The sequence below is a fragment of the Pseudomonas sp. SWRI50 genome (assembly GCF_014269095.1).
Taxonomy (GTDB): Bacteria; Pseudomonadota; Gammaproteobacteria; order Pseudomonadales; family Pseudomonadaceae; genus Aquipseudomonas; species Aquipseudomonas kermanshahensis.
In genome coordinates this window covers 1-56,939 of record NZ_JABWRW010000017.1, presented here as the reverse complement: position 1 = coordinate 56,939, position 56,939 = coordinate 1, and the positions used below count along the sequence as shown (strand labels likewise).

At 62.4% G+C, this 56,939-nt stretch carries 52 protein-coding genes and 2 pseudogenes (1 of these 54 running past the window's edge); 22 read left to right on the top strand and 32 right to left on the bottom strand.

Going from position 1 to position 56,939, the window contains the following annotated elements; translation table 11 throughout:
• From HU750_RS18145 to araD1, 9 genes are all read right to left on the bottom strand, one after another.
• Positions 1-116: the start of a glycosyltransferase family 2 protein gene (locus tag HU750_RS18145; protein ID WP_186681569.1), read on the bottom strand. 547 nt of this gene lie to the left of the window's left edge; only the first 116 of its 663 coding nucleotides appear in the window; the start codon lies at positions 114-116; its stop codon lies off the left edge, out of view.
• Positions 113-712, bottom strand: coding sequence for a class I SAM-dependent methyltransferase (locus tag HU750_RS18140; RefSeq protein WP_085272833.1), 600 nt, complete (start codon positions 710-712; stop codon positions 113-115). The genes HU750_RS18145 and HU750_RS18140 overlap by 4 nt, the downstream gene beginning before the upstream one ends.
• A gap of 11 nt (positions 713-723) precedes the next feature.
• A complete protein-coding gene (locus tag HU750_RS18135; protein WP_186681567.1) occupies positions 724-1,473 on the bottom strand; it encodes a PIG-L deacetylase family protein in 750 nt (249 codons plus the stop codon).
• Positions 1,470-2,513, bottom strand: a complete 1,044-nt coding sequence (locus HU750_RS18130) for an acyl-CoA dehydrogenase family protein (protein ID WP_186681565.1) — start codon at positions 2,511-2,513, stop codon at positions 1,470-1,472. The genes HU750_RS18135 and HU750_RS18130 overlap by 4 nt, the downstream gene beginning before the upstream one ends.
• The gene (ligD, locus tag HU750_RS18125; protein WP_186681563.1) at positions 2,513-5,005 is read right to left on the bottom strand and encodes a DNA ligase D; all 2,493 of its coding nucleotides are present in this window, start codon (positions 5,003-5,005) and stop codon (positions 2,513-2,515) included. Before ligD ends, HU750_RS18130 begins: the two co-directional genes overlap by 1 nt.
• 113 nt (positions 5,006-5,118) lie before the next feature.
• The gene (locus HU750_RS18120) at positions 5,119-6,699 is read right to left on the bottom strand and encodes an aldehyde dehydrogenase (NADP(+)) (protein WP_186681561.1); all 1,581 of its coding nucleotides are present in this window, start codon (positions 6,697-6,699) and stop codon (positions 5,119-5,121) included.
• A gap of 44 nt (positions 6,700-6,743) precedes the next feature.
• Entirely contained in the window at positions 6,744-8,297 is a 1,554-nt protein-coding gene (locus HU750_RS18115; protein WP_027593213.1) for a D-arabinonate dehydratase, read from the bottom strand.
• 27 nt (positions 8,298-8,324) lie between these two features.
• On the bottom strand, positions 8,325-9,641 hold the full coding sequence (locus HU750_RS18110) for an MFS transporter (RefSeq protein WP_172960359.1): 1,317 nt from the start codon (positions 9,639-9,641) through the stop codon (positions 8,325-8,327).
• A 64-nt stretch (positions 9,642-9,705) separates the two neighbouring features.
• Complete coding sequence (araD1, locus tag HU750_RS18105) at positions 9,706-10,704, bottom strand: AraD1 family protein (RefSeq protein ID WP_186681559.1); 999 nt, start codon at positions 10,702-10,704, stop codon at positions 9,706-9,708.
• Positions 10,705-10,811: 107 nt separating this feature from the next.
• Here araD1 and HU750_RS18100 point away from each other — a divergent pair, with 107 nt between their 5' ends.
• Positions 10,812-11,729, top strand: a complete 918-nt coding sequence (locus tag HU750_RS18100; protein WP_186681557.1) for a LysR family transcriptional regulator — start codon at positions 10,812-10,814, stop codon at positions 11,727-11,729.
• Between the two features lie 53 nt (positions 11,730-11,782).
• Here the strand turns inward: HU750_RS18100 and HU750_RS18095 are convergent, their stop codons facing one another.
• Together HU750_RS18095 and HU750_RS18090 are read right to left on the bottom strand one after the other, a co-directional pair.
• Entirely contained in the window at positions 11,783-12,613 is an 831-nt protein-coding gene (locus HU750_RS18095; protein ID WP_186681555.1) for an NAD-dependent epimerase/dehydratase family protein, read from the bottom strand.
• 84 nt (positions 12,614-12,697) lie between these two features.
• Positions 12,698-13,423, bottom strand: a complete 726-nt coding sequence (locus HU750_RS18090) for an oligogalacturonate-specific porin KdgM family protein (RefSeq protein ID WP_027593218.1) — start codon at positions 13,421-13,423, stop codon at positions 12,698-12,700.
• Between the two features lie 360 nt (positions 13,424-13,783).
• Between HU750_RS18090 and HU750_RS18085 the strand changes: the two genes are divergently transcribed.
• The 8 genes from HU750_RS18085 to HU750_RS18050 all read left to right on the top strand — a co-directional run bounded on the left by HU750_RS18085 (position 13,784) and on the right by HU750_RS18050 (position 23,964).
• A complete protein-coding gene (locus HU750_RS18085) occupies positions 13,784-14,938 on the top strand; it encodes a mandelate racemase family protein (protein ID WP_085272840.1) in 1,155 nt (384 codons plus the stop codon).
• A 69-nt stretch (positions 14,939-15,007) separates the two neighbouring features.
• Complete coding sequence (locus tag HU750_RS18080; RefSeq protein ID WP_027593220.1) at positions 15,008-16,618, top strand: ABC transporter substrate-binding protein; 1,611 nt, start codon at positions 15,008-15,010, stop codon at positions 16,616-16,618.
• Positions 16,619-16,684: 66 nt separating this feature from the next.
• Positions 16,685-17,722 carry an ABC transporter permease gene (locus HU750_RS18075; protein ID WP_027593221.1) on the top strand — a complete coding sequence of 346 codons (1,038 nt, stop codon included), beginning with the start codon at positions 16,685-16,687 and terminating at the stop codon, positions 17,720-17,722.
• A 54-nt stretch (positions 17,723-17,776) separates the two neighbouring features.
• Positions 17,777-19,387, top strand: coding sequence for an ABC transporter substrate-binding protein (locus tag HU750_RS18070; protein WP_186681553.1), 1,611 nt, complete (start codon positions 17,777-17,779; stop codon positions 19,385-19,387).
• A gap of 62 nt (positions 19,388-19,449) precedes the next feature.
• On the top strand, positions 19,450-20,367 hold the full coding sequence (locus tag HU750_RS18065; protein ID WP_186681551.1) for an ABC transporter permease: 918 nt from the start codon (positions 19,450-19,452) through the stop codon (positions 20,365-20,367).
• A gap of 11 nt (positions 20,368-20,378) precedes the next feature.
• Positions 20,379-21,218 carry an ABC transporter ATP-binding protein gene (locus HU750_RS18060; protein ID WP_099429354.1) on the top strand — a complete coding sequence of 280 codons (840 nt, stop codon included), beginning with the start codon at positions 20,379-20,381 and terminating at the stop codon, positions 21,216-21,218.
• Positions 21,219-21,228: 10 nt separating this feature from the next.
• Entirely contained in the window at positions 21,229-22,005 is a 777-nt protein-coding gene (locus HU750_RS18055; RefSeq protein ID WP_186681548.1) for an ABC transporter ATP-binding protein, read from the top strand.
• A 147-nt stretch (positions 22,006-22,152) separates the two neighbouring features.
• The gene (locus tag HU750_RS18050; RefSeq protein ID WP_186681546.1) at positions 22,153-23,964 is read left to right on the top strand and encodes a glycosyl hydrolase family 28 protein; all 1,812 of its coding nucleotides are present in this window, start codon (positions 22,153-22,155) and stop codon (positions 23,962-23,964) included.
• Here HU750_RS18050 and HU750_RS18045 read toward each other — a convergent pair.
• Positions 23,952-24,695, bottom strand: a complete 744-nt coding sequence (locus HU750_RS18045) for a FadR/GntR family transcriptional regulator (protein WP_027593227.1) — start codon at positions 24,693-24,695, stop codon at positions 23,952-23,954. The two genes, HU750_RS18050 and HU750_RS18045, sit on opposite strands and share 13 nt — an antisense overlap.
• Positions 24,696-24,792: 97 nt before the next feature.
• On the opposite strand from HU750_RS18045, the gene HU750_RS18040 reads away from it, so the two are divergent.
• Both HU750_RS18040 and HU750_RS18035 read left to right on the top strand, forming a co-directional pair.
• The gene (locus HU750_RS18040) at positions 24,793-25,494 is read left to right on the top strand and encodes a FadR/GntR family transcriptional regulator (RefSeq protein ID WP_085272843.1); all 702 of its coding nucleotides are present in this window, start codon (positions 24,793-24,795) and stop codon (positions 25,492-25,494) included.
• Between the two features lie 64 nt (positions 25,495-25,558).
• The gene (locus HU750_RS18035; protein ID WP_099454129.1) at positions 25,559-26,020 is read left to right on the top strand and encodes a phosphotransferase system, HPr-related protein; all 462 of its coding nucleotides are present in this window, start codon (positions 25,559-25,561) and stop codon (positions 26,018-26,020) included.
• 135 nt (positions 26,021-26,155) lie between these two features.
• On the opposite strand, the gene HU750_RS18030 is transcribed toward HU750_RS18035, so the two are convergent.
• The 4 genes from HU750_RS18030 to HU750_RS18015 are packed head-to-tail and all read right to left on the bottom strand — an operon-like array spanning position 26,156 to position 30,001.
• Positions 26,156-27,103, bottom strand: coding sequence for a lysylphosphatidylglycerol synthase domain-containing protein (locus HU750_RS18030; RefSeq protein ID WP_186681544.1), 948 nt, complete (start codon positions 27,101-27,103; stop codon positions 26,156-26,158).
• Positions 27,103-28,305 (bottom strand): cardiolipin synthase ClsB, encoded by a 1,203-nt coding sequence (gene clsB, locus HU750_RS18025; RefSeq protein WP_186681542.1) that lies wholly within the window; start codon positions 28,303-28,305, stop codon positions 27,103-27,105. The genes HU750_RS18030 and clsB overlap by 1 nt, the downstream gene beginning before the upstream one ends.
• Positions 28,302-29,087, bottom strand: a complete 786-nt coding sequence (locus HU750_RS18020) for an endonuclease/exonuclease/phosphatase family protein (RefSeq protein WP_186681540.1) — start codon at positions 29,085-29,087, stop codon at positions 28,302-28,304. The genes clsB and HU750_RS18020 overlap by 4 nt, the downstream gene beginning before the upstream one ends.
• On the bottom strand, positions 29,084-30,001 hold the full coding sequence (locus HU750_RS18015) for a DUF72 domain-containing protein (RefSeq protein WP_186681538.1): 918 nt from the start codon (positions 29,999-30,001) through the stop codon (positions 29,084-29,086). The genes HU750_RS18020 and HU750_RS18015 overlap by 4 nt, the downstream gene beginning before the upstream one ends.
• 215 nt (positions 30,002-30,216) lie before the next feature.
• Between HU750_RS18015 and HU750_RS18010 the strand changes: the two genes are divergently transcribed.
• The 3 genes and pseudogenes from HU750_RS18010 (at position 30,217) to HU750_RS18000 (ending at position 31,477) form a co-directional block, all read left to right on the top strand.
• Complete coding sequence (locus tag HU750_RS18010) at positions 30,217-30,768, top strand: ATP-dependent Clp protease proteolytic subunit (RefSeq protein WP_186681536.1); 552 nt, start codon at positions 30,217-30,219, stop codon at positions 30,766-30,768.
• Positions 30,769-30,961: 193 nt separating this feature from the next.
• Positions 30,962-31,117 (top strand): annotated as a pseudogene (locus tag HU750_RS18005) (con-10 family general stress protein); the annotation flags it as partial.
• Between the two features lie 90 nt (positions 31,118-31,207).
• Entirely contained in the window at positions 31,208-31,477 is a 270-nt protein-coding gene (locus tag HU750_RS18000) for a DUF6555 family protein (protein WP_027593236.1), read from the top strand.
• 54 nt (positions 31,478-31,531) lie between these two features.
• Here HU750_RS18000 and paaZ read toward each other — a convergent pair whose 3' ends face one another.
• The 15 genes from paaZ to paaF all read right to left on the bottom strand — a co-directional run bounded on the left by paaZ (position 31,532) and on the right by paaF (position 46,956).
• Positions 31,532-33,586, bottom strand: a complete 2,055-nt coding sequence (paaZ, locus tag HU750_RS17995; protein ID WP_186681534.1) for a phenylacetic acid degradation bifunctional protein PaaZ — start codon at positions 33,584-33,586, stop codon at positions 31,532-31,534.
• 38 nt (positions 33,587-33,624) lie between these two features.
• Complete coding sequence (locus HU750_RS17990; RefSeq protein WP_186681532.1) at positions 33,625-34,857, bottom strand: OprD family porin; 1,233 nt, start codon at positions 34,855-34,857, stop codon at positions 33,625-33,627.
• A gap of 32 nt (positions 34,858-34,889) precedes the next feature.
• On the bottom strand, positions 34,890-36,452 hold the full coding sequence (locus HU750_RS17985; protein ID WP_186681530.1) for a cation/acetate symporter: 1,563 nt from the start codon (positions 36,450-36,452) through the stop codon (positions 34,890-34,892).
• Entirely contained in the window at positions 36,449-36,757 is a 309-nt protein-coding gene (locus HU750_RS17980; protein ID WP_027593240.1) for a DUF485 domain-containing protein, read from the bottom strand. Before HU750_RS17980 ends, HU750_RS17985 begins: the two co-directional genes overlap by 4 nt.
• 85 nt (positions 36,758-36,842) lie before the next feature.
• A complete protein-coding gene (paaE, locus tag HU750_RS17975) occupies positions 36,843-37,931 on the bottom strand; it encodes a 1,2-phenylacetyl-CoA epoxidase subunit PaaE (protein WP_186681528.1) in 1,089 nt (362 codons plus the stop codon).
• 15 nt (positions 37,932-37,946) lie between these two features.
• Complete coding sequence (paaD, locus tag HU750_RS17970) at positions 37,947-38,480, bottom strand: 1,2-phenylacetyl-CoA epoxidase subunit PaaD (RefSeq protein ID WP_186681526.1); 534 nt, start codon at positions 38,478-38,480, stop codon at positions 37,947-37,949.
• The gene (paaC, locus tag HU750_RS17965; protein ID WP_186681524.1) at positions 38,467-39,225 is read right to left on the bottom strand and encodes a 1,2-phenylacetyl-CoA epoxidase subunit PaaC; all 759 of its coding nucleotides are present in this window, start codon (positions 39,223-39,225) and stop codon (positions 38,467-38,469) included. The genes paaD and paaC overlap by 14 nt, the downstream gene beginning before the upstream one ends.
• Positions 39,226-39,233: 8 nt before the next feature.
• Positions 39,234-39,515 carry a 1,2-phenylacetyl-CoA epoxidase subunit PaaB gene (gene paaB / locus HU750_RS17960; RefSeq protein WP_004374528.1) on the bottom strand — a complete coding sequence of 94 codons (282 nt, stop codon included), beginning with the start codon at positions 39,513-39,515 and terminating at the stop codon, positions 39,234-39,236.
• Between the two features lie 25 nt (positions 39,516-39,540).
• Positions 39,541-40,530: a 1,2-phenylacetyl-CoA epoxidase subunit PaaA gene (paaA, locus tag HU750_RS17955; protein WP_099429341.1), complete on the bottom strand. Its 990-nt coding sequence runs from the start codon at positions 40,528-40,530 to the stop codon at positions 39,541-39,543.
• A 228-nt stretch (positions 40,531-40,758) separates the two neighbouring features.
• On the bottom strand, positions 40,759-42,078 hold the full coding sequence (gene paaK / locus HU750_RS17950) for a phenylacetate--CoA ligase PaaK (protein WP_027593245.1): 1,320 nt from the start codon (positions 42,076-42,078) through the stop codon (positions 40,759-40,761).
• A 111-nt stretch (positions 42,079-42,189) separates the two neighbouring features.
• Complete coding sequence (gene pcaF / locus HU750_RS17945) at positions 42,190-43,410, bottom strand: 3-oxoadipyl-CoA thiolase (RefSeq protein WP_186681521.1); 1,221 nt, start codon at positions 43,408-43,410, stop codon at positions 42,190-42,192.
• Positions 43,403-43,843 carry a hydroxyphenylacetyl-CoA thioesterase PaaI gene (gene paaI / locus HU750_RS17940; protein ID WP_186681519.1) on the bottom strand — a complete coding sequence of 147 codons (441 nt, stop codon included), beginning with the start codon at positions 43,841-43,843 and terminating at the stop codon, positions 43,403-43,405. The genes pcaF and paaI overlap by 8 nt, the downstream gene beginning before the upstream one ends.
• Positions 43,836-45,353 (bottom strand): 3-hydroxyacyl-CoA dehydrogenase PaaH, encoded by a 1,518-nt coding sequence (gene paaH / locus HU750_RS17935; RefSeq protein WP_186681517.1) that lies wholly within the window; start codon positions 45,351-45,353, stop codon positions 43,836-43,838. The genes paaI and paaH overlap by 8 nt, the downstream gene beginning before the upstream one ends.
• 2 nt (positions 45,354-45,355) lie before the next feature.
• The gene (paaG, locus tag HU750_RS17930) at positions 45,356-46,147 is read right to left on the bottom strand and encodes a 2-(1,2-epoxy-1,2-dihydrophenyl)acetyl-CoA isomerase PaaG (RefSeq protein WP_027593249.1); all 792 of its coding nucleotides are present in this window, start codon (positions 46,145-46,147) and stop codon (positions 45,356-45,358) included.
• A 35-nt stretch (positions 46,148-46,182) separates the two neighbouring features.
• Positions 46,183-46,956, bottom strand: a complete 774-nt coding sequence (paaF, locus tag HU750_RS17925; RefSeq protein WP_027593250.1) for a 2,3-dehydroadipyl-CoA hydratase PaaF — start codon at positions 46,954-46,956, stop codon at positions 46,183-46,185.
• A gap of 354 nt (positions 46,957-47,310) precedes the next feature.
• Here paaF and paaY point away from each other — a divergent pair, with 354 nt between their 5' ends.
• The 7 genes from paaY (at position 47,311) to HU750_RS17890 (ending at position 54,566) form a co-directional block, all read left to right on the top strand.
• Positions 47,311-47,910 (top strand): phenylacetic acid degradation protein PaaY, encoded by a 600-nt coding sequence (paaY, locus tag HU750_RS17920; protein WP_186681515.1) that lies wholly within the window; start codon positions 47,311-47,313, stop codon positions 47,908-47,910.
• Between the two features lie 77 nt (positions 47,911-47,987).
• Entirely contained in the window at positions 47,988-48,911 is a 924-nt protein-coding gene (gene paaX / locus HU750_RS17915; RefSeq protein WP_186681513.1) for a phenylacetic acid degradation operon negative regulatory protein PaaX, read from the top strand.
• Positions 48,912-49,046: 135 nt separating this feature from the next.
• Positions 49,047-49,391, top strand: a complete 345-nt coding sequence (locus HU750_RS17910) for a helix-turn-helix domain-containing protein (RefSeq protein ID WP_186681511.1) — start codon at positions 49,047-49,049, stop codon at positions 49,389-49,391.
• Positions 49,391-50,605 carry a type II toxin-antitoxin system HipA family toxin gene (locus tag HU750_RS17905; protein ID WP_186681509.1) on the top strand — a complete coding sequence of 405 codons (1,215 nt, stop codon included), beginning with the start codon at positions 49,391-49,393 and terminating at the stop codon, positions 50,603-50,605. Before HU750_RS17910 ends, HU750_RS17905 begins: the two co-directional genes overlap by 1 nt.
• An 88-nt stretch (positions 50,606-50,693) precedes the next feature.
• Positions 50,694-51,215 (top strand): sigma-70 family RNA polymerase sigma factor, encoded by a 522-nt coding sequence (locus HU750_RS17900; RefSeq protein ID WP_186681507.1) that lies wholly within the window; start codon positions 50,694-50,696, stop codon positions 51,213-51,215.
• A complete protein-coding gene (locus HU750_RS17895) occupies positions 51,212-52,060 on the top strand; it encodes a FecR domain-containing protein (RefSeq protein ID WP_186681505.1) in 849 nt (282 codons plus the stop codon). The genes HU750_RS17900 and HU750_RS17895 overlap by 4 nt, the downstream gene beginning before the upstream one ends.
• A gap of 115 nt (positions 52,061-52,175) precedes the next feature.
• Positions 52,176-54,566: a TonB-dependent receptor gene (locus HU750_RS17890; protein WP_186681669.1), complete on the top strand. Its 2,391-nt coding sequence runs from the start codon at positions 52,176-52,178 to the stop codon at positions 54,564-54,566.
• Between the two features lie 82 nt (positions 54,567-54,648).
• Here the strand turns inward: HU750_RS17890 and rfaD are convergent, their stop codons facing one another.
• Positions 54,649-55,680, bottom strand: a complete 1,032-nt coding sequence (rfaD, locus tag HU750_RS17885) for an ADP-glyceromanno-heptose 6-epimerase (protein WP_186681502.1) — start codon at positions 55,678-55,680, stop codon at positions 54,649-54,651.
• 311 nt (positions 55,681-55,991) lie between these two features.
• On the opposite strand from rfaD, the pseudogene HU750_RS17880 reads away from it, so the two are divergent.
• Positions 55,992-56,834: pseudogene (locus HU750_RS17880) on the top strand (site-specific integrase); the annotation flags it as partial.
• Positions 56,835-56,939 lie beyond the last annotated feature (105 nt).

Here is a 56,939-nt window from a genome sequence, read left to right as displayed (position 1 = left end):
AGTATTTCGACCTGATAGCCCGCCAACTCAGCCTGGTCTGCAGCCGCCCGCACGGACTTGAGGCAACGACCCAGGCGGCGCGCTTCGTTGTGCGCGGGTATGACCACGGCAATCATGGGCAGGTCTCGTCGAGGTCGACCACGCTGGGCTGGCAGGACCAGTATTCGAGCAGAAAGTCCGCTTCTTCATGGCGATAGACGGGGTACAGCGGCAGATGCTTGCCCAGCATGCGATGCACTTCACGCCCGTCCTGGGGGCAGCCCGCGATCGGGTGTTTCCAGTGGCAGGCCAGCAGGCCGCCGTCGTCGCTGAGGCTGGCGGCTGACTGTTCGATCACTTGCAACCAATCGGTGGGATCAAGGTAGTAACCCAGCTCACTCAGCACGATCAGGTCAAAGCGCCCACCGGGCCAATCACCCGGAAGCCTGCCGAGTTCGACCGAGGCGTGGCTGACCCCGGCCAAGCGTTCCCGCGCGAGGCCTACGGCAGTTGGGTTCAAGTCCTGGCACAACAAGTCTGCACACCGCTCGGCCAGCAAGGCACTCAGCTCGCCATTGGCGCACGCAGGCTCGAACACGCGCTCATAGCATTGGCGGGGCAGGCTGGCCATGACCAGCTCGCGTTTGCGCTTTTCGTACCAGCGGGTGCGAAAGGCCCAAGGGTCTTCGCTGCTGGCGTACAGGTCGGCGAAATACTGTGCGTCGAGGCTCATGACAACTCCCTTTACAAGAACACCAATTCGAAAGGCTGTAGCAGGCACTCCTGCAAGTTCGCTGGCAGCACGGGCGGTTGGCCTTCATCTGGCTCGAGTTGGCTGATGTGTGCGGCCAAGGCCTTGCGCTTGCGGGCCAGGCGGGTTTCATCCAGCTGCACGCGATGAGCCCGTGGCCAGGGCAGGCGAGGGTCGTCAGGTTGCGCCCAGTGCCAGGCCCAGACCGGCACCTCCACCAATTGCACCTTGCGCGCCATTGCCGCTTGCGCGGCGGCCCTGCCCACCGCCTCGTGGTCGCAGTGGCCGTCGTTGCGCCAGGTGGCCATCAGCACGTCGTCAGGCTTGAGCAACTGGCTCAGGTGGTTGACTAGAAACGCCTCGTCCCGCGGCAGCGCGCCGTCCTTCAGGTGCAGCCTGCGCCAGTCCAGCCGGTTGAGGTCAAGTTCGAGCTGTTGCAGGGCGTGGCGGCTCTCCAGCGGCCGCTGCCTGCGCAGGCGGTGCTCGGTCCAGTGGCTGGAGCCTGGGTGGCTGCCTTCGCCATCGGTAGCAGAGACCAACACCAGGTCGTCCTCGCGCCCATGAAAGCCTGCCAGCAAACCACCCGCCATGAGAATTTCGTCATCCGGGTGCGGGGCGATCAGTACAAGCCGGCGGCCAGGCGGGCACAGTTGCCCTGGGTCGATCCAGGTGGCCCTGGCCAGGTGCGCGGCGTGCTGCCAGGCCGACCAGGGGGTACCGCTACTCGACTCGATCAAATTCATAGTTGCCAGGCTCCTGCCGGCAGGGTAGCCAGCTGCTGTCCGAGGGCGGCCAGGTCACGCTCGGCGTGGCTCTGGCGCAGGAACACCGGCAAGTCGGCACTCAACCGGGCAAAGTGGCTGCTGCGGCAAAACGGCGAGGCGCCCAAGGCGCGCCCCACGTGATGGATCACGTGCTCGACGGCCTGTTCGACCTGTGCGCGGGTACGCCGTACTTCGAAACAGGCGTCTGCGCCCGGCTGGCGGTCGATCCAGCCCGCACACTCGCGCAGCGCCGCCCTGGCACCGCACAAGGCGGCGTCCACAGCCCCCAAGTGCGCGTCGGCGTGCGGGTCTGGCCGCGGGTTGCGACAGTGTTCGCGCAGGTAGTCCGCCAGGGCCTCGGCGCCGCCGTACCAGCACGCCGCGATGCCACCACCCCCGTGCCAAAAGCCGGGTCTGGAGAGGTACTGCCCGGGCCGGCCGATGGCAATACCAGGGGTATGGTTGAACTCGACCTCGACGCTCGCGGTAATGGCCATGCCGACCGCCTGCCACTGTTCGATACGCAAGCCTTGGCTGGGGTGCGACAGCGCTATGGCCACCAGCTGCGGTTGGTCGTCTTCACCCCATGCCGTGATCAGGGCGCGGTCGATTTGCAAGGCGCCCGAGCACCACGCCTTGCGGCCCGAAAGCCGCACCTGCTCGCCCTGGCGCTCGACGATACGTGCGCGGGCATCTGGCGGTTCCGCCGCCCATACACCCCAAATGCCGTCCTGCGCATGGTGCGCGGCACCACATTCGGCCAGGATCGCCAAGGCATCGGTGTGGCCTTCGTAGAGCTTGGCCAAGGCCATGTCACAACCGGCAATGCGGGCCAGGCTCTGCCAGCGGCGCAGCGTGTTGCCCTGGCCGGGCAGGGGCAGCAGGTCAAGGTGGTCGGCCTGCAGCGCCTGCATCAGCGCCGGCAGTTGGGTATCGAGGTTCAGTGCCTGCGGCCTTTCGGTGAAGCTGCGCAACAGGCGGTCGAGGGTATTCAAATCAAAGTCCTGAATGATGCTCATCAGCCCAGCCCTAGCTGTTTGCGCATGCGCGCAGTGATCGATTGACGGGTCTTGCCCATGTCGGCCCAGGGGTCGTCCACCTCGGCCAGGCGCTCGTGCAGGTTACCGATGTGCCATTGGTTGGCACCCTTGAGCTGGGCCAGCTCTTCACGCCAGATCGGCACGGACACCGGCAGGCCCTCCCGGGCGCGCAAGGAATAGGCACAGGCGGTGGTGGCGCCTTTGCCATTGCGCAGATAGTCGATGAAGATGCGCCCGACCCGGTTCTTTGGCCCCGACACGGCGCTGAGGCGATCAGGGAACAGGTTGGCCAGGTACTCGACGATCGCATGGCTGAAGTCCTTCACCTCGTCCCAGCCCGCTTTTCGGGTCAGCGGCACGACAATGTGAATGCCCTTGCCACCACTGGTCTTCAGAAACACCTTCAGGCCAAGTTCGTCGAGCAGGGTCAAGGTCAGCTGCGTGGCCTCCAGCATGGCTTTCCAGGGCAGCGCCGGGTCCGGGTCCAGGTCGAGCACGAAGCGGTCCGGTTTGTCGAAGTCCTTGTCGGTGGCGTTCCAGGTGTGCAGTTCGAGCATGTTCATCTGCACCGCGCCCAGCAGAGTATCGGCGCGGTTGATGACCATGGCGGCCTGGCCGGCCTGTTTCTTGTCGTAGCTGACCACGTTGGGGATGTGCAGCTGGCCAGCGTTTTTCTGGAAGAACAACTCGCCACCGAGGCCATCGGGCGCGCGTACCAGCGCCACGGGGCGGTTTTTCAGCTGGGGCAGGATCCATTGGCTCACCTGCGCATAGTATTCGGCGACTTGGCGTTTGGTGGTGGCGCGGGTGGCGTCGATGACGCGGTCAGGGTGGGTCAGGCGCAATTCGCCCAACGCCTCGGGCTTGTGTTGAGCCTTGGTTTTGGCCACGGACTTGCCAGGCATGGCGTGCTCCAGGTCGATCGCGGTCGCAGGTTTGTCATCACGCAGGCCGTGGAACACCGCATGGCGCACCACGCCGTCTCGGGTCATCTGTGCATAGGCGACTTCGGCCAGCAGCGTCGGCTTGAGCCAGTGCACCCCCCGGACTTCGGCGCCGGTCGGTGGCTTGCTCAGCATCGGCTTGGGGGTTTCCAACGGTTTGAGTCGCGCATGAATGGTTTCCAGGGTGGCAGCACTGAACCCTGTACCGACTTTGCCGGCGTAGCGCAGCGCGCCGCTGTCGTCGTGCACGGCCAGCAGCAAGGCGCCAAAAGCGCTGCGGCTGCCCTTGGGGTCGGTGTAGCCGACAATCACGAACTCCTGGCGTTGCTGGCACTTGAGCTTGACCCAGTCGGCGCTGCGGCGCCCGGTGTAAGGGCTGTCGGCGCGCTTGCCGATCAGGCCTTCCAGGTTCATGCGGCAGGCGCTGTCGAGCAGGGAGTCGACCGGTTGATCGAAACCTTCGGAAAACCTCAGCCACTGCGCGTCGGCCTGTTCAAGCAACTGCTGCAGGGTTTTGCGCCGCGCTTGCAGCGGTAACTGGCGTAAGTCCTCGCCGCCCAGGAAGGGCAGGTCGAACAGGTAGTAGAGAATGTGCTGATCGTCCTCGACATCGAACGCGTTCTGCAGGGCCTGGAAGTCGGCCACACCGTGTTCGTCATTGACCACCATTTCTCCGTCCAACCATGCCGAGTCGAGGCCCAGCGTGCGCAGTGCCTCTCGCTGATGGGGCAGCTTGGCGGTCCAGTCGTGGCCATTGCGGGTAAAAAGACGCACGTCATCGCCGTCGATGCGCGCGAGAATCCGGTAGCCATCGAACTTGACCTCGTACAACCAGTCGCCGGCGGGTGGCGAGTCGACCAGCGTCGCCAGTTGCGGTTGCAGCGTGTCGGGTAACGGGGCCTTCTGTGCGCCTGCCTTGCGTTTGCGGGTACGCGGCGCCGCTTTTTCGGCAGGCTTGCTACGCCTGGGGACCAGGGTGCGCTCGCTGAGCACGCTGTCGGGCTGGGCCTCGACGATGCTGTAATCGGCCTCGCTACGGGCTTCGCCATCGTGCGATTTGACTAGCATCCATTGCTCTTTCTTGCCCGCCAGGTGGGTGCGGAACAGGTTCCAGACGCCGTTGAGCTTCTCGCCTTGCAGGCGAAAGCGCAGCTTGCCCTTGGCGTAGGCCTGCTGCGCATCACCTTCAGGCTCCCAGATGCCACGGTCCCAGACGATCACATCGCCCGCGCCGTAATGGCCTTCGGGGATATTGCCCTCGAAATCGGCGTAGTCCAGTGGGTGATCCTCCACATGCACGGCCAAGCGCCGCACCTTCGGGTCCAGCGACGGGCCCTTGGGGATCGCCCAGCTCTTGAGCGTGCCGTCGAGCTCCAGGCGGAAGTCGTAGTGCAGGTGGCTGGCGTCGTGCTTCTGGATGCAGAACTGCAGGGCATGGGGCTTCCGGCCCCGGCCACGCTTACCGCTGGGCTCGGGCGTGGCATTGAAGTCACGCTTGCGCTGGTATTCCTGCAGGGGCTTGGCCATGGCGGGGTCCTGAAGAATCGCGGGGGCTCTTCAGGTGGGAGGGGGTGCGGTGAGGGGAGTTCAAAATTTCCCCCCGTCGAGCGCCTGGCGGCTCGACGGGGGTAGAAGGGCCTTTAGCAGCTTGAACGGCTGCCCTCACCATCGACCAGGCGCCAAATACCCAGCGGATTGGCGTTCTGCAACGCAGGGGGCAGCATCGCATCAGGGTAGTTCTGGAAGCACACCGGCCGCAGGAAGCGATCGATCGCCAGCGACCCCACCGAGGTGCCGCGGGCGTCCGAGGTGGCAGGGTATGGGCCGCCGTGGACCATCGCATCGCACACTTCGACGCCAGTGGGGTAGCCGTTGAACAACACGCGGCCGACCTTGTCCTGGAGCAGTTCACTCAACCAGCTGAAGCCTGTCAGTTCTGCTGCTTCGCCAATGACCGTGGCGGTCAGTTGCCCGCGCAGGGCTTGCACGGCGGCGCTGAGTTGCGCCTGATCTGCAACTTCAATGACCAGGGTCGTGGGCCCGAACACTTCTTCCTGCAGCAGCGGGTCGCCGTTCAGCAGCAGGCTGACATCGGCCTTGAACAGTTGCGGCTGCGCCTGCCGCTCGCCTTGCTCGGCGCCGGCCAGGTGGGTGATGCCGGGGTGCGCGTGCAAGTGTTGTAGGCCCTGGCGGTAGCTGGCCAGGGTGCCGGCGTTGAGCATGGTCTGGGCGCCTTGCGCAGCCATTTGTGCTTGCAGGTGCTCGACAAAATGGCTGAATGCAGCAGAGCGCATGCCCAGCACCAGGCCTGGGTTGGTGCAGAACTGGCCACAGCCCAGGGTCACGGACGCAGCGAGCTCGCGGGCCAGTGCGGCGCCTCGCTGAGCCAGCGCTTCAGGCAGCAGGATCACCGGGTTGATGCTGGACATCTCGGCAAACACCGGGATCGGCTGGGCCCGCTCCGCAGCCATGCGCATCAGCGCGTTACCGCCCTTGAGCGAGCCGGTGAAACCCACGGCCTGGATGGCCGGGTGCTTGACCAGCCACTCGCCGACGCCCGCACCGTAGACCATGTTGAAGACGCCCGCCGGCATGCCACTGCGCACCGCGGCACGCAAGATGGCATCCGCTACACCTTCAGCGGTGGCCATGTGGCCGCTGTGCGCCTTGAACACCACCGGGCAACCAGCGGCCAGGGCCGATGCGGTATCGCCGCCTGCGGTGGAGAACGCCAGCGGGAAGTTGCTGGCCCCGAACACGGCAACCGGGCCGACCCCGATTCGGTACTGGCGTATGTCCGGGCGCGGCAGCGGCTGGCGCTGCGCCAGTGCGCGGTCGATGCGGGCGCCGTAAAAATCACCCCGGCGCAGCACCGTGGCGAACAGGCGCATCTGGCCGCTGGTGCGGGCACGTTCCCCCTGGATTCGGCCAGCGGGCAGGGCCGTTTCACGGCATACCGTGGCGATGAAGGCGTCACCCAGTGCATCGAGTTCGTCGGCAATCGCCTCCAGAAACACTGCGCGTTGCTCGGCCGGCAGGTTGCGGTAGGCCGGGAAGGCCGTGGCAGCAGCCTTTGCGGCCGCATCCACTTCAGCTTCGGTGGCTTGGCTGAATGCGCCGGGCAGCGCTTCGCCAGTGCTGGCATCCAGGCTCTTGAGCAGCGTATTGCCTTGCGCCGAGCGCTGGCCGCCGATGTAGTTGTGACCTAGGATCTGGGTCATGAGGGCTCCGATAATCGTTAAGGCAGGTACATCAAGGCAAGCAGTCAGGTAATGGCGCCGATCTGCCACGGCACGAACTCGTTCTGCCCGTAGCCATGCTGTTCGCTCTTGCTGCGCTCCCCCGATGCGATGCGCAGCATCATCTGGTAGATGTGCTCGCCGCGCTCTTCGATGGTCATGCTGCCGTCGGCAATGCCGCCGCAGTTGACGTCCATGTCGTCTTCCTGGGTTTCCCACAGGCGCGTGTTGGTCGCCAGCTTGATGGACGGCGAGGGCGCACAGCCGTAGGCGGAACCGCGGCCGGTGGTGAAAGCGATCAAGTTGGCACCCCCGGCGACTTGGCCAGTGGCCGAGATCGGGTCATAACCGGGGGTGTCCATGAACACCAGGCCATGGGCGCGCACCGGCTCTGCGTATTCGTACACATCCACCAGGTCACTGGAGCCGGCCTTGGCGACCGCACCCAGTGATTTTTCCAGGATGGTGGTCAAGCCACCGGCCTTGTTGCCGGCCGAAGGGTTGTTGTTCAGCTCGGCGCCCATGCGCTGGCAATAGGCTTCCCACCACTGGATGCGGGCGATCAGCTTTTCACCGACTTGCTGGCTTACGGCGCGGCGCGTCAGCAAGTGCTCGGCACCGTAGATTTCGGGAGTTTCCGACAGGATCGCGGTACCGCCTGCGGCTACCAGCCGGTCCACGGCATTGCCCAGCGCAGGGTTGGCGGTGATGCCCGAGTAGCCGTCCGAACCCCCACATTGAAGGCCCACGGTGAGGTGGCGCACGCTGACTGGCTGGCGCTCGACCTGGTTGGCTTCGGCGAGCAACGCCTTGACCTGGGCAATGCCGCTGGCGATGGTCTTGCTGGTGCCACCAGTGCCCTGGATGGTGAAGGTGCGCAAGGTGTGGCTGCTTTGCAACCCTTGGGCGGCGAGCAGCTCAGGGATCTGGTTGGTTTCGCAACCCAGGCCAATCAGCAGCACCGAGGCGAAGTTGGCATGCACGGCATAGCCGCCCAAGGTCCGGCGCAGCATGGCCAAGGCCTCGCCAGAGGGGTCGACGGCGCAACCGACGCCATGGGTCAGGGCCACCACGCCGTCGACGTTCGGGTACGGCGCCAACGCTTCGGGGTGAATGTCACGGCGAAAATGGTCGGCGATTGCCCGGGCCACGGTGGCCGAGCAGTTCACCGAAGTGAGGATGCCGACATAGTTGCGCGTGGCGACCCGGCCATCTGCCCGGACGATACCCCTGAAGGTGTCGTCGTTGGGCGCCTGCGCGCCACGGGCATCGACGCCAAAGGCGTAGTCACGGGCAAAGTCACCCATTGCCAGGTTATGCACGTGCACATGCTCGCCTGCGGTGATGGCCTGGCTGGCGAAGCCGATGATCTGCCCGTAGCGGCGCAGCGGCTGGCCGGCCGCAATGTCGCGCGCCGCCACCTTGTGCCCAGCAGGGATTGGCTGGCGAACGGTGATGCCTTCGTCCAGCAGCAACCCTTCGGGCAGGGCCTGGCGGGCGATGAGCACGTCGTCGAGCGGGTTGAGTCGGATCACGGCGTGGGCAGCGCGTTCACTGCCTGTTGTTGTAATGAGTTGCATGACAGTTACCTCAATAGGGCGCGTGGCTCAGGCCAGCCCGCGCTCGCGATAGTCGATCAGGCCAGAGAACAGCATCAGGCCGAAGGCCATGACCACGAAGAAGATCAGGGCCAAGAAGTACGAACCGGTGAACTGCACGATCAGGCCGATCAGGATCGGTACCAGCACGCCGACCATGTTGCCGCAGAAGTTCATGCTGCCGCCCAGAACGCCGGCTTTGGATTTACCGCCGAGAATGGCCGGCAGGCACCAGTACATGCCGCACCAGCGGATGAAGAACAGCGCCACGCACAGCAGGGCGATCACCCGTGCAGCATCGGGGGTGTAGGCCACCAGCAGGATGCACAGCGCGGCGACGGCAGCGGAGCCTGCGAACATGCTGCGCATGACCGTGTTCGGCTGGCCGCCATTGGCTTTCCACTTGTCCGAGATCCAGCCGCCCACCAGCTCGCCGACAAAACCGCACATGAAGATCAGGAAGGTCGCGCCACCCATGGCCTTGATGTCCAGGTTGTGGGCTTGGTGCAGGTAGCTTGGCATCCAGGTCAGCAGGCCATAGAACACGCTGTTGTAGCAGGCGTAGCCGGCGAACATGCACAGCACCGAGCGGCTTTTCAGCAGCTCTTTGAGTACCGCCTTGCGGTTGCCGTTGGCCTGGGTCGCGGCGTCGTTGGCTTGGGTGATGTAGGCCAGCTCGGCGGCGTTGACCTGCGGGTGTTCGCTGGGGTGGTTGCGGATGTACCACCAGGCCCAGATGCCTGCCGCCACAGTGCCGACACCGGCGATGATGAAGGCGATGCGCCAGGAGTCGAACCAGGTGATCAGCCCGGCGATGATGATCGCGCCAAACGCTGTGCCCAGCGGCGCGCCGCCGTCGACCAGGGTGGCGCCGCGGCCACGTTCGTTGGGGGTCAACCAAGCGCCGTTGAGTTTGGCGCCCGCCGGCATGATCGGCGACTCGGCCACGCCCAGGCCAATGCGGGTGACCAGCAGGGTAATCCAGTTGTGGGCAAAGCCGCCCAGCGCCTGGAAGGCGCCCCAGCCGATGGTGGCGACACCAATGATGTTGCGCACCTGGAAGCGGTCGAGCAGCACACCGGCTGGGATCTGCATCAGGGCATAGGACCAGAAGAACGCGCTGAGGATCAACCCTTCAAGTGCTGGGGTGAGTTCGAACTCGGCAGAAATCAAGGGCAGGGCCACCGACAGCGACGCCCGGTCGATGTAGTTGATCGCTGCCAGCAACAGCAGGATCAGGAAGATCCGCCAGCGCACGGTGGTCGGCTTGGCGGTATCTGTGCTGGCCGTGGCGGCTGTGGCCGCCGGGTAAGGGGTGTGTTTCATGCTCATCTCACTGTTGTGATTGTTATGAAATGCCGCGGCGGCGCGGCCCTGCGCCGCCGTCGGTTCAGAGCGTCTTCACCTCGCCAGGTGAGATGGCCGAAGGCGTCCCGGCAATGCCATTGCACAGGGGGGCGCCGAAATCAGGCAGGCTGATCTCGAACACATCGCCCTCGGCGGGCTTGATCTGGTCGGCGAACGACAAGGTCGCCGTGCCGAAGAAGTGCACGTGCACATCGCCTGGGCGCAGGAACTGGGCGTACTTGAAGTGGTGATACTCCAGGTTGTCCAGCGAGTGGCACATGTTGTCCTCACCGCTGAGGAAGGCCTTTTCCCAGATCACCTGGTTGCCGCGACGAATCCGGCTGATGCCATCGAGGTGGCGGGGCAGCTCACCGACCCGCAGTTCAGGGCCAAAGGCGCAACTGCGCAATTTGGAGTGAGCGAGGTACAGGTAGTTGCGCCGTTCCATCACATGGTCGGAAAACTCGTTGCCGATGGCAAAACCGAGGCGGTAGGGCTGGCCATCATCTCCGATCACATACAGGCCGGCCAGCTCGGGTTCTTCACCGGCATCTTCAGCAAAGGCCGGGCGCTGCAAGGCCTGGCCAGGGCGGACCACAATGGAGCCGTCGCCCTTGTAGAACCACTCCGGTTGTACGCCCGCGGTGCCCGGTGCAGGGCGGCCCCCTTCGATGCCCCACTGGAAGATCCGCGCGGTGTCGGTCAACGCCGCCGCATCGTCGATTTTTTGCTGGTGCATCTTGTCGCGGGTGGCAGCACTGCCCAGGTGGGTCAGGCCGGTGCCGCTGATCAGGCAATGGGCTGGGTCTTCGTGGTCCAGCGGGGGCAGTACGCGGCAGTCGCTCAGGGCCTGGCTGTAACTGTGTTGCGTGCTGCCCAGGCCGCGTTCGAGCACTTCGGCGGCCAGGCTGGTGTGGTTGCGGATCGCGGCCAAGGCCAGCTCACGCATGGAATGGGTATCACGCACGACCTGGATCAGGTCGCCTTCGACCACGCCGACGTGGCGTTGGCCGGGTGCGGTTTCAAATTGGATCAGGCGCATGCGGGTTCCTGTGTTGTTCTTGTTGAAGATGCAGGTCACTTTAATTTTCCCTGCCGTTGCTGCCTAATGAGACCTGCTGACCCCGTGATAACTTTAAGTGATCCCCTATGCTGCCACCCCTGAGTTCCATGGCCTCGCGCCTTCGCCTGCGCCAGTTGCGGTTATTGATCAGCCTGGATGAGCTGGGCTCGATTCATAAAGCGGCCGAGGCCATGTCGATCACCCAACCGGGGGCGTCAAAAGCCCTCAACGAGATTGAATCGACCCTGGGCGCGGTGCTGTTCGAGCGCACCAGCAAGGGCCTCGAGGCCAATGACCTGGGCCGTTGCGTGCTGCGCTACGCGCGCCTGATCAGTAACGACCTGGCACACCTGCGTGAAGAGATGCTGGGTATTCTGCAGGGCCATGGCGGGCGTTTGTCGGTCGGCACGATCATGGGGGCGGTGCCGATATTGGTGGAGGGGTTGGCGCGCTTGCGTGAAAGCCAGCCAGACCTGTCGGTGTCGGTAGTTGAGGACACCAGCGACCGCCTGCTCAACCTGCTCGACCAGGGCCGCCTGGACGTGGTGATCTGCCGGACCAGTGTCAGCCCGCGGCCCGCCGCCTACGACAGCGTGCCGAAACACCAGGAGCAATTGGTGCTGGTGGCCAACCCTGCACACGCCCTGGCCGGCAGCGAGACCTTGAACCTTGCGCAGTTGGCCAGTTCACGCTGGGTGGTATTCCCAGTCAACATGCCCATGCGCTTGACGTTGGAGCGCGAATTCCGCGAAGCGGGCCTGAGCTTTCCGCAATACCCGATTGAAACGTCCTCGACCTTCACCACGTTGTCGATGCTGCTGCAGGACCCGGGCTTGCTCGCTGTGATGCCGTGGGATGTGGCCAAGGTCGCACTGGACCATGGCATGCTGGTGCGCCTGCCGCTGCAGCTGAAGTCGCGCAGCGAGCCGTACGAAGTGGTCACGCGCAAGGGCGTGGAGTTGAGCCGGCCTGCGCAGATGCTGGTGAGCATTCTGATGGCATGAGCCCGCTGCACCGCTCGGGTGCAAGGGGCTTTAAAGGGTGGCAGAGCGCGGGGTCAGTCGCCGAATGGGCCGGCGACGGTGAAGGCGCCACCTTGCAGGTGCGCGCTGGCATCGTCAGTGGCAGGTTTTGGCTGTTGCTCGAGTTTCGCGCGAAAGCGCTCCGAGCTGTCCTGCGGATTGAAGCCCAGGTGCGCCGCGTAGCGGTTGTCCCACCACAGCTCGCGGTTGGCCGACACGCCATACACCACGGTGTGGCCAACGTTTTCAGCGAGCAAGGCCCGTTCTACCAGGTGCGAAAGGTCTGCATAGCTCAGCCAGGTCGAGAGCATGCGCATGTTGCGCGGTTCTGGGAATGACGAGCCGATGCGCAGGCTCACGGTCTCGATGCCGTAACGGTGGAAATAGAAGGTGGCGAGGTCTTCGCCATACGATTTCGACAACCCGTAATAGCAGTCTGGGCGACGCACAGACTGCGCATCCACCTGCTCGTCTTGCGGATAAAACCCGGTGACGTGGTTGGAGCTGGCGAACACCACCCGTGGGATCCCGTGCTTACGTGCCGCTTCATAGATATGAAAAGTGCCGCGGATATTGGCGTCGAGAATCTCTTCGAACGCACGCTCCGTGGAAATCCCACCCAAGTGGACGATGGCATCCACGCCTTGGGCAAGCGCCAGTACACCGGCCTTGTCCGCAAGGTTGCAACTGATCACTTCTTCATGGACGCCCGCTGCGGGCGCCATCGCACTGATATCGGAAGCCCGTACGACGTTGGCGTGCGCCTGCAGGGCTTCGCGCAGGATCTGCCCGAGCCCGCCGGCGGCGCCGGTCAGCAGCAGGCGGTTGAACGGTTTGCCCTGGGTGGGCGAGGAGGGTGTGGTCATGGCGAGCGCCTTGGCGTGAGGGGTGGTTGGGGGGTAGTTGGGCGACAACGCCGGGCCACCTGGCAGGCACCCGGCAGCGCGGCATTACATGAAGTTGTACTGGATGCCCAGGCGCCAGCGGGCCTGGCGGTCGTCGGTGTAGGCGTTGACCTTGATGTCACCCACTTCCATGAACGGCGCCCACTGCTTGTTGAGCTTGTACTTGACGATCAGGTTTTGCTCGTAGTCGCTCTTCTTGTTGTCGTAGCGGATGTAGTCGGTGTCGAAATAAATGTACTGGTACTCGAAGGCCCACGGCCCTTTCGGGGTGTAGCCGAGCCAGCCTTCGAGCCGAGTGGTGTTCTGGTTGTCCTTGGCGCGGTCTGCCTTGGAGTGGTCGATCTGGTCGCGGTCGAGGTTGCGCGCGTCGTGCCGCACACGGGTGGCGACGTACCAGGTGTCGCTGATCTTGTAGTTGTACTTCAAGCCGAACTTGTAGGTGGTGGCGTCCTTGGAGCTGTCCATCTGGAACGCGGGGGTGAGGGTCGACTTGGGACTCAGCTTGTAGTTGTAGTCCACGGTGAACTCATGGCCGTTGTTGACCATGTTGTCGTACGCCACGTCCTCGCGGTCGCCGGCGGTCTTGTACTTGATCTCGGCGGCGAAGCCCAGGCCAGTGTCCATCCGGTAGTTCAGCTTGATCCGGTCGGAATGGATGCTGTCGTCTTCGGTGTAGCCGTGGCGGTAGTTGATGCTGGCCGAGTCTGCGCAGGCATAAAACGACAGGCCGAGTGTACTGACAGCAATGAGATTGCGGAGTGTGGTGTTCATTCGATCTTCTTTTCTTGTTTTTGTTGAGGTCGTTTTGAAGCGGGTGGTCACGATCGGATGCGGTAAGGGGCAGGGCGCCGCGATCAGATGCGGCAAAGTTATCGTACAACATTTCGGTTGTCTACGATTTCTTCAGTGGTTGTCGGATGACCTTACGGATCGCCTTTGAAATGCCTGATATAGAGGCTTTAGTGCAACCATAGGAATGCGATCGGTATCCCAAAAGAGGTAAAAAATCAGAAGGCGAAGCCATTTTTTAAAGTTTTTAAGGGGTGCTTTTCAAAAGTTGTATGATGACGTAGGATGACCTCCAGAGCGTGACTCACCCGCCACAAATCCAATAAGAAGGCTCAGACGTCCATGATCATCACTGCTGTAAACGTCCAGGTTTTTTCCTACCCCACGCGCCGCGCTGTCGACAGCGCCGGCCATGCCCACCCCGGTGACGTAACCCAGGCCAAGATGGCGCTGCTGCGCATCACCACCGAATGCGGTAACGAAGGCTATGCACTGGGTGCCCCTGAACTGATCCGCCCCTACGTGCTCGATGGTTTCGTGCGCAAAGTGCTGGTCGGCGCAAACGCCTTCGACCGCGAGAAGATCTGGCACGACCTCGCCCACTGGCAGCGCGGCAGTGCCAGCCAGTTGACCGATCGCGCCCTGGCGTTGGTCGAGCAGGCCTTGTGGGACTGGGCCGGGCGCAAGCTCAATGTGCCGGTGCACAAGTTGATTGGTGGCTACCGCGACAAAGTGCCTGCGTATGGCTCTACCATGTGTGGCGATGAGCTTGAAGGTGGCCTGTCGACCCCTGAGGAATACGGGCGCTTTGCCGAAACCCTGGTCAAGCGCGGCTATAAAGCGATCAAGCTGCACACCTGGATGCCGCCTGTGTCGTTCGCGCCTAGCGTGAGCATGGATATCAAGGCCTGCGCCGCGGTGCGCGAGGCAGTCGGCCCGGACATCGCCCTGATGATCGACGGCTACCACTGGTACAGCCGCACCGACGCCCTGACCATCGGCCGTGCCCTGGAAAAGCTCGACTTCGCCTGGTTCGAAGAGCCGATGATGGAAGACTCCGCCGAATCCTATGCCTGGCTGTCCAGCCAGTTGGACATCCCGGTACTGGGCCCGGAAAGCCTGGGTGGCAAGCACCTGAGCCGGGCCAGTTGGGTCAAGAACGATGTGTGTGACATCCTGCGTGCCGGGGTTGCCGGGGTCGGTGGCATCGCCCCATGCCTGAAGGTGGCGCACATGGCCGAGTCATTTGGCATGGATTGCGAGATCCACGGCAACGGCGCAGCCAACCTGGCCGTGGTCGGGGCGATCAAGAACTGCACCTGGTACGAGCGCGGCCTGCTGCACCCGTTCCTCGACTACGACGAAGTACCGGCCTACCTCAAGCGCCTGGTCGACCCGATGGACAAGGACGGCTTCGTGCACCTGTCGGACCTGCCGGGCCTGGGTGAAGAGATCGATTTCGACTACGTCGAGACCCACACACTGCAACGCTTCTGATTCGTGCATGGCGGCACGCGCCCTCGCGTGCCGCCCGAGAGTCCAATAACTATAAAAAGGCAATCTCACATGAGCGTTCTCCCCACATTCTGGGCAGGGGTCCTTGCTGCATCGCTGGCAATGACCTCGGTACCTGCTGCTTTCGCCAAGACGCCGGCCGACCAGTTGATCGTCGGCATGAGCATGATCAACCTGTTGTCCCTCGACCCAGCCGGTGCCACCGGGCTGGACGTTTCCGAGGTCAACGCCAACCTGTACGACATGCTGCTGGTGCAGGATGCGCAGCAACCGGACCAGCTGGTGCCGGCGCTGGCGCAAAGCTGGCAGGTCAGCGATGACCGCAAGACCCTCACCTTCAAGTTGCGCGAAGGCGTGAAGTTCCAGTCCGGCAACGCGTTCAGTGCCGAGGACGTCGCCTGGTCGCTGCAGCGCATCCTCAAGCTCAACTTGGCCCTGGCCTCGACATGGAAGGCCTACGGCTTCACGGCGGGCAACGTCGCCCAGTACATGCGCGCCAGCGATGAACACACCTTTGTCCTCGAGCTGCCGCGGCCGACCGACCCGCTGTTGGTGCTGAATACCCTGGCGACCTCGCCCAGCGCGTTCATCCTCGACCGCAAGGTCGTCCAGCAACACCAGAAGGGCGACGACATGGGCGCCGCCTGGCTGACCACCCATGCCGCTGGCAGCGGCCCGTTCATTCTTAATGACTGGCGTGCCAACGACGTGATCCTGATGAGCCGTTTCGACGGCTATTGGGGTGGCCCGGCCAAGCTCAAGCGCATCGTCATGCGCAACATGACCGAATCGCAGTCGCTGCGGCTGATGGTGGAGCGCGGCGACCTGGACCTGGCCAAGGGCATGTCCGCCCCGGACATCGAAGCGCTGGAGAAGTCCGACAAGGTGCGCACCGAGACCGTGCAGCGCGGCACGCTCTACTACGTGGCGCTGAGCGTCAAACAAAAACCCTACGACGACGCCCGCGTGCGCAAGGCCGTGCGTTCGCTGATCGACTATCAGGGCATCAACCAGACCGTCATGCCGCATTACGGCCAGCTCAATCAGCGCCCGCTGCCGCTGGGCCTGCCGGCACGCCTGGACGATCCCGGCTATAGCCTGAACGTGGCCGAAGCAAAAAAACTGCTGGCAGAAGCCGGTTACCCCAATGGTTTCAAGACCACCATCCGCGTGCTCACCGAACCCCCGTTCATCAACATTGCCTCCAGCCTGCAGGCCACCCTGGCCCAGGCCGGCATCCAGGCCACCATCGTCACCGGCACCGGCAACCAGATCTACGGCGCCATGCGCGAACGCAGTTTCGACATCCTGGTAGGCCGCGGCGGCGGCGGTGCCGAGCGGCACCCGCATTCCAGCTTGCGCACCCTGGTGTACAACCCGGACAACCGTGATGAAGCCAAGCTGAGCAACTTCCAGGGCTGGCGCACGTCGTTCTACAGCCCTGAGTTGAACACCCTCATCGAACAGGCCGAAGTCGAACCGGACAAGGCGCGCCAGTTGGCCCAGTACCAGCAGATCCAGACGTCCCTGGACGCCCAAGTGGGCGCGATTCTGCCGGTGTCGCAGATGACCGACACCGTGGTGCTGTACCACGACGTGCAGAACTATCAGGCCCACAGCGCGGCCACCACCCGTTACAAAGACGTCTACAAGTCGCGATGAGCGGGACGGGGGCGCCCGCGCCCCTTACGCCTCGGTGTTTGCTGAACGCTTTTTCAGGAGCCTGTTATGTTGCTTTCGACTGCCTCTGTGCTGGGCACGCGCGTGTCTGCCACTGCCCGACGGGCCAGCACGGTCCTGGTGACCTTGCTCGGCCTGTTGGCGCTGACATTCTTCATTGGTCGGGTGATGCCGCTGGACCCGGTGCTGGCCGTGGTCGGGCCGGACGCCGACAGCTCCACCTATGACCAGGTCTACCAGGCGATGGGCCTGGACAAGCCGATCTGGACCCAGTTCGGGCTGTACCTCAACGATTTGCTGCACGGTGATTTCGGCAATGCGCTGCTCACCGGCCACCCGGTGCTGGAGGACATCAAGCGGGTGTTCCCGGCGACCATCGAGCTGGCCACGCTGGCGATCCTGTTCGGCATCCTCATCGGCCTGCCGCTGGGTGTGGTTGCCGCCAGCAACCAGGGCAAGCTGGGCGACCATGTGGCTCGGGTGATCACGTTGTTCGGTTACTCCACGCCGATTTTCTGGGTGGGCATGATGGGCCTGCTGGTGTTCTACGCCTGGCTCGGCTGGGCGGGCGGGGCAGGGCGTATCGACCTCGCCTACGACGGCATGGTCCCGGACGTGACCGGCCTGCTGCTGATCGACACCGCCCTGGCGCGTGACTGGGAGGCGTTCAGCAGTGCCTTGCGCCACATCATCTTGCCGGGGCTGATCCTGGGCTTGAACTCGGTGGCCTATATCAGCCGCATGACGCGAAGCTTCATGCTCGAGCAGTTGTCGCAGGAATACATCATCACGGCGCGGGTCAAGGGCCTGTCGCGTCGCCAGGTGGTGTGGGGCCATGCGTTTCGCAACATCCTCGTGCAACTGCTGACCGTGGTGGCGCTGGCCTACGGCTCGCTGCTCGAAGGCGCGGTGCTGATCGAGACGGTGTTCGCCTGGCCGGGCTTTGGCCAATACCTCACCAGCAGCCTGATGCTCGGTGACATGAACGCGGTGATGGGCTGCGTGCTGGTGATCGGCCTGATCTTCGTCGCCCTCAACCTGATCAGCGATGCCCTGTACAAGGTGTTCGACCCAAGGACCCGCTAAGCCCCCAGGGGCTGCGTGAACACATTGCATAACTATAAAAAGAAGGACGCCCACATGAAGACTGCACTTCCCCCGCTGCACATGAGCCTGCTGGGTGCAATCCTGGCCCTGGCGCCGATGGCCGCCGTGCAGGCCAAGACCCCTGCCGACCAGTTGATCGTCGGCATGAGCATGGTCAACCTGTTTTCCATCGACCCGGCCAATGCGCCGGGCCTGGATGCCTCCGGGGTCAACGCCAACCTGTACGACACCTTGGTCAAGCGCGACCAGGGCAACCCGGAAAAACACCTGCCACAGCTGGCCGAACGCTGGGACATCAGCGAAGACGGCAAGCAGATCACCTTCCATTTGCGCAACGACGTCAAATTCCATTCCGGCAACCCGCTGACCGCCGAGGATGTGGCTTGGTCGCTGTACCGGGTGATGAAGCTCAACTTCGGCCTGGCCACCACCTGGAAGGCCTACGGCTACAACGTCGACAACATCCAGGCGCTGATCCGCGCCACCGATGCACAGACCCTGGTGGTCGACTTGCCACAACCGACTGACCCGCTGCTGCTGATCGACTCGCTGGCGACCTCGCCCAGTGCGGTCATTGTCGACCGCCTAGAAGTGCTGAAGCATAAAAAAAACGGCGACCTCGGCGCCGCCTGGCTGGTCACCCATGAAGCGGGGAGCGGCCCGTTCACGCTGGCCAAGTGGAGTGCCAACGATGCGTTGGTGATGAACCGTTTCGACGGCTACTGGGCTGGCCCGGCGAAAATGAAGCGGGTGCTGGTGCGGCACATGACCGAGTCGCAATCGCTGCGCCTGATGCTCGAACGCGGCGACCTGGACCTCGCCTACGGCATGGCCGCACCGGATATCAAAGCCGTCGAGCGCTCTGACCAGTTGCAGGTGCAGCCCTTGCAGCGCGGCACCATGTACTACGTGGCGATGAGCATGAAGCAGCCGGAGTTCGCCAACCCGAAAGTACGCGAAGCCGTGCGTTACCTGATTGATTACAAAGGCATCGACGAACAGGTCATGCCGCATTACGGCATGCTCAACCAGCAACCGATGCAACTGGGCCTGGACGCGCGCCTGCCAGACCCTGGCTACCGGCTCGACGTGGCCAAAGCCAAGGCGTTGCTGAGCGAAGCCGGCTACCCGCAAGGCTTCAGTACCACGCTGCGGACGCTGTCTGAACCGCCCTTCATCGACATTGCCGCGCGCATGCAATCGACCCTGGCCGAAGGCGGCATCAAGGCCAGCATCGTCACCGGCACCGGCAACCAGGTGTACGGCGCCATGCGTGCGCGCAACTTTGAAATGATCGTGGCCCGTGGGGCCGAGCGCTATCCGCACCCGTACTTCAGCCTGCGCACCTTCGTCTACAACCCCGACAACAGCGATGCCGCCGGGCTGCCCAACTTCCAGGGCTGGCGCGCGTCGTTCTTCGACCAACAGCTGAATGCGCTGATCGACCAGGCTGGGGTCGAGCGTGACGCCGGCAAGCGCCTGAACCTGTACCACCAGGCACAGCAGCGTTACGACCAACAGGTCGGCCCGATCATGATGATCTCGCAGATGACCGACACCGCCGTCAGTGCAGTGGACGTCAAGGGCTTCACCGGCGATGACGCCGAGGCGACCCGTTACCTGGGCGTCTACAAGCAACGCTGAACACTGCCGAGGGCGTCTGCGGGCGCCCCAGGTGGCCATGATTTCACATCGAGAACATGCCGATGATTGCCAACCTGTCTTCTACCGTTTCAAGCGACAAGCCGCAGGCCGACAACGCACCTGCGTCCAGTGTCGATGCGCTGTACAAAAGCAGCCTGCGGGTGCTGCGCCACCTGCTGCGCAACCCGATGACCCTGGCTGGCCTGCTGGTGGCCTTGCTGCTGGTGGTGGTCGCCGCCTTCGCGCCGTGGATCGCCACCCATGACCCGGTCGTGCAGAACCTCGCCAACGCCCTGCAGGCACCCGGTGCCGCGCACTGGTTCGGCACCGACGAGTACGGCCGCGACATCTTTAGCCGGCTGGTGTACGGCTCACGCATCACCCTGTACATCATTACCCTGGTGACCGTGATCGTCGGCCCGATCGGGTTGTTCATCGGCACGGTGTCGGGGTATTTCGGTGGCGTCGTCGACACCGTGTTCATGCGCATCACCGATATTTTCATCTCGTTCCCAAGCCTGGTGCTGGCGCTGGCGTTCATTGCTGCGCTCGGCCCTGGCCTGGAGCATGCCGTGGTCGCCATCGCGCTGACCTCATGGCCGCCGATCGCTCGCCTGGCGCGGGCCGAAACGCTGTCGCTGCGCAAGGCTGACTTTGTCGTTGCGGTCGAGCTGCAGGGCGCGTCGTCGACGCGGATCATCCTGCGCCACATCGTGCCGATGTGCCTGTCGTCGGTGATCATCCGCCTGACCATGAACATGGCCGGCATCATCCTCACCGCGGCTGCATTGGGCTTTCTTGGCCTGGGCGCGCAGGCGCCGTTGCCGGAGTGGGGCGCGATGATCTCCACCGGCCGACGCTACATGCTCGAATGCTGGTGGCTGGTGGCCGTACCGGGGGCTGCGATCATGCTGGTGAGCCTGGCGTTCAACCTGTTGGGCGATGGCCTGCGGGACATTCTCGACCCGCGTAGCGAGTAACTGGAGGCTTTATGTCGACGCTCAAACTCACTGTCGATTCGCTCAATGTGCGCTTCGTCAATGGCAAGAAAGAAATGCACGCGGTACGCGATGTGTCGTTCACCTTGGGCCGCGAGAAGCTCGCCATCGTCGGCGAGTCCGGTTCGGGCAAGTCCACCGTCGGGCGCAGCTTGCTCAAGCTGCACCCCAATAGCACGCAGATCACTGCCAAGGCCCTGCAGTTCGGCGATGTCGACTTGCTCAGTGCCAGCGAAAAGGCCATGCAGAAGATTCGCGGCCAGCGCATTTCGATGATCATGCAAGACCCCAAGTACTCGCTCAACCCGGTGGTCAAGGTGGGCGATCAGATTGCCGAAGCCTACCTGGCGCACCACAAGGCCAGCCGCAGCGAGGCCCGCGAGCGGGTCTTGCTAATGCTGGAAAAGGTCCATATCCGTGACCCCAAGCGGGTCTACAACCTGTACCCGCATGAAGTCAGCGGCGGCATGGGCCAGCGCATCATGATCGCCATGATGGTCATCACCAACCCGGAGGTGATCATCGCGGATGAGCCGACCTCGGCACTGGATGTGTCGGTACGCCAGCAGGTGCTCAATGTGCTCGAAGAACTGGTGGTGGAACAGCAGATGGGGCTGATTTTCGTCAGCCACGACCTCAACCTGGTTCGCAATTACTGCGACAGGGTGCTGGTGATGTATGCCGGACGGGTGGTCGAGTCGCTGGCCGCCTGCGACCTGCAATATGCCGAACACCCCTATACCCGTGGCCTGCTGGCGGCCCTGCCGAGCATGGACAACCGCCGCCCACGCCTGCCGGTCCTGCAACGCGACCCGCTGTGGCTCACCTGCTGAGGGAACTTACATGAGCATGATCCAAGCACAATCGCTGAACCTGAGTTTTGGTGCGGGCGCCGCCTGCAACCAGGTGCTGCACGATGTCGACCTGACGGTCGAAGACGGCGAGTCGTTCGGCCTAGTGGGCGAGTCGGGTTCGGGCAAGACCACGGTCTTGCGCTGCCTGGCCGGGCAGTACCGGCACTGGAGCGGGGCGCTGAGCATTGCCGGCGTCCCGCTGCAGCACAAACTGCCCAAGGAGCACTTTCGCAAGGTCCAGATGGTGTTCCAAGACCCTTACGGTTCGCTGCACCCGCGGCACACCATCGACACCGCGTTGCGCGAGCCATTGACCATTCATGGCCTGGGCGAGCGCGATGACCGCATCAACGACATCCTGGTCAAGGTCGGCTTGAACGACAGCTTCCGTTACCGCTACCCGCACCAGCTGTCAGGCGGGCAACGCCAGCGCGTGGCGATCGCCCGGGCGCTGATTCTCGAACCCCGGGTGTTGCTGCTGGACGAGCCGACGTCGGCGCTCGATGTGTCGGTGCAGGCAGAGATTCTCAACCTGCTGGCGGACCTGCGTCAGCGCGAGAAACTCACCTACCTGATGGTGACCCACGACCTGGGTGTGGTCAGCCATTTGTGCGACAAGGTCGCGGTGATGCAACAGGGGCGGATTGTCGAGCGCCTGGACAGCCAAGCCTTGAGCCAGGACCTGGCCAGCCACGACTACACCCGCATGCTGGTGCAGGCCAGCCGCGATTTCAGTGCTGAATCGCCGCGTATGGCGCTCGTCTGAAGCGACCCGGGCTGCTGCGCAGCCCATCGCAGGCAAGCCAGCTCCCACAGGCCACCGCTGCCCGGTAGGAGCTGGCTTGCCTGCGATGGGCCGCAAAGCGGCCCCCAAGGCACAACTGTCACAGGCAAAAACAAGGAAGATAACCCCATGCCGCATGCAAACACCGCGACCACCCGATCACTGCTGACTGTCCTGGCACTCGGCTTCAGTTCACCCCTTTGGGCACTCGAAGCGCCGAGCAAAATCCTGGTCCCGACGCTGGCCTACGACGACCAGCAGATAATCCTGGTCTGGGAGAAACCCGCCGACCCTGCCGACATCGCCGATTACCACGTCTACGCCAATGGCAAGCTGCTCGGTGGTAGCAACGCCAACAACGGGCACGTGTCCCCGGCCAAACCCTATATCGACCGCTTCTACGAGCAGGACACGCGCAATTTCCACCACCGTATCGCCATCCACAGCTACACCGCAGTTGGCCTGGCCCCCGACACTGAATACCGCTTCACCGTGCGTTCGGTGGACCACGCCGGCAAGGAATCGGCCGACAGCCCGGTAATCGTCCAACGTACGACCGCCGTGCCGGCACTGTTCGACGTGCGCCACTATGGCGCCAAGGGCGACGGCCAGACCCTCGATACCGCCGCCATCCAGAAGGCCATCGACGCCTGTACCGTCGGCTGCAAAGTGCTGCTGCCAGCAGGTACCTACAAAAGCGGCGCGCTGTACCTCAAAAGCAACATGACCCTGGAAATCGCCGAGGGCGCGACCCTGCTCGGGTCCGAGCGTGCCGAAGACTACCCTCGCGATGGCTATATCCAGTACCCGTACTCCACCACCGTACGCCCGGCCTCGCTGATCAACGCCTTGCCGCGTGACCCGCGTGCGCACCAGGCATTCGAGAACATACGCATCGTCGGCAAGGGGGTCATTGATGGTAATGGCTGGAAGCGCAACGCCGACATCGTCGATGAACGTGGCCAACCGCTGCCGTTCTACCTGCCCAGCGACAACACCCGCTACCTGCAGGACGGCGTGCTGGCCAAGGCCCAGGTCGCTCGCGCCGTGGCCGAAGGCATGAACGTCAAGGATGCCTATGGCCAAATGCGCTCGTCGCTGGTCACCTTGCGCAACGTCAAGAACGTGTTCTATGGCGGCTTCACGGTCCTCAACCCGGCTTATCACGGCATCATGAACCTGGAGACCGAGAACGTGGTGCTGGCCAACACCACGCACAAGACCTACGACGCCAACAACGGCGATGGCATCGAATTCGCCAACAGCCGCGGCGCATTGGTGTTCAACAACTTCTTCGACACCGGCGATGACTGCGTCAACTTCGCAGCCGGCACCGGCGCCGATGCGGTCAAGCAAAGGCCCCAGGAAGACGCGTGGATCTTCAACAACTACTTCCGCAAGGGCCACGGCATGGTCGTGGCTGGCAGCCACACGGGGGCGTGGATCCAGAACATCCTGGCCGAAGATAACGTGTCTGACGGCACCGATACCGGCTTACGCATGAAGAGCACCAATTTCATGGGCGGTGGCGCGCGTAATGTGGTGTTCCGTGATTCGGCGATGCGCAATACGGTCAAGCAGGCGTTCATCTTCACCCTCGACTACAACGACCCGAACGCCAAGCTGGACTACAAGAAGTCGACCATCGCCGGCCAGTTCCGCGATGTGCGGGTTAGCAATGTAACGGTCGAGAATGCCCAACTGGCGGCGATCGAGGTCAAGGGCGACAGCCTGCACGGCGCTTACCACCAAGGCCTGTCCTTCGAGCGTGTGCGTTTCAGCGGGCCGGCCAAGGCCAAGATCGATGGCTTGAAGGGCTCACGGTTCGACACGGTCCACTTCAGCGAAACCGGCAGTGCCAACCCGTGGCAGGTCAGTGCCAGCGACGGGTTGGTCTTCGAGGATGTGCAACCGGCGCCTGAAGCGGCTCACTCGCTGTAGACAGCCTGGTGTTTCTGCGCCTCGCGCAGGCGCATGCGGCTATTGCTCAAATGCAGGAACATGGCCGCACGCGCCGCATCGACCTGCTTGCTGACGATGGCGTCGAAGATTTGCTGGTGTTCGGCGTTGATCCCCGCCAGGTAGGTGCTGCGGTTGCTCTGCCCGGTATAGGCGGAGTTCATCCGGGTGCGCGGGATCAGCTTGGTGCCCAGGTGTTTCATGATGTCGATGAGGTACGGGTTGCCGGCCGCTTTGGCGATCTTCAGGTGGAACTGGAAGTCGGCGTTGGTGGTACTGCCGGACTTTTCCGGGCCTTGCAGCAACGCCTGCAACGCTTGCTCCAGCTCGTCGATGGCCTGTGGCGTGGCCCGTTCGGCGGCCATGCCTGCAGCCTGGACTTCCAGGCTTAGGCGGAACTCCAGCAGGTCGAGGACGTCGGACAACAGCACAATGGTAGCGGGCCCGACGTTGAAGCCTTCGGGTGCCGGCATGTCGAGGACGAAGGTGCCGACGCCATGCTGGGTCTCGACCAGGCCTGCCGCCTGCATGCGCGACAACGCATCACGCACTACCGAGCGACTGACGCTTTCGGCGGCCATGATCTGCGTTTCGGTGGGCAGTTTGTCGCCGCGTTTGAGGGTGCCGTCACGCATGCGTTGGGCAAAGCGTTCGACCAACGATTCGGCCAGGCGGCGAGGTTTGATTCGGGCAATAGCCGTGAGGTCAGACATCATCGTGCTCTTGTGAGATCAGCGGGCATTATAGTGCGTTTTGACGTAAAACTGCGGTTACAATCGTTCATCGTCTGGTTTTTGAATGGATCCTCTGATGGAGCGTGTCAACCCTGAACGACGTGTCAGCCTGGCCCAGCAACTGGTGCTTGAACTGTCACGTAGCATACTGGCCGGCGAGCTACCGGCGGGCACCAAGTTGCCGACCGAACAAGCCTTTACCGAGGCGCGCAAGGTCAGCCGTACCGTGGTTCGCGAAGCGATGTCGCGGCTGCAGGCAGAGGGCCTGGTCGAGACCCGCCGAGGCATCGGCACGTTCGTGGTCGACACCACCCGGCCAGGCGACTTTCAGGACAGCCAGCACGAGAAGGGCAGCGCCCTCGATGCGGTGGCGCTCATCGAATTGCGCTTGAGCCTGGAGGTGGAGTGCGCTGCGCTTGCTGCGCAGCGTGCTACGTCAAGCCAGTTGCAGGCCATTGCCGACGCCCTGGGCGAAGCCAATGCTGTGGGGCCGTTGCACCAGGACAGCACGCGCATCGTATTCGAGTTTCACCTGCAAATTGCCCTGTGCACCGGCAACAGCTTCTTTATCGATGCCATGCGCCACCTGGCCGATACCCTGATGCGTGGCGCGCAGAGCAACGTTACCCAACAGCAACGCGCACAACAGGTGCGTGAGCGCGAGCAGATTTATGCTGCACTCGCGCACCAGGACGCCGATGCCGCCCGGGCAGCGATGCGGCTGCACCTGACCAACGAACTGCACCGTGCGCAACAAGCGGCCCAGCCCCCGGCGTAAAAACTCTGAATTTTCCCGTGGTGGGCGCAGTCGACCGTGTATAGCCCACTGACGGAGTACGCACATGTCTCGCCCCGATGAACCCAAGCCTTACACACCTACCGAAATCGACGACACCGAAGACCGCATGGGCAGTGTCCATGAGCTGGACTTCAGTGACCGTCACGACGAACGCGAAGGGCGGGTGGGCGACGAACGACCTGCCCGTGAAGACGAGCATGAGTTTCCACCACAGCGCGTCGCCGAAAGTGGCATGACCGGCGGCGAAGCGTTGAGCGACAGCCTGCACGAAGACAACGTCACCTATGACGACATGAGCCCGGATACCTTGCTGGACGAGACCGGTGCTCGCGACCCGTTTGAAGAGGGTGACGGCGAAGGGCCGGCAGACCAGTCGTTGCGGCAAGTCAATGCTAACGAGATTGGCGGTGGTTTTGGGCTGGATGAGGCTGAACTGGCGCGTTCGGCGCCATTGGACGGTGAGCCGTGGACCGATGATGTGGTTGATGAGGAAGATAAGTCCTAATTGATCGGGGCCGCTGCGCGGCCCATCGCCGGCAAGCCAGCTCCTACAGGAGAGCGAGATTCCTTGTAGGAGCTGGCTTGCCGGCGATGGGCTGCGCAGCAGCCCCAATTCCCCGCGCCGATGCCCTGTAGAGCGCTAGGCCGGATTATCACGCTGGCGCATGGCCTTGGCGCGTTTCTCCAGAATCAGGTACGTGATGACTGCCAACAGCAGCGGAAGCAGGTAATACAGCGTGCGATACCCCAGCAATGCTGCTACCAGCGTACCCTGTTGCATCTGGCCATGCAGCAACGCCAGAAACACCGTCTCAAGCACGCCAAGCCCGGCCGGGATGTGCGCAACCACGCCGGCCACGCAACTGATCAGCAGTATCCCGAGGATCGATGGGTAGAAGGCTTCGCCAGGCAGCAACCAGAAGATCAGCAAGGCCATCAACGCCCAGTTGCTGGCGCCAAGGGCAACCTGGGCCAGCGCCAGACGCCAGCCAGGCAAGGTGACTTCGTGATCACGCCATTGCCAGGTGCGTTTTTTCGCAAAGCCGCAGGCCAGCAAGTAGCCGATGGCGATTGCCAGCAAGCCAAACCCGATCAGTTGCAACCCCGTTGCCCCGACTGCCCAACTGTCCGGCAGGTCCACCAGGCGCAGGGCGAATACCGTACCCGCCAACAACATGTAGCCCATCCAGTTGGTGAGTAAGCCAAGGGTCAGGATGCGGGTGATCGTCGCGGTATCCAGACCTAGCCGGCCGTACAGCCGATAACGCAACGCGACGCCGCCCACCCAGGTGGTGAAGTTGAGGTTGAAGGCATAACAGACGAATGCCACAGGCAACACCTGCCTGGCAGGCAGGTTGTGGCCTGTATAGGCACGCGCCAGCAGGTCGTAGCTGGCAAACGTCAGGTAGCTGAACAGCGCAACCGCCAACCCGATCGCCAGAGTGCCAGGCTTGTAGGCCAGCAGCGACTGGCGCACCTCGTCCCAGTCCAGGTTGCGCGCCAGCATGAACAGCAAGGCTGGAATCAACAAAAGGAAGAGCAAGGTGAACAGGCGCTTGGCCCAGATTTGCCAACGTTTACGCGCCATCACGTCTGGCCCTCATGCATATCGCCGTGGGCTTCTACCTCCGGCTGCACCGAGCGCAGGCGCTGGCGGTGCGCCGGGAACCAGCCGGCAATGCGCGGAAAGTGACGTATGGCGTGGAAGCACAGGAAAATCAGCGGCGCACGCCACCAGTAACCGCGAACCATCCGCTCCAAGGTGACGGCCTTGCACTCTTCGCTGGCCAGCGACTGCAGGTGCTGATGCAATTGTTGGTTGAAGCCGTGATCGCGGATGAACAGGTTGGCTTCAAGGTTCAACGACAGGCTCAAGGGGTCGAGATTGCTCGAGCCGACAGTGGCCCACTGGTCATCGACCAGCGCGACCTTGCCATGCAAAGGCCGGCTGCAGTACTCGTGAATGTGCACACCATCGCGCAGAAGATAGTTGTACAACAGCCGGGACAAGGCCCGCACCCAGCGCATGTCTGGCTGGCCTTGCAATATTAAGGTCACATCCACCCCACGCCTCGCCGCGTTGCGCAGCTCCCGCAGCAACCGGTAACCCGGAAAGAAATAGGCATTGGCCACCACGATACGCTGCCGGGCAGCGCGGAAGGCTTGCAGGTACTGGGCTTCGATGGCCGTTCTGCGCTGGCCATTGTCGCGCTCGACCAGCAGGGCAGTGATAGCCCCGGTGGGCTCGGTGACAGGACGCACCTCACTGGGTGGCTGCAGCACGGGGGACATCAGGCGACGGCTGGTGGCATGCACCTGCGCGACCACCGGGCCGGTAACCTCCACGGCATAGTCCTGCTTGGCCATGGGGCCGTAGTCGCCCAGGTGATCGGCACTGTAGTTGATACCGCCGATGAACGCGCGCTGCCCATCGATGACCACGATCTTGCGGTGCAGGCGGCGGAACAGGTTGGTGCGCATGCCCACCAGCCGGGGCTGCGGGTCGAAGGCATGAAAGTTGACGCCGGCTTCGGTCATGGCCGAGATGAACGTGTCGGGCAGGTCGGCAGTGCCGTAACCATCGACCGCCACTTCGACGCGCACGCCGCGCTGCGCGGCGTCTATCAGCACCTGCTGCAACTGCTGGCCGACCTTGTCATCGAAGATGATGAACGTCTCCAGCAGGATTTCCTCCCGCGCCTGGGCCATCGCTTCAAACACGCGCGGGTAATACTCTTCGCCGTTGATCAACAGCTGCACGCTGTTGCCCTCTAGCCAAGGTCGGTTCATAGGCTGATCTCCGCAGTGAGGGGGGCATGGTCGGAAAGGTGCGACCATGGGTACTTCGACAGCACCTGCGCCTTGCTCGGCATGGCATTGCGCAGGTAGATGCGGTCAAGCCGCAACAGCGGCAAGCGCGCTGGAAAACTGCGCGCCGGGGTGCCGAAACGCTCGCCAAAGGCTTCAACCAAGTGTTCGGACAGCGCCACATCCGCTTTTAGGCGCCAGTCATTGAAATCGCCGGCAATGATCACCGGCGCATCGGGCGGCAAGCTGTCGAGCAGCTCCAGCAACAGGCGTACCTGGCGCTGGCGGTGTGATTCTCGCAGGCCCAGGTGCACGCACACTGCATGCACCTCTTTATGCCCAGGCACCTCTAGGCGGCAATGGAGCAGGCCACGCTGCTCATTGCCGTCGATGGATACATCCCGGTTGTCGAACTGGCTGATGGGGAATTTCGACAGCAAGGCATTGCCGTGGTCGCCATGGGGGTACACAGCGTTACGACCATAGGCGAACTGCGGCCACATGCTGTCGGCCAGAAACTCGTACTGCGGCGTTTCCGGCCAGGCTGCGTGGCGCTCGGCATGCTGCTGGTGGCTGCCGTGCACTTCCTGCAGAAACACCAGGTCGGCGCCCGTGGCGCGCACGGCCTCGCGCAGCTCAGGCAGGATGAAACGCCGGTTGAAGGGGGTGAAACCCTTGTGCACGTTGAGGGTCAGCACGGTCAGCGTTTGCACCGTGGTGACGTTGTCGATGATGCAACGCGGTGTGGGCAAGGTCTTGTTCATAGCTCAACCTCCGGCTCGACACCGGGTTCGGTGAGCAGGTCATAGTCCAGCTTCAACTTCTCCAAAAGGCGCCGGGCATCGTAGGGCGCGTGGACCTTCTGGTCGTTGTCGAAGTAGCAGTAGATATCACGCGTGGCACGCTTGGGCGGTGCGCCGGGTAGCACGGTGTGTGCGTCGTCTGCCTGGCTGCCTTGGCTCCATCGCAGAATGCGCTGTTTCCAGCGGCGCAAGGCCTGCGCCGTGTAGCCACTGCTGTAGAGCTCCACATCACCGTGCAGGCGCATGTAGACGAAATCGGCCGTGACATCTTCGACATAGGGCCATTTCCCTGCACTGTCAGCCACGACCAATGCCACGCGGTGTTTGCGCAACAGCTTCACGAAGGCTTCGCACAGAAAGCTCTCGTGGCGGATTTCTACGGCGTGGCGCAAGCGTGCGTTGCCTCTGATTTCGGTGCCGCCATTGCCCTTGAGCCGCTCGTCACACCCTTGTGCGCATTCGCGCGCCGCTTTTCGGTTACGCGGCAGCAGCGCCAGAAACTGTGCAAAGCGTGCTTCGTCGAACTTCATGTTGGGTGGGAACTGCCACAGAAACGGACCCAGCTTGTCGCCCAGTAACAAAGGCCCGGAAGCAAAGAAATTGGCCACCGGCGCTTCGATGTCCTTGAGCCGCCGTACATGGGTGATGTAGCGCGGTGCCTTTACCGAGAATACAAAGCCGTCCGGCGTCTCCTCACGCCACCCCAGATACCGTTCAGGCGTCTGCAGGCTGTAGAACGAGCCATTGATCTCGATGCTGTTGACTGCCCGCGAGGCGAACGCGAGTTCACTGTCCTGGCGCAGCCCTTTGGGGTAGAAATCCTTGCGCCAAGGGCCATAGCGCCAACCTGATATACCAATACGGATCTCGCTCACGCTGCCTTCCTCATTGCCAGCTTTTTGAGAGGTCGCTCTGAAAGTGCGACTGATGCGCGGCCGTGAGGTTCAGCACGGTTGACCAACGGGGAATGCACGCAGAGTTGAACTTTGCCGCGGTTGGCGTCTCCACCGCATAGCGGGTGCAAAAGACGACTACACCCCATGACGGATTGGCCATTCACCGGCATGAACCGCCAACCCTGGAGGCAACCATGGCCAGACACATCATCCATTTCACCGGGCCGATCAACTCATCCACCTGCGGCAACCTGATCAACACCTGTTCGCGCGCCATGCAGCAGGGCGCACAGCTGCTGCAACTGAACATCGCGACCATGGGCGGGGAGTGCAGCTACGGGTTTACTTTGTACAACTTCCTGCGGGCGCTGCCGATTCCGCTGCATACCCACAACCTGGGGACGGTGGAATCCATGGGTAACATCCTGTTTCTGGCGGGCGAGCATCGCACCGCCTGCGCGTTCAGCAAGTTCTTGTTTCACCCTTTCCATTGGACGCTGCACGGTTCGGTCGACCACGCCAGGATGGCCGAATACGCCATGAGCCTGGATTACGACCTACGGCTGTACGCTCAAATCGTGGCAGAGCGAACCCAAGGCAGTTCCGAAGTGCTGGACGTGCCCCGTTACCTGATGGCCTACCCGCGGATACTGGGGCCGGAGGAAGCACTGGAGAGCGGGCTGATCCATGCCATCGACGAACTGCCGATCGAGTCCGATTCCACCCAGTGGAGCGTGCATGCCTAATGCCGCCACGCAAGCATTTGGCCTGGTGGCGTTTGGCACCACCCGTCAGCCGTGTGCAATTCGATTGAGCATTGCCCGTATTTGCTGGCTCGGAATCAAGGTACGGCCCAGCAACCTTTCCATCGCAAGGAGATACGACATGGCGCGTGATCAAGAACGTACCAGCCAGCGCGGCGGCACCAAGGAAACCAACTCGGGCAATTTTGCCAACGACCGGGAGAAAGCCTCCCGGGCCGGGCACAAAGGCGGCAAGGTGTCGGGTGGCAACTTCGCCAATGACCGTGAACGCGCCGCTGAGGCCGGCCGCAAGGGTGGCCAGAACAGCCATGGCGGCGGACGGCGATCGTAACGATTGTCCTAGGTTGGCAAATTTTTTGAATTTTCTGGCACTGCCCAGATCAATCAAAAGGTCATCCATGGAGAAGAGGAGGCCCCTGCGATGCCTGGTCCACAGCTGTACATCATCGACTACCAACTGCATGGCCAACCGCGCAGTTTCATCATCCGCCTGGAACGGTTGGACAATGCCGAGGCCTGGCATTGGGCCAGCTGTGATGCGGGCATCGGCATCATTCCGAAATTCGGGCGGGAAAAGATCAAGAAAGTCAGCAGGCCAATGGCCGAACGGTATGGGATTACCGCCGTGAGCTGGCGTATTTCCGGGAGCAAGCCCAATCAATCGGTGGGTGACCCAGCCGTGGTGGGTTGATGAATGAATGAGCGATGGGCTGCGAGGCAGCCCATCGTTTGGCAGGTAGGCTACTCAGTCAACCTTCTTCAATACCAAGGTCAGAATGTCATAGCTGGCCACCAGCTCCCCCAGCTGGTTGGTAACCTCAACGTCCCACGCCACCACGCCTTGCGGCTGCCCCAACGGGCTAGCCTTGCCCTGGTCGATCTTGCGCTTGCAGGTCAGGCGGGCCTGGATCGTGTCGCCAATGCCTACGGGGTTGATGAAGCGCAGGGTATCCAGGCCGTAGTTGGCCAGCACCGGGCCGGCGCCAGGGGATACAAACAGGCCCGCTGCTGCCGACAGCACGAAGTAGCCATGGGCGATACGCTTGCCAAACTGCGATTCCTTGGCGGCGATCTCGTCGAAGTGCATGTAGAAGTGGTCACCCGACAAGCAGCCGAAGTTGACCAGGTCTGCCTCGGTCACCGTACGGCGGTGGGTTAACAGCGACTCGCCGATACGCAAGTCCTGGAAGTAGCGACGGAACGGGTGCACTTCGCTCTCGATCACTTCTGCGCCGCGCACGTACTCGCCCGTTACCGCCGTGAGCATGCTCGGTGAGCCTTGTACGGCCGCACGCTGGAGGTAGTGCTTGACTGCGCGCAGGCCGCCCAGCTCTTCACCGCCACCCGCGCGGCCGGGGCCGCCGTGCTTGAGTTGCGGCAGCGGCGAGCCATGCCCAGTGGATTCCAGCGCGGCTTCGCGGTCCAGCACCAGCAGGCGGCCGTGCCAGGCAGCCGCCACGGGGATGGCTTTGGCGGCAACGGCGCGGTCGGCAGTGACCAGGGTCGCCACCAGGCTGCCCTTGCCGCGGGCAGCCAGGGCCAGGGCTTCGTCAAGGTCATCGTAGGCCATCAGCGTGCTGACCGGCCCGAACGCTTCGATATCGTGCGCACCACCTTCAGCATGCGGGTCGCGGGCCTGGAGCAGGGTCGGCGCAAAGAACGCGCCCTCGGCAACACCCTCACCACGCGGCGCGAAACCGTCGCTGGCGCCGAACAGCTGGTCGCAGCTCTGCAGCAGGCTGCGTACACGCTCGCCAACGTCGCGCTGCTGGTCATGCGAGGCCAGGGCACCCATGCGCACGCCTTCCACTGAAGGGTCGCCCACCACCACCTTGCTCAGGCGCTCGCGCAGGCGGGTAGCGACGGCATCGATATGCTTGGCTGGGACGATGGCGCGGCGGATGGCGGTGCATTTTTGCCCGGCTTTGGTGGTCATTTCGCGGACCACCTCCTTGATGTACAGGTCAAACTCTTCGCTGTCCGGGGTCACGTCCGGGCCGAGAATCGCGCAGTTCAGCGAATCCGCTTCGGCGGTGAACGGTACCGAGTTGCGGATCAGGTTCGGCGTGACGCGCAGTTTGGCGGCGGTATCGGCGGAGCCAGTAAAGGTCACTACATCCTGCCCCTGCAAGCGGTCGAGCAGGTCGCCGGTGCTGCCGATCACCAACTGCAAGCTGCCGTCGGGCAATAGGCCCGACGCGTTCATCAGGCGCACCACGGCTTCAGTCAGGTAACTGGTCGAGGTAGCGGGCTTGATGATGCACGGCATGCCGGCCAGGAAGGTCGGGGCAAACTTCTCGAGCATGCCCCAGATCGGGAAGTTGAACGCATTGATGTGCACGGCGACCCCAGCACGCGGCACCAGGATATGGCTGCCAGCAAAGTGGCCTTGCTTGCCCAGCGGTATTGCAGGGCCTTCGTGCACCAGGTTGCCGGAGGGCAGTTCGCGGCTGCCGATGCCGGCATAGGCGAACAGTGTGGCGTTACCGCCTTCGATGTCGATCCAGCTGTCGGCGCGGGTGGCGCCACTGTGGTGGGACAAGGCGTAAAGCTGCTCTTTGCGCTCGGCCAGGTACAAGGCCAGGGCCTTGAGGCGGGCGGCGCGCTGTTGGAAGTCCATGGCCATGAGTGCGGCCAGGCCACGGGCGCGGGCAAAGTCCACGGCTTCGGCGAAATCCGGGCGCTCTTCATGGCTGTAGGCCAGAACGTGACCGTTCAAGGCGCTGCGCAGGGCCTGGGCGCCGTGCTGGCCGATCCAGCGACCGGCAATGAAGCTTTGCAGGGTTGGGGCGTCAGACATGCTGTTCTCCATGCTGTTCTAATGGGGGAAGGGCGCTATTACCACAGCGCCAAGGTGTAGCCGATGATCAGGCGGTTCTCGTCCACGGCATTGGTCAGGCCATTGCCGGAACGGAAGGTGACGTTGCGCCAGCGCAGGCTGACGTCTTTGAACGGGCCGCTCTGGATGACGTAGGTGAGGTCGGTGTCGCGTTCGCGCTCACGGCCGTTGCTGACCGTGGCGGTCTCGGCGTGGCGGCCGTCGGTGTAGCGGGTCATGAAACTCAGACCCGGGATGCCCATGGCGACGAAGTCGTAGTCGTAGCGCACCTGCCAGGAATCGAGCCCGGCGCGGGTGAAGGTGTTGTAGGTCACCAGGTTGACCGTGAACGGGTCGCCGCCGTTGACGAAGGGGAAGGCGCTGTCGCCGGACATCTGTTGCCAGGTGGCGGTGAACTTGTGCGCCCTGACGCCGAGGGTGAACATGGCGTTGAAGTTACGGTTGTCGATGTTGCCGGCGCGTTCGGCGCCGTCGTTACGGCTGTCGAAATAGCGCAGGTCGCTGCGCAGGCTCAGGCCTTCGCCCAGTGGGCGGGTATCGACCAGGCCGACGAACTGCTGGCGGTAGATGTCTTCGAGCTTGGCGTAGTAATAGCTGACGCTGGTCTGCGGGGTGATGGCGTAGCTGCCGCCGCCGAAATCCAGGTGGTCGCTGCTGGCTGCGCCGTAGCCCATGTCGTCGCGGCCGGACGAATCGCGCAGGTTGGCCTTGGTGAGGCGCCCGGCGTTGACGGTGAGGCCATTGAGTTCCTGGCTGGTCAGCAGGCCGCCCTGGAACGTGGAAGACAACAGACGGGTGTCGTTGTACACCACCACCGGCAGGATCGGCTGCAGGGTGCCCAGGCGCAGGGTGCTCTTGGAAACCCGTGCTTTACCGGTCAGGCCCAGCTCGCTGTAGTCATCGACAGGCTCGTGGCTGTTCGGGCCAAAGGGCAGCAAGCCGGTGTTGCGGCGGTCGCGGCTGGAGTCAAGCTTGAGACCCAGTTGGCCCATGGCGTCAACGCCGAAGCCCACCGGGCCTTCGGTAAAACCGGACTCCACGCGGGCGGTAAAGCCTTGGCCCCATTCCTCGGCCTTGGCCTGCGGAGCATTGCTCTGGCGGAAATCGCGGTTGATGTAGTGGTTGCGCAGTTCCAGGCGTGCATGGCTGTCGCTGACGAAGTCGGCCATAGCCGGCAAGGGCAGGGCGAGCGTGGCAAGCCAAGCGGCAGAAGAGAAGCGAGTGCGGTTCATTGTTGTTGTACCCGACATGGTTATTCTCGAAATCAGTGCTTGCTGGCGCCGGCAGCGCCGATACCGGTCATGGAGCGAATGAACTGCGCCAGGTAGCGACCACGCTCCTCGCTGGCACGCGCGGAGGTGTCGGTGACCGAGAACACCCAGGCGCCGAAAAACGCCAGGCTCATCGAGAACAGCGCCGGGTTGCTGTAAGGGAACAGCGCCTGTTCGTTGTGCAGCACGTTGACCCACACTGCCGGGCCCAGTACCACCAGCACCACGGCCGAGAGCAAACCGGCCATGCTGCCGCACACTGCACCACGGGTGGTCAGGCCCTTCCAGAACATCGAGAGCAGCAGCACCGGGAAGTTGACCGATGCAGCCACGGCCAGTACCAGGCCGGAGAGGAAGGCGATGTTCTGCGACTCGAACACCAGCCCCAGTACCACTGCCAGCAAGCCGATCACCAGGGTGGCGATACGCGAGACACGCATTTCTTCCTGTTCAGTGGCCTGGCCTTTGCGTACCACGCAGGCATAGAGGTCGTGGGAAACCGCCGAAGCGCCGGACAGGGCCAGGCCTGCCACTACCGCAAGAATGGTGGCGAAGGCCACGGCAGAGATGAAACCCAGGAACAGGTTGCCACCCACCGCCTGGGCCAGGTGCACCGCGACCATGTTGCCGCCACCGATGATCGCCCCTGCCGCATCGCGGTAGGACGGCTCGGTGCCGACCATGACGATGGCGCCAAAGCCGATGACAATCAGCAGCAAGTAGAAGTAGCCGATGAAACCCGTGGCGTAGAACACACTCTTGCGCGCTTCCTTGGCATCGCTGACGGTGAAGAAACGCATCAGGATATGCGGCAGGCCGGCAGTGCCGAACATCATGCCCAGCCCCAGGGAAATCGCATCGATCGGGTTCGACAGCAAGCCACCCGGCGCCATGATCGCCTGGCCCTTGGCATGCACGGCCACGGCGCTGGCAAACATCGCTTCGGTGCTGAAACCAAAGTGTTTGAGCACCATGAACGCCATGAAGCTGGTGCCGGACAGCAGCATCACGGCCTTGATGATCTGCACCCAGGTGGTTGCCAGCATGCCGCCGAAGGTCACGTAGGCGACCATCAGCACCCCGACCAGCATCACCGCGTACAGGTAGCTGATGCCGAACAACAGCTCGATCAGCTTGCCGGCCCCTACCATCTGGGCCACCAGGTACATCAGCGCGACGACCAAGGTGCCGAATGCCGAGGTCAGGCGGACTGGGGTTTGCGCCAGGCGGTAGGACACGACGTCGGCAAACGTGTACTTGCCCAGGTTGCGCAGGCGTTCGGCGATCAGGAACAGGATGATTGGCCAGCCGGCCAGTACGCCCAGGGCGTAGAGCAAGCCGTCGTAGCCGTTCATGAACATCATGGCCGAGATGCCCAGGAAGGACGCGGCGCTGACCATGTCGCCAGCGATCGCCAAGCCGTTCTGCATGCCGGTCAGGCCGCCGCCAGCGGTGTAGAAGTCACTCGCCGAGCGGGTCCGCAGTGCGGCCCAGCGGGTTACCAGCAGGGTGAAGCAGACAAACACCATGAACATCGAAATGGCAGTCCAGTTCATTGCGCGCACTCCTGCTTGACCTTGTCGTTCAGCGGGTCGAGCACGTTGTTGGCGCGGTGCACGTAGATGCCGGTGAGGGCGAACGACAGCAGCACCATGAGCACGCCCACCAGCATGCCAACGGTAGTCACGCCACCGCTGAGCGATTGGCCGAGGGTGCTGGGGGAGAACGCCACCAACAGGACGAAGCCGTAATAGATCACCAGCATGGCCAGGGTCAGGGTGCCGTTGAGGCGACGTTTGCGCCGGACCAGGTGCTGGAAGTCGGGATGGTTGGCGATGCTTTCTATGCGTTCGGGGGTCATGGCAAGCGATCTCTTGGTGTTGTAGTTGTTTTTGAGGTCACACAGGTGTTGCGGTGGTGCTTAGGGCCTCAACGCGGGCCAGGTATCAGAGCTGGTCGAAGTCGAGCACCACTTTGTCGCTCACCGGGTAGGTCTGGCACGACAGCACATACCCCGCCGCCACTTCGTAGTCTTCCAGCGCATGGTTGCTGTCCATCTCGACCTCGCCTTCGATCACCCGGCACTTGCAGGTCGAGCACACGCCGGCCTTGCACGAGTACGGCAGTTCGGCGCCGATGGCGTTGCCGGCGTCCAGCACGTTCTGGCTGTTGCGCGGCAGGTCGAAGCTCAGCGCCCGGCCATCGCTGATCACGGTGATATGGCTGAGCGCCGAATCCACCTGGCGCGCAGCTTCACGGGCTTCGCGGCGCGCTTCGCGGCGCGCTTCGCTGCCCGCGGCGGCGAACAGTTCGAAGTGGATGCGGTCCTTGGCCATGCCGTTGGCCTGCAGGCTGTCACGCACGGTTTCAGTCATGGCCTGGGGGCCGCAAATGAACGCAGCGTCCAGCGTGGCGACGTCCAGCCAACGGGAGAACAGCTGGCCGCATTTGTCGGCATCGATCCGGCCGTTGTACAGGTCGACGTCCTGCTGTTCGCGGCTGAACACGAAAATCAGGTTCAGGCGGTCCAGATAACGGTTTTTCAGGTCTTCGAGCTTGTCGCGGAACAGCGCACCGGAGCTTGAGCGGTTGCCGTAGAGCAGGGTGAAACGGCTGTGCGGTTCTGTTGCCAGGGTGGTGGCGATGATCGACAGTATCGGCGTAATGCCGCTGCCGGCGGCAACGCCCAGGTAGTGGCCTTCGCGGGCGGGGTCGAGCGGCACGAAGAAGCTGCCCGACGGCGGCATCACCTCCAGTTGCTGGCCAGCTTTGAGCACTTCATTGGCAAAGGCCGAAAAACGCCCGCCTGGCACGCGCTTGACAGCCACACGCAGCTCGCCGTCCTGCACGGCGCTGCAGATCGAATAGGAACGACGCACTTCTTCGTCATCCAGCTGGGTACGCATGACCAGGTACTGGCCCTGGGTGAAGCGGAATTGCGTCTGCAGGTGCTCGGGTACGTCAAAGACGATGGACACGGCGTCGCGGGTCTCGTTGCGTACTTGCTTGATGGTCAGGCTGTGAAACTGGCTCATGGTGTTCTCCACGGCTCAAATGCATTTGAAATAGTCGAATGGCTCCAGGCACTCGCGGCAGCGGTACAGCGCCTTGCAAGCCGTGGAGCCGAACTGGCTGAGCAGTTCGGTATGCGCGCTGCCACACTGCGGGCAGCACACTTGGGGCGCCTCACCGAGCAGGCTGCGCTTGCTGGTGCTGCCTTCGGGCGGCGCTATGCCATAGGCGCGCAAGCGTTGGCGGCCCAGGTCGCTGATCCAGTCGGTGCTCCAGGCCGGGGTCAAGCGCCGCTCCAGTGCGGGGGCAGCAAAACCGGCCTGTTGCAGCGCGTCACGGATATCGGCCTCGATCACCTCGGTCGCCGGGCAACCGGAATAGGTTGGCGTGACGACCAGGTGCAGGTGGCCGGCGCGCCAGCCCAGGTCGCGGACAATGCCCAGGTCAACCACGCTCACCACCGGCACTTCCGGGTCCATGACCTGCTCCAGCACCGCCCAGGCCCGGGCCAGGTCGTCGCCTCGGGCGGCACGGGCGCCGAGGTCGCTGGCGATCAGCTCACCAGGTCGCATCGGGGTAGGCCCGTGGCAGGAACTGCATTTCGGCCAGCAACAGCCCCAGGTGCTCGGTGTGCAGGCCTTTGCGACCGTCCAGGTAGAAATAGCTGGCGGCTTTGGGCAGCGGCAGCTCGACTGAGTCGAAAGTCGCGCTTACCTGCTTGAGCCAGGCCGCGCCGACGGCGGCCGGGTCAGCAGCGATGCCGACTTCGGCCAGCTGAACTTCGCTGTCGCTACCCGCGGTCAGTTCAACGGTGAAGCGCCACAGCGCTGGGATGGCGTCTAGCATGCGCCGACGGCTTTCGTCGGTACCGCCGCCCAGGCGTTGCACCCACTCACCGGAGCGACGCAGGTGGTAGGTGACCTCCTTGAGTGCCTTGGCAGCAATGCCGGCGATACGCTCATCGCGGGACGCAGCCAGGCCCTGCAGCACCGCGAAGTGCCAGGCGTCGTAGAAAAACTGCTTGGTCATGGTCACGGCGAAGTCGCCATTGGGTTGTTCGACCAGCAGCAGGTTGCGGTAGGCGCGTTCGTCACGGCGGTAGGCAAGGGCATCGGCGTCACGGCCGTCGTCGAGCAATTCGGCGGCGTAGTCCAGCCAGTTGCGGGCTTGGCCGACCAGGTCGAGGCCGACGTTCATCAAGGCCAGTTCTTCCTCGATGGCCGGTGCGTGGCCGCACCATTCACAGAGTCGCTGGCCCTGCACCAGGGCACTGTCGCCCAGGAGCAGCAAATAGGGGATAAGCGCTTCTTTATGCATGGCCAACCTCACATGTGTCCGACTTCGTCGGGCAGCTCGTAAAAGCTGGCATGGCGGTAGACCTTGTCGTCCGAGGGGGCGAACAGCGGGTCTTTCTCGTCAGGGGAGGAGGCGGTAATCAGCGCCGATGGCACCACCCACAGGCTCACGCCTTCGCTGCGGCGGGTGTACAGCTCACGGGCATTCTCGATGGCCATGGCGGCGTCGGCGGCATGCACGCTGCCGACATGCTTGTGGTTCAGGCCGTGCTTGCTGCGCACGAACACTTCGTAGAGGGTCCAGACAGACATTTTCGATCTCCGCATCAATCGCCGCTCAGGCGGCGTTCTTGTTCTGTTGCTTGCGCGCATAGGCAACGGCGGCCTCGCGTACCCAGGCGCCGTCCTCGATGGCCTTGCGCCGGGTGGCGACACGTTCCAGGTTGCAGGGGCCGTTGCCCTTGATGACTTCGTAGAACTCGTCCCACTGGATGTCGCCGAAATCGTAGTGGCCGCGGGCTTCGTTCCACTTCAGGTGCGGGTCTGGCGCGGTGCAGCCGAGCAGTTCGAGCTGTGGCACGGTCTGGTCGATGAAGCGCTGGCGCAGCTCATCGTTGGTCTGGCGCTTGATCTTCCAGGCCATCGACTGGGCGCTGTTGGGGGAGTGCTCGTCACTGGGGCCAAACATCATCAACGATGGCCACCACAGGCGGTTGATGGCGTCCTGGACCATGTCCTTCTGAGCCTGGGTACCGTGGCGCATCATGGTCAGCAGCAGCTCGTAACCCTGGCGCTGGTGGAAGCTCTCTTCCTTGCAGATGCGGATCATGGCGCGGGAGTAGGGGCCGTAGGAGGTGCGCTGCAGCACCACCTGGTTGACGATCGCAGCGCCATCGACCAGCCAGCCTACGGCGCCCATGTCGGCCCAGCTCAGGGTCGGGTAGTTGAAGATGCTCGAGTACTTGGCCTTGCCGCTGTGCAGCTTGGCGATCTCTTCGTCGCGGTCGGCGCCGAGGGTTTCCATGGCGCTGTACAGGTACAGGCCGTGGCCGGCTTCGTCCTGAATCTTGGCCATCAGTTGCAGCTTGCGTTTCAGGCTTGGGGCGCGGGTGACCCAGTTGCCTTCGGGCAGCATGCCGACGATTTCCGAGTGGGCGTGCTGGGAGATCTGCCGGATCAGCGTTTGGCGGTAGGCCTCGGGCATCCAGTTTTTGGCTTCGATCTTGATCTCGGCGTCGATCTTTTCCTGGAAATCGCGCTCTTCGGGCGACATTTCGTCCAGGGACTTGACGCGTTTGACGCCGGTTTCGACTAGCTGTGCGTACATGTTCCGACTCCTGCTAAGGCATGAGTCATTTGTAAGCGATACAAAACATAACGTCAAACAGTTTTATATGTATCAAATAAGATTTGTGTATCGCTTTGCGGACCTTTCGCAGCACAAGGCTGCTCCTACAAGGTCGCGCACCACCTTTAGGAGCAGCCTTGCACTGCGAAAGGACAGGCAAAAAAAAGCCCCGGACTGAGCCGGGGCCGTAAAAAGGCAGCTGATAAGTCAGCTGGCCAACCGTTTGTCAAACACGTGGCACGCCTTGCCTTCAGAACGCTTGAGTGTGCCGCAGGGCTGCAGTCGCACCTGGGTGCTGATACCGATGTAGGTCTTGATCTGCTTGGTCAGTTCACCGATCAGCAGCTTGCGCTGGCCCTCGTCCATCGCCTGGCATTCGCCACGCAGCTCCACGTGCACCTCGACACTGTCCAGGTTGCCATTGCGATACAGATGAATCTCGTACATCTCTGAAAGCTGTTTTATTTTGAGTACCTGCTCCTCAATCTGGGTCGGGAACACGTTGACCCCACGAATGATCAGCATGTCGTCACTGCGCCCGGTGATCTTGCCGATCCGCCGCATCGGCCGCGCGGTGCCTGGCAGCAGGCGGGTCAGGTCGCGGGTACGGTAGCGCACCATCGGCAGCGCCTCCTTGCTCAGCGAGGTAAATACCAGCTCGCCCAATTGCCCGTCCGGCAGTACCTCGCCGGTAACCGGGTCGATGATTTCGGGGTAGAAGTGGTCTTCCCAGATGGTCGGGCCGTCTTTGGTTTCGATGCACTCCATCGCCACCCCGGGCCCCATGATTTCCGACAGGCCATAGATGTCGAGGGCCTGGATACCCAGGCGCTGCTCGATGGAGCGCCGCAGTTCGTCGGTCCAGGGCTCGGCACCGAAGATGCCCAGGCGCAGCTTGAGGTCGTGCGGGTCGATGCCCTGGCGCTCGATCTCGTCGGCCAGGTTGAGCATGTAAGAGGGCGTGACCATGATGATGTCGGGCTGGAAGTCGCGGATCAGTTGCACCTGCTTCTCGGTCTGGCCACCCGACATGGGGATGACCGTGCACCCCAGCCGTTCGGCACCGTAATGCGCGCCGAGCCCGCCGGTAAACAGGCCATAACCGTACGAAACGTGCACTTTGTCGCCTTTGCGCCCCCCGCCGGCGCGGATCGAGCGGGCGACCACATTGGCCCAGGTGTCGATGTCGTTCTGGGTATAACCGACCACGGTCGGCTTGCCCGTTGTGCCGCTGGAGGCATGCAGGCGCACGACCTCTTCCTGGGGCACGGCAAACATGCCGTACGGGTAGTTGTCGCGCAGGTCGTTCTTGCCGGTGAAGGGGAACTTGGCCAGGTCGTCGAGCGACTTGAGGTCATCGGGGTGCGCGCCGCATTCGTCGAAGCGTTTGCGGTACAGCGGCACGTTGTCGTAGGCGTGTTTCAGGCTCCAGCGCAGGCGCTCGAGTTGGTGCTGGCGCAGGGCGTCGACGCTGGCGGTTTCCATAGGGTCAAGCAGGGCACGATCGGCATCATGGTACATGTTCATGGCTTCACTCGAATTGTTCTTGTACGCCGCCCGGCGCGGGTTCGCAGCCGGGCGGTGAGTGTCATGGGCGCAGCATAACCGGCTGCGTTGTGTTCGGTAACAAGCCGTTGGTCAGAGGCGCTCGATGACCATGGCGATGCCTTGGCCAACGCCGATGCACATGGTGCACAGGGCGTAGCGTCCGGCAGTTTCTTCCAGTTCGTGCAGTGCGGTGGTGACCAGGCGCGCGCCACTCATGCCCAACGGATGCCCCAGGGCAATGGCGCCGCCGTTCGGGTTGACCCGCTTGTCGTCGTCGGCCAGGCCAAGCTCGCGCAATACCGCCAGGCCTTGGGCAGCGAAGGCCTCGTTTAGCTCGATGACATCCATGTCGGCCAGCGACAGCCCGGTGAGTTCGAGCACCTTGCGGGTAGCCGGCACCGGGCCGATGCCCATGATGCGCGGCTCGACCCCGGCCACAGCCATTCCGACAATGCGCCCGCGGGCTTTAAGGCCATGGCGCTGGGCCGCTGCGGTACTCGCCAGCAGTAGTGCACAGGCACCGTCGTTGACGCCAGAGGCGTTGCCAGCGGTGACACTGCCACCCTCGCGGAACGGCGTGCCGAGCTTGGCCAACTGCTCCAGCGTGGTGTCGCCACGCGGGTGTTCGTCGTGCTCGACGCGCTTGGCCGGGCCTTTGCGCTGGGGGATTTCGACCGGCACGATTTCCTGGGCCAGGCGGCCTCGGGCCTGGGCGGCGGCAGCCTTGTGCTGGCTGCGCAGGGCGAAGGCGTCCTGGTCTTCACGGGAGATACCGAAACGGGCAGCGACGTTCTCAGCCGTCTCAGGCATCGAGTCGGTGCCATGTTCGGCCTTCATCAACGGGTTGACGAAGCGCCAGCCGATGGTGGTATCGAACAGTTCGGCGGCGCGCCCAAAGGCTTGCTCCGATTTGCCCATGACGAACGGCGCGCGCGACATCGACTCCACGCCGCCGGCCAGCATCAGCCCGGCTTCACCGCAGCGCAGGGCACGGGCCGCGTTGCCAATAGCATCCATGCCAGAGCCGCACAAGCGGTTGAGGGTGGTGCCCGGCACCTCGATCGGCAGGCCCGCCAGCAGGCTGGCCATGCGGGCAACGTTGCGGTTGTCCTCACCGGCCTGGTTGGCGCAACCGAGGATTACGTCGTCCACTGCCGCCCACTCCAACTCCGGGTGGCGGGCGATCAGGGCCTTGAGCGGGATGGCGGCCAGGTCGTCGGGGCGCACGCCGCTCAAGGCGCCGGCGTAGCGGCCGATCGGCGTGCGCACGGCGTCGATGATCAGCGCATCGGCCAAGGTGTGTTCAGTCATCTTGTGTCTCCTGCGCGAGCACCGTGCCGCGTACTTTGTAGGATTTGCCATGGAACATCGCCACCAGCTCACCGCGCTGGTTCTCGATGCGAACGTCATACAGGCCGGTACGGCCTTTGCGGCTGACTTCGCTGGCCGTGGCAGTCAGCACGTCGTCGCGCAGCGCCGGCGCCAGGTAGTCGATGCTGCAACCCAGAGCCACGGTGGCCTGGTCGTAACTGTTGCAGGCGAAGGCGAAGGCCGAATCCGCCAGGGCGAACAGGAAACCACCGTGGCAGGTGCCGTGGCCCTGGATCATGTCGTCGCGCACCGGCATGCGCAGGCGCGCCTGGCCAGGGCCGGCTTCGAGTAGGCTGATGCCGAGCCCTTGGGTGGCGTGATCGCGGGAAAACATGGCATCGGCACACGCTTGTGCCAGCTCGATTTCAGTCATGCAGATTGCCTCCTTGGGCTTCGCAGCGGCGCAATAGCAGGGAAGGGCGATAGCGGCTTTCGCCGTAGCTGCGCTGCAGGTTGTCGAGTACACGCAAGGTCTGGCTTATGCCGATGCGCGAGGCCCAGGCCAGGGGGCCGCAGGGGTAGTTCACGCCGGCGCGCATGGCCAGGTCGATATCGGCCGCCGAGCCAACGCCTTGCAACACGGCATCGGCGGCTTCGTTGGCCAGCATCGCCACCGTACGCAGCACGACCAGGCCAGGCAGGTCGGCGACTGCGGTCACTTTCAAGCCGGCGCGGGTTAACAAGCCCACGGCCTGGTCGCGGGCCTCACGGGTGGTGTCGGCAGACCAACTGATCGCAATGCGGGAAGCCGTGCTGTAGTCCAGGGCCAGATCGACCAGTACCAGGTTGCGCAGGCCTTCTTCGCGGGCACGCTGCGTGGCCAGGCGGCCGTCGGAAAGCGCCAACGTGGCATCGCCGACCTGGATCACGCCATTGCCGGCGCGCTCGGTCACGGCGATGCCGCTGTCGCGCAAACGCTCGACCAAGGGCTGCATGACGCCCAGATGCCCCTCGATAACGCAGGACGCAACCTGCGCCGTGCTTTGCAGCGCTTTAGGTTGCGGGCGCTCGGCGCCTTCGGCATAGCTATAGAAACCTTGGCCAGTTTTGCGGCCAAGGCGCCCGGCATCCACCAACTCCTTTTGCACGAGCGAAGGCTGGAAGCGGAAATCGCCATAAAACGCCTCGAACACCGAACAGGTGACGGCATAGTTGACGTCATGGCCGATCAGGTCGGTGAGCTCGAAGGCCCCCATGCGAAAGCCGCCGGCGTCACGCAATAGCGCATCCAGGCTGGCGCAATCGGCTGCACCTTCCTGCAACAGGCGCAGGCTCTCGGCGTAGAACGGCCGGGCTACACGGTTGACAATAAAGCCCGGCGTTGAGCGGGCATGCACCGGCTGTTTGCCCCAGGCTTTGGCGGTGTCGTAAAGGCAGGCGGCCACGGCAGGGTCGGTAGCCAACCCCGAAACGACCTCGACCAGGGCCATCAACGGTGCCGGGTTGAAGAAATGCATGCCCACCACTTGCTGTGGGCGCTTCAAGCCAGCGGCCAGGCTGGTGATCGAGAGTGACGAGGTGTTGCTGGCCAGGATGCAGTCGTCTGCGCACAGCGCTTCAAGCTCGTGCAACAAGGCTTGCTTAACTGACAGGTTTTCAACGATGGCTTCGATCACCAGGCGGGCATCGGCCAGGGTGTCGAGGGTGTCGGCTGGGCACAGGCGGGCGACGATCGCTTCCCGCTCGCCCGCAGGCAACTTGCCTTTTTCTACCAAGCGGGCGAGCTGACGATCGATGCCCGCCACTGCCTGGGCGGCGGCGCCGGGGCGGTTGTCGTAGAGTTTGACCGGGTGGCCGGCTTGCGCGGCCACTTGGGCGATACCTGCGCCCATGGCGCCTGCACCGATCACGGCCACTTGGGTGTTGCGGTCGAGTGCGCTCATGCTCAACGCCCCTTGAACGCAGGCGTGCGCTTGTTCATGAAAGCGCTTACGCCTTCGCGGTAGTCCTCGCTGCGGCCAGCCAGGCGCTGCAGGTCGCGCTCCAGTTCCAGTTGCTGGTCGAACCCGTTATCGAAACTGGCATTCAGGCTGCGTTTGATCAGGGCCAGGCCGTAAGTGGGCTGCGTGGCGAGGTGGCGGGCGAGGGTGAGGGCCTCGTCGCGCAACGCGGCATCGTCGACCACGCGATGGATCAACCCCCATTGCTGGGCCTGTTCGGCCGTCAGGCGTTCGCCCAGCATCGCCAACGCCTTGGCCCGCGCCATGCCGACTAGCCGTGGCAGCAGCCAGGTGCCGCCAGAATCCGGCACCAGGCCGATCTTGCAGAAGGCCTGGATGAAGCTGGCCGAACGGGCGGCCAGTACCAGGTCACAGGCCAGCGGAATATTGGCCCCGGCGCCCGCAGCCACGCCGTTGACGGCGCAGATGACCGGCAGCGGCAAATCGCGCAGGGTGCGCACCAGTGGGTTGTAGAACTTATCGATGGACTCACCCAGGTCCGGCATGTCGGCCCCCGGCGCGACATTGCGATCAGACAGGTCCTGGCCTGCACAGAAGCCGCGGCCTTCGCCAGTCAACAGCAACACCCGTGCATCTTTGCTCTGGCGTACTTGCTTCAAGGCTTCGCGCACTTCCAGGTGCATGGGCGTGTTGAAACTGTTCAGCTGCTCCGGGCGGTTCAGCGACAGGAGGGCAACGCCGTCCTCGATGGAAAACAGGATGTGTTCGAACGTCATGGCAGACTCGCTTGGTCAGTCGAATGGGGAGGTGCTCAGCAGCCTTTGAACCGGGCCTGGCGTTTTTCCTGGAAGGCGCGAATACCCTCATTGCGGTCGGCGGTGCCGGCGAGCAGGGTGAACGCGTGGCGCTCGAAGCGCAGGCCACTGGCAAGGTCGGTATCGCCGGCCTTGAGCAAGGCTTCCTTGGCCAGGCGCACTGCCAGCGGCGCCTTGGCCGCGATAATGCGGGCCACTTGCACGGCCCGCTCCACGGCCAGTTCCGGCTGGGTGATTTCGCTGATCAGGCCGGCTTGCAAGGCGTGCTGGGCGCTGATGGCTTCACCGGTCAACACCATGTGCATGGCCAGCGGCTTGCCAACCGCGCGCAGCAGGCGCTGGGTGCCGCCAGCGCCGGGGATGATGCCGAGGTTGATCTCCGGCTGGCCGAAACGGGCGTCGCTGCCCGCAATGACGATGTCGGCGCACATCATCAGCTCGCAACCGCCGCCCAGGGCGTAGCCGTTAACGGCGGCGATCAGCGGCTTGGAAAACGCGGCTATCCGTTGCCAACACGCAACGCGAGGGTCATTGAGTATGCCGACCAGGTCGCGCTCGGCCATCTCGCCAATGTCGGCGCCGGCGGCGAACGCCTTGCGGCTGCCGGTAATCACCACGGCATGGGTCTGATCATCACGCTCGGCGGCATCCAGCTCGCTGGCCAGCTCGGCCAGCAACGCTGTGCACAGAGCATTCAGCGCTTCTGGCCGTTGCAGGGTGATGAGCCGGACGCCGTGCTCCGGCGCTTGCGCATCGAGATAACGAGGCATATCGGGTTCCTCTGGCTGCTCGCACGGCACATCGATTGGCCGGCATTTCTTGGAATTGTTTGCAGGGACGTGGGCTGCGCCACGTTCAGGTGCGGACAGTATATGCCTTATGCGATACACCAAAGCAACATCAAAAAGCGTTTAACGTATCTCTTTGTGGTGATTTCTGCGCGGGAGATGAGCTATTCAAAAAAGTGATTTAACGATTCATCTTCAGATAAATAGGGCTTTTTCTGTAAAAACAGGTTGCAAATAAGGCTGACAACAAAGCGATACAGGCATCGCACAATTGACGCGCTACATTTTTGTGATACAAGGACTTGTCACATTTCAAATCATTTCAGGAGCTTTGCCATGCCTTGCTACCGGCTAGACGGCCTGACCCCCGTGGTTCATCCAACTGCCTATGTGCACCCGAGCGCAGTGCTGATTGGCGATGTCATCGTTGGCCCGCGTTGCTACGTCGGCCCGCTGGCCTCACTCAGGGGCGACTTCGGCCGCATCGTGCTGGAGGAGGGCGCCAACCTACAGGACACCTGCGTGATGCATGGCTTTCCGGGGGGCGACACGGTCATAGAACGCAATGGGCATGTCGGCCACGGCGCGGTGCTGCACGGGTGCCGCGTGGGCGAAGATGCCCTGATAGGCATGAATGCCGTGGTAATGGATGGCGCCCATGTAGCCCCGCGCTGCATCGTTGCTGCCACGGCCTTCGTCAAGGCGGGGTTCGAATGCGCCGAACAAAGCCTGGTGGTGGGTAGCCCGGCACAGGTCAAGCGCCCGCTGACCGACCAGGAGCTGGCCTGGAAGCAGCGCGGCACAGCGGAGTATCAGCACCTGACGCAGCGCTGCATGACCGCGCTGGTCGAATGCCCACCGCTGACCGAAGCCGAGCAGGGTCGCCCGCGCATGGGTGACTCCGGCATCCGGCCCAAAGGCAAGTCGCCAGCATGAGCCTGTCTGCGTCACGCAATGGCCAGGCAACCCGCCGCGCAGGTATAGTCGGTGCTTTCCCCGCGCACAGTTCCTCCATGAGCACACTTGCCCCACTGAACAACCTGATCACTCGTTTTCAGGAACAGACGCCGATCCGCGCCAGCTCGCTGATCATCACCCTGTACGGCGACGCTATCGAACCGCATGGTGGCACGGTGTGGTTGGGCAGCCTGATCAACCTGCTGGAGCCGATCGGCATCAACGAACGGCTGATCCGCACCTCGATCTTCCGCTTGACCAAGGAAGGCTGGCTGACCGCCGAAAAAGTCGGCCGACGCAGCTATTACAGCCTGACGGGCACTGGCCGTCGGCGCTTCGAAAAAGCCTTCAAGCGCGTCTACAGCCCCAGCCAACCCGCATGGGATGGCGCCTGGACCCTGGTGTTGCTGTCACAACTGGAAGCCGGCAAGCGCAAAACCCTGCGTGAGGAGTTGGAATGGCAAGGCTTCGGGGTGATGGCGCCCAACGTGATGGGCTGCCCCCGTGCTGACCGCGCGGATTTGGCCGCGACGCTGCGCGAGCTGGAGGCCAGTGATGACAGCATCGTGTTTGAAACGCACACCCAGGAAGTGCTTGCTTCCAAGGCCATGCGCGCGCAAGTGCGCGAGAGTTGGCGTATCGACGAGCTGGGGCAGCAGTACAGTGAATTCATCCAGTTATTCAGGCCGCTGTGGCAGGGCCTTAAAGAGCAGCCGCAGCTCGATGCGCAGGATTGCTTCCTGGCACGCACGCTACTGATTCACGAGTACCGTCGGCTGCTGCTGCGCGACCCGCAACTGCCTGATGAGTTGCTGCCAGGTGATTGGGAGGGCAGGGCAGCACGGCAGCTGTGTCGCAACCTGTATCGGCTGGTGTTTGCCAAGGCCGAAGAGTGGTTGAACAGTGCGCTCGAAACGGCTGACGGCCCACTGCCTGACGTGAATGAAAGTTTTTACAAGCGCTTTGGTGGTCTTGCATAGCGATCTTTAAGGTTAACCCTGGTTAACCTTATACTAGATAATACTTACTAAGATGAGTATTATGCGTTTCTTATAAAATCTTTAAGTGTGCTATGGTTAACCTTAACTCAGTTAACGTTAACCATGGCGAGCCTTATGACGACTTATTTTCCAGTCGCTTGCGCCGATACCCTCAGTAAAATCGGCCTTTTGGTCAAGGCACGGCGCCTAGCACTCGGCCTGCGCCAAGCGGACCTTACCGCTGCCATCGGCGTCTCCTCGCATACCCTTCGCAAGATCGAAGGCGGCTCGGAGCTCGTCGACCTGCGTTCATTCATGCTGGTGTTGTGGCGCCTGGGCATCAGCGAAACCGTTTTCGCCTCGCTGGAAGGCATAGAGCAAACCTCCCAGATCACCCGGTTCAGTGATGACGATGATGCCCACCAGAGCCTGGCATCCCGCCGCGTGCGGCTGGCCAAACCCAAGCCTGAGGAGTTCTGATGTCCCGTGCCTACATCTATATGGAGCACCCCGAGACAGGTGAAGTCATCACCCTTGGCCGGCTGACCCTCAAAGGCAAGCTCGGGGAGTTTCTTTATGCACCTGACCACGTCGCGCGCGGCGGCTGGGTCCCCGACCCAATCAATTACCCGTTACGCGCCGAGGCCTACACCGGCATCGTCAAGAACCGCGGCATACCCGGCTTCATCAATGACGCCATGCCCGATGGCTGGGGCGAGCGGCTGCTGCATCGGGCGTACGGCCAAGAACTCGGCACCCTCGACTTCCTGCTCAAGTCACCCAACAACGACCGCGTTGGCAACCTGATGGCAGGCGGCGCAACAACCCCCGCACCCGGCTTAGGCGATGGCGCAGTACCAACCTTGAAAGGCCTGGCCAAGTTCGTCGCTGCGTGCGAAGCGGTGTACGACGGCCAGCTCGACGCTGAGTCGGTGGCCACCCTCAACGTGCGCCAACAGCGTTCGGCCCTGGGTGGCGCACGGCCAAAACGTACGCTGCAGGATAACGGTATGCTGATTCTGGCCAAGCCGCGTGATCGCTTCGACCATTACGACCTGCCCTCGATCGAATATGCCTGCATGACATTCGCCGCAGGGAAGGGCTTGAACGTGGCCAAGACCGCGCTGCATGCTGAAACCCCTTCGACGTTGTTGATCGAACGCTTCGACCGCACGCCCATAGCACAAGGTGCCCGACGTATCCCGATGCTCAGCGCGCTGACCTTGCTGGATTCGGAGTGGAACGGGGCGCACCATCGGGATTGGCGCTATGCCGCCGTGGCCGATGAAATGCGCCGCCGGGGTGTGCCCGATACCGACCTGCAGGCGCTGTTCAAGCGCATGTGCTACAACGCCTTGGTGGGCAACTCCGACGACCATCCACGCAACCATGCGGTGATCTGGGTTGACGGCGGGTGGCGCCTGTCGCCCATGTACGACGTGCTGCCCATGCTTGAAGAAGGCCCCGCACAGACCTTGGCTATGGCAGTTGGCCGGGAAGGCAGCCAGATTAGCCGCGCGAATATGCTCAGCCATCACGCGCACTTTGCCCTGACGCGGGAGCATGCAGAGCATCTGCTGGTGGAGGTGGCGGGGTGGGAGGACGAACTGAAGGCGTATTACGCTCAGGTGCTTGCCGGCAGCGACCTGGACATGGCGGTTGATGCGGTAAGCTCGGTTCGCATGCTCAGTTAAGAAGAAGGCGGAGGCGGGTGACACTGCTTTCAAATGACATGCATTCCCATTTATACTTGCATCTCATTTCCTCTCTGTTATCGCTACCGTGCAGGCAGATCCTCCAAAGCCATCCTTGCTCGCCACCCTGGTCCGTCACTACGACGACCTGGTCGATCATGTGCGCCGACGCTTCGGCGAGCGGGTGTTCGCGCGTGAAGTCGTTCACGACCTGTGCGTTCAGTTGCTGGAGGATGACGAGAAAGAAGGGGTGCGCAAGCCCCTGGCGCTGTTACGCAAGATCGCCCACGACAACGCCATCTCGCATTGCCGCCGCGAGCGTCGGCGCAGCAGCTTGATCGTCGCCATGGCAGAACTGCCCGACGTCACCTGTAGCGCAGCGCCACAGGAGCGCCATGTCGACGCGGCGAAGACACTGGACAGGCTGATTGCGGCTATTTCCCGATTGCCGCCGCGTTGCCAGGCCGTGTTCATCATGCACAAGCTGCATGAGGTCCCCCAGGCTGAAGTCGCGCAGCGCCTGGGGATCTCGCTGAAAACCGTAGAAAAGCATTTGCGCGTCGGTATGATCGCTTGCCGTGAACATCTGCAATCCGAGGTGGCGCAGTGAGCCGTCCACGAAACAAAGACGATGCTGCAGTCGATGAGGCGCTGGCCGCGTGTCGCGAGACCTTGAAGCAGCGCTTCCCTTTACCCAGCTCGCCACCTGCCCGCAAGCCCCGCAAAGGCAGCAAGGTACTCCCGCTAGTATTGCTGGCCCTGGCCGCAGGTGTGGCCTGGAAGGATCCTGCGTACCGCAATGAACACTTTGTCACGCAGGTGGGACAACGCCAGGCGATACAGCTGGCTGATGGCAGCAAGATCAAGCTGGATGGGGGCACTGAGGTACGCGTCAGCTGGCATTTGCGCACCCGGCAAGTTGCACTGGTGCGTGGCCAGGCCTTATTCGACATTTCGCCCATGCACTATCGGCCGTTCTTGGTCGATGCAGGCAACGCCGACATACGCGTGGTCGGCACCCGATTCAACGTCAACATGTACGCGGGTGACGTGCGGGTTACCGTTGCGCAAGGCAAGGTGGCAGTCACAGGGCGCGCGGCGGACCGTACCTCGCTGCTCATGCCTGGGCAGCAGGTGCTCGTGCAACAGGGCATCCCCGGTGAGGTGGTCAAAGGCAATGCCGAAGACGCTAGCGCCTGGCAAGAAAGCCGCTGGGTTTTCGCCGGTACGCCACTGGCTGAGGTGGTTGCTGCACTGCAACGGTATTACGCCCAGCCGATCGAACTGACCGACCCTGATGTCGGCAAATTGCCGCTTTCAGGTGTTTTCAGCAGCGACAGCGTCGAAACGCTGTTGGCGTTACTGCCGGAGATTCTCCCGGTGAAGCTGAGCAGGGAAGGCGGGGTCGTACGCATTCAGCCCCAAGCGGAAAAAAATAATTCTCCAACGAGGTAGGGTTGGGGCCGTCGCGAAGCGGCTAACTCTCTGCACCTCATCTCCTGGAGAATAACAAGTGAGTCAGCTCTTCCTGCGTACACCTTGGCACGTCTCGATTTTGACCAGCACCTTGATGGCCAGCCAGTGGTCGTTCGCGCAAACCATGGTGGTTGTCGATTTCAATATTCCTGCATCAACGCTGGAAAGCTCGCTGAATGCAGTGGCTCGCCAAACAGGTGCTCAAGTGCTGTTTTCCAGCGAGCTGACTGCGAGCAAGCAGGCGCCGGCGCTGCACGGACGTTACACAGTGGCGCAGGCGCTGGGCCAGGTGCTCGAGCAGAGTGGGCTGGTGGTGCAGGCGCGTGATGAGCGGACATTCATCGTTTTACCGTCAAACGAAGCAGCGTCAGGTAATACGCCGTCTACGACCGCCAGCCCCATTGAACTAGCAGGCACGGAGATCACGTCCTCTCGGCTTTCCAGCGGTGTAGTACCGCAGGCACGCCAGGTCAATGTGATCGAACGCGAGCAACTGAAGCAATTGCGCCAGGGCTCTGATGGGCTGGCGACGCTACTGGCCAAGAGCATCCCTGGGATGGCCGACTCCAGCCGTACCATCACCGATTACGGGCAAACGCTGCGCGGTCGTACGATGTTGGTCCTGGTCGACGGCGTGCCGCTGAACACTAACCGCGACTCTTCGCGAAACTTGGCCAATATCGACCCTGCATTGATCGAGCGCATCGAGGTGATTCGCGGCAGTAGCGCTATCTACGGCGCTGGTGCAACGGGAGGGATCATCTCCATCACCACGCGGCCCGCAGGCGGCGAGCAAATGGCAGAGACCACGCTAACGGGCGTTTCGCCCTTGAGCCAAGTGGGCAGCGATGGCCTGGGAGGGCAGTTGCAGCATCATGTTGCCGGCGCCCAGGGTGCCCTGGATTACGCATTCGATTTCGGCGCACGCCATATCGGCGCCTCTTACGATGCCAAAGGGCACCGCATTGCGCCCGAGCCTAGCCAAGGTGACCTGTTCGATTCCAACAGCTACAACATTGGCGGAAAGGTTGGTTGGCGCATCGATGAGCTGCAACGTATTCAGCTGTCCCTCAGCCATTACAACGCCGAGCAAAACAGTGACTATACCGCCGACCCAGCGGTCAGCCGATTGCCGCCTGGTTCCGTACCCGCACAACCGTTGTCCGGGTTGTCCCTCGACGAACAGAACCAGATCAAGAACACCTTGGTGAACCTTGAATACGGTCACTCGGAAGTGCTCGGGGGAACATTCAATGCCCAGCTTTACTACCGCGACTATTTCACCCGCTTCACGCCCTTCGATGCCCGTGGCGTTGCCACACGTGGGCGCAATGTCGATCAAGTCATGCAGAACAGCGAAGTCGTTGGTAGTCGCATTACCTTGCGAACCCCGATCGGCGGGGCAGATACCGAACTGTTGTGGGGCGGCGACTTCAACCAGGAGCGCAGCGACATGCCGATCGATATCTTCGACCCGCAAGCGTTTGATGCGAGCGGCGGAACGGTATTCAATAAAATCGGCAAGTTGAGTTACATGCCTGACCTGACGTCGCGCAGCGTAGGTGCGTTTGCACAGTTACAGCATCGTTTCAACGAGCAGTGGTCCATGGAAGGCGGCATCCGTTATGAATATGCCACCGCCGAATACGGGGACTTCATTCCGCTGTCTGAATCAAGCACCGCCAACCCCGCCACGGTGGAAGGCGGCAAAGTCCATTACGATGCATTGCTGTCCAATATCAGCCTGACTTACTCGCCCGTTAGCGGCCAGGCGGTTTATGCCGCCTTCAGCCAAGGTTTCCAATTACCTGACATTGGCGTGCAGCTGCGTAACGCACGCCGTGGTTTCGATATTGGCTCGTCCAACCTGGAGCCGGTCAAGACCAATAACTACGAACTCGGTTGGCGCGGCGAGCTGGGCGAGGAGACGTTGGCGTCGCTGGCTGTTTTCTACACCACATCAAAACTGGGCGATGTTCAGAGCTTCAACAATGGCCTGATCCTCACCCGCACCCAGGAGCGCATCTATGGCGTGGAAGGCAGCGCTGACTGGTTGACCAGCGACGAGCATTGGGGGGCAGGGGGGAGCTTCACTTGGATGAAAGGGCGCGAGCAACCAGACGCTGGCGATTGGCAAGACATGACAGGCTATCGCATTCCACCTGTGAAACTGACAGCGTATCTTCAATACAAGCCAGACGAAGATTGGAGCCATCGCGTGCAGGCGACTTACTTCGGTGCAGAGGATTACCGCCTCAAAGGTGTCGAAAGCTTTGGCAGACGCAGGGTAGATGGCTACACCACGGTGGATATCATCAGCCAATACCAGCTGAGTGAGCATGATCAGGTCAGCGTGGGCGTCCAGAACTTGTTCAATCGGTATTACTATCCGCTGTACAGTCAACTGATGCGTAACAGTAACAACACCAGCCATTTGCCTGCGCCAGGCACTGTGTTAACGGCGAGTTATACCCACCAATGGTGATCGGCAGGGCCCCTTTAGGCTGGTTTAAACATAACTACACTAAATGAATATTTAGCGTAGTTATGTTAAGAAGTTGCGAATATCAAGCTGCCGTCGCTTGGCTGAAAGGAGCAGGCGGCGGGCTTTGCAAGCCTTGCAACCAATCACAATACAGACTTACCCCTTGTTCCACCGTCAATGTTGCCGTCTTGTAACCTGCATCGCGTAAGCGCTGCAGGTCAGCACACGTGTAACACTGGTACTTGCCGCGTAAATGTTCAGGAAACTCACTGTACTCCAGAATGCCTTCAAGCAAGGCCATCTCCAAGGACAGTGGGGGTTGGCCTTGGTATTTGCGTAATCGGTTGATCACTGCCAGCGCAACATCATTGAACGACTGGGCGCGTCCGCTACCTACATTGAAAATGCCGCTTAGTTGCGGGTGATCAAGGAAGAATAAATTGACCCTGACCACGTCATCCACCGAGACGAAATCACGCAAATGGCTACCGCTAGGGTAACCGCCGTAGCTGCCGAACAGACTGACTTTGCCGCGGGCCTGGTACTGGTTGAAACAGTGCAGGGCCACCGATGCCATCGCGCCTTTATGCTGCTCATGGGGCCCGTAAACGTTGAAATAGCGCAATCCAACGACCTGACTGCGCGAAGCTGACAACTGCCGGCGCACATGCTGATCGAACAGGAATTTGGAGTAGCCGTAGACGTTCAATGGGCGCTCACAATCGCGCTGTTCACGAAAGTCCTGGCCAGCACCGTAGACTGCTGCCGATGAGGCGTACAGGAACGGAACCTGTTGCGCCTGGGCAATCTCCAGCAAGTCCCGGCTGTAGCGATAATTGTTATCCATCATGAAACGGCCGTCGGCTTCGACGGTACTGGAACAAGCGCCTTGGTGCAGCACCGCACGTACGTTGCCAAATTGTCCGCGCCGAAACCGGTCTAGGAAGTCATCCTTGTCCAGGTAGTCAGCGATGTCACTGTCAGCCAGGTTGAGGAATTTGTCGCCTGCGGTGAGGTCGTCGACGGCGATGATCTCGGTTTGGTTGCATTGGTTGAGCGCCTGTACGAGGTTGCTACCGATGAATCCCGCGGCGCCGGTTACGATGATCGTCATGCCAGATCCCCATAAGGGTGCGGAGATCGGATTTTAGTGGAGGGAATCTGCAGGGATGTTAACCAAGGTCAAAGGATGGGATGGTTGGGTGGGTTGTCGCCGTGGTACTGGTTTCGAATCTGGGTATCCCACGGGCGTGTGGGTTTATACGAGAGTTCGCATAATGCATATTATGTTAAACGACAGGCTATGTCATAAATGTTCATGAGCCTTGTAAGGTACTGATTCGACGAATTCGTTTTTGAGGCCTATTCTCTCAACGGGCCATGTCCATAGTGTTCATGAATAGTCCTCGAATGAGGTGGCTGCCCATGAAACTGATTCAGTGCCGTTTCTCTTCTGGGCAGCGACTACCGCTGCTCGTGCAAGCTGGTGACGCAGCGCCGTTGCCCATGCTTGTCCCTTTCATTTACGTCCAGCTCAAGCTCAGGCATCGTGCATACAGCACCGCCGCAGCGCACCTGCGCGCGATCCAGGCTTTTTACACCTATGCCAAAAGCCGTGACCTCAATATTGATGAAGCCATCTTGGCCTGCCACTTCGAGGCGATTCTTGCGTTACTGGACGGTTACGCCATCTGGCTCCAAAGTCGCCGCCAAGCCGACAACCTGGTGGCCCGAATTGGCAAAGCTGACACTGTATTTTTTCAGCAGATCGGTTCACGAACACGGGACCAGTACCTGCGTTTGCTGAAGAAATACCTGTCTTGGTGCGTGACCCGTTACCTCCCGCGCGCCCGTCAGAACTCAGCCACACACGCTGACATCGACGTGGTATTTGCCGATGTCGCCGGCGTCATTGAGCGGCGCTTTGAGAGCCATATCATCAATGCTCGTCCCGACCGCACTCGTTACCGCAGCCTGACAGATGCGCAACTACAGATCGTTCGCACACTGATTCGCCCAGGCGCTGCGGAGAATCCGTTCCCGGAGCGTTTGCAACTGCGTAATTGGCTAATGATTGAATTGCTCTTGGAAACCGGCATGCGTCGCGGAGAGCTTCTGAAGCTCTACACCACGGATATAAATAAGGGTTCTCAGCACGCCTACGTCAGCATCAATGATCGCGAAAATGACCCGGGCGACCCGCGTGCTGAAGAGCCTGCGCTGAAAACCCACGGACGAACCGTAGGTATTTCTGCACAGTTGTATGAATCGCCCCTGGTTTCGTAGACACCTCCAAGCCTCATAATGAGGCCCAAATAGGAGGTGCCATGAGTCGTCAGCGTTACCCCGAAGAATTCAAGATCGAAGCGGTCA

Coding starts and splice junctions, on each gene's coding strand:
- HU750_RS18140 (WP_085272833.1), bottom strand. CDS start 712: ATGAGCCTCGACGCACAGTATTTCGCCGACCTGTACGCCAGCAGCGAA.
- HU750_RS18135 (WP_186681567.1), bottom strand. CDS start 1,473: ATGAATTTGATCGAGTCGAGTAGCGGTACCCCCTGGTCGGCCTGGCAG.
- HU750_RS18130 (WP_186681565.1), bottom strand. CDS start 2,513: ATGAGCATCATTCAGGACTTTGATTTGAATACCCTCGACCGCCTGTTG.
- ligD (WP_186681563.1), bottom strand. CDS start 5,005: ATGGCCAAGCCCCTGCAGGAATACCAGCGCAAGCGTGACTTCAATGCC.
- HU750_RS18120 (WP_186681561.1), bottom strand. CDS start 6,699: ATGACCCAGATCCTAGGTCACAACTACATCGGCGGCCAGCGCTCGGCG.
- HU750_RS18115 (WP_027593213.1), bottom strand. CDS start 8,297: ATGCAACTCATTACAACAACAGGCAGTGAACGCGCTGCCCACGCCGTG.
- HU750_RS18110 (WP_172960359.1), bottom strand. CDS start 9,641: ATGAAACACACCCCTTACCCGGCGGCCACAGCCGCCACGGCCAGCACA.
- araD1 (WP_186681559.1), bottom strand. CDS start 10,704: ATGCGCCTGATCCAATTTGAAACCGCACCCGGCCAACGCCACGTCGGC.
- HU750_RS18100 (WP_186681557.1), top strand. CDS start 10,812: ATGCTGCCACCCCTGAGTTCCATGGCCTCGCGCCTTCGCCTGCGCCAG.
- HU750_RS18095 (WP_186681555.1), bottom strand. CDS start 12,613: ATGACCACACCCTCCTCGCCCACCCAGGGCAAACCGTTCAACCGCCTG.
- HU750_RS18090 (WP_027593218.1), bottom strand. CDS start 13,423: ATGAACACCACACTCCGCAATCTCATTGCTGTCAGTACACTCGGCCTG.
- HU750_RS18085 (WP_085272840.1), top strand. CDS start 13,784: ATGATCATCACTGCTGTAAACGTCCAGGTTTTTTCCTACCCCACGCGC.
- HU750_RS18080 (WP_027593220.1), top strand. CDS start 15,008: ATGAGCGTTCTCCCCACATTCTGGGCAGGGGTCCTTGCTGCATCGCTG.
- HU750_RS18075 (WP_027593221.1), top strand. CDS start 16,685: ATGTTGCTTTCGACTGCCTCTGTGCTGGGCACGCGCGTGTCTGCCACT.
- HU750_RS18070 (WP_186681553.1), top strand. CDS start 17,777: ATGAAGACTGCACTTCCCCCGCTGCACATGAGCCTGCTGGGTGCAATC.
- HU750_RS18065 (WP_186681551.1), top strand. CDS start 19,450: ATGATTGCCAACCTGTCTTCTACCGTTTCAAGCGACAAGCCGCAGGCC.
- HU750_RS18060 (WP_099429354.1), top strand. CDS start 20,379: ATGTCGACGCTCAAACTCACTGTCGATTCGCTCAATGTGCGCTTCGTC.
- HU750_RS18055 (WP_186681548.1), top strand. CDS start 21,229: ATGAGCATGATCCAAGCACAATCGCTGAACCTGAGTTTTGGTGCGGGC.
- HU750_RS18050 (WP_186681546.1), top strand. CDS start 22,153: ATGCCGCATGCAAACACCGCGACCACCCGATCACTGCTGACTGTCCTG.
- HU750_RS18045 (WP_027593227.1), bottom strand. CDS start 24,695: ATGTCTGACCTCACGGCTATTGCCCGAATCAAACCTCGCCGCCTGGCC.
- HU750_RS18040 (WP_085272843.1), top strand. CDS start 24,793: ATGGAGCGTGTCAACCCTGAACGACGTGTCAGCCTGGCCCAGCAACTG.
- HU750_RS18035 (WP_099454129.1), top strand. CDS start 25,559: ATGTCTCGCCCCGATGAACCCAAGCCTTACACACCTACCGAAATCGAC.
- HU750_RS18030 (WP_186681544.1), bottom strand. CDS start 27,103: ATGGCGCGTAAACGTTGGCAAATCTGGGCCAAGCGCCTGTTCACCTTG.
- clsB (WP_186681542.1), bottom strand. CDS start 28,305: ATGAACCGACCTTGGCTAGAGGGCAACAGCGTGCAGCTGTTGATCAAC.
- HU750_RS18020 (WP_186681540.1), bottom strand. CDS start 29,087: ATGAACAAGACCTTGCCCACACCGCGTTGCATCATCGACAACGTCACC.
- HU750_RS18010 (WP_186681536.1), top strand. CDS start 30,217: ATGGCCAGACACATCATCCATTTCACCGGGCCGATCAACTCATCCACC.
- HU750_RS18000 (WP_027593236.1), top strand. CDS start 31,208: ATGCCTGGTCCACAGCTGTACATCATCGACTACCAACTGCATGGCCAA.
- paaZ (WP_186681534.1), bottom strand. CDS start 33,586: ATGTCTGACGCCCCAACCCTGCAAAGCTTCATTGCCGGTCGCTGGATC.
- HU750_RS17990 (WP_186681532.1), bottom strand. CDS start 34,857: ATGAACCGCACTCGCTTCTCTTCTGCCGCTTGGCTTGCCACGCTCGCC.
- HU750_RS17985 (WP_186681530.1), bottom strand. CDS start 36,452: ATGAACTGGACTGCCATTTCGATGTTCATGGTGTTTGTCTGCTTCACC.
- HU750_RS17980 (WP_027593240.1), bottom strand. CDS start 36,757: ATGACCCCCGAACGCATAGAAAGCATCGCCAACCATCCCGACTTCCAG.
- paaE (WP_186681528.1), bottom strand. CDS start 37,931: ATGAGCCAGTTTCACAGCCTGACCATCAAGCAAGTACGCAACGAGACC.
- paaD (WP_186681526.1), bottom strand. CDS start 38,480: ATGCGACCTGGTGAGCTGATCGCCAGCGACCTCGGCGCCCGTGCCGCC.
- paaC (WP_186681524.1), bottom strand. CDS start 39,225: ATGCATAAAGAAGCGCTTATCCCCTATTTGCTGCTCCTGGGCGACAGT.
- paaB (WP_004374528.1), bottom strand. CDS start 39,515: ATGTCTGTCTGGACCCTCTACGAAGTGTTCGTGCGCAGCAAGCACGGC.
- paaA (WP_099429341.1), bottom strand. CDS start 40,530: ATGTACGCACAGCTAGTCGAAACCGGCGTCAAACGCGTCAAGTCCCTG.
- paaK (WP_027593245.1), bottom strand. CDS start 42,078: ATGAACATGTACCATGATGCCGATCGTGCCCTGCTTGACCCTATGGAA.
- pcaF (WP_186681521.1), bottom strand. CDS start 43,410: ATGACTGAACACACCTTGGCCGATGCGCTGATCATCGACGCCGTGCGC.
- paaI (WP_186681519.1), bottom strand. CDS start 43,843: ATGACTGAAATCGAGCTGGCACAAGCGTGTGCCGATGCCATGTTTTCC.
- paaH (WP_186681517.1), bottom strand. CDS start 45,353: ATGAGCGCACTCGACCGCAACACCCAAGTGGCCGTGATCGGTGCAGGC.
- paaG (WP_027593249.1), bottom strand. CDS start 46,147: ATGACGTTCGAACACATCCTGTTTTCCATCGAGGACGGCGTTGCCCTC.
- paaF (WP_027593250.1), bottom strand. CDS start 46,956: ATGCCTCGTTATCTCGATGCGCAAGCGCCGGAGCACGGCGTCCGGCTC.
- paaY (WP_186681515.1), top strand. CDS start 47,311: ATGCCTTGCTACCGGCTAGACGGCCTGACCCCCGTGGTTCATCCAACT.
- paaX (WP_186681513.1), top strand. CDS start 47,988: ATGAGCACACTTGCCCCACTGAACAACCTGATCACTCGTTTTCAGGAA.
- HU750_RS17910 (WP_186681511.1), top strand. CDS start 49,047: ATGACGACTTATTTTCCAGTCGCTTGCGCCGATACCCTCAGTAAAATC.
- HU750_RS17905 (WP_186681509.1), top strand. CDS start 49,391: ATGTCCCGTGCCTACATCTATATGGAGCACCCCGAGACAGGTGAAGTC.
- HU750_RS17890 (WP_186681669.1), top strand. CDS start 52,176: ATGGCCAGCCAGTGGTCGTTCGCGCAAACCATGGTGGTTGTCGATTTC.
- rfaD (WP_186681502.1), bottom strand. CDS start 55,680: ATGACGATCATCGTAACCGGCGCCGCGGGATTCATCGGTAGCAACCTC.